The organism is Streptomyces fildesensis (assembly GCF_016107395.1).
GTDB lineage: Bacteria > Actinomycetota > Actinomycetes > Streptomycetales > Streptomycetaceae > Actinacidiphila > Actinacidiphila fildesensis.
Genome location: NZ_JAAIKO010000023.1, coordinates 55,282 through 109,236 on the forward strand (window position 1 = coordinate 55,282; position 53,955 = coordinate 109,236).

Here is a 53,955-nt window from a genome sequence, read left to right on the forward strand (position 1 = left end):
CCCTGTCGGCGACCATCCTCATCCTCCTGCTGCCCTTCCCCATCGCCGGCGTCCTGACCGCGCTCACCCCGCCCGACGCGCTCGGCCCCGTCATCACCGCCTGCGCCTTCCTGCAGGCCATCGGGCTGTTCCTCGCCTTCGCCCGACTGCGCACCGATCCCGCCCTGCGCACCTGACAGAGTTTCCCCAGCCTGTGGAGAACTCCCCATGCCCACTATCTGCCCTACTGCTTACCGTGCGCGCGGTCGCACCATCACCGAGCAGTTCCACAACTTCCATGCGCGGCACCCGCACGTGTACCGCGCGCTGGAGCGTATGACCGCCCGCCAGCTCGCCGCCGGCGCCGCCCGCGTCGGTCTCAAAGACCTCTTCGAGGACCTGCGCCGACAACTTCCCCACGGCGTGGCGGGGCTGAACAACAACTTCACCGCCCTCTACGCCCGCCAGCTGATCGCAGCGCACCCCCAGTGGGCCACCGCGTTCGAGCTGCGTCGCCGCCGCGCCGACTGACAACACCTCCCTCGTCCTGCCGTTCACCGATTCGGAGAACCCCCTTCTTGTCCGCTCGCCCTCTCGTGCTCGTCGTTTCTCCCGGCGATGAGACCTTTCGTTCCTATTGTCTGGAGCAGGTGGCCGCCGCCTACGACGTCGTCCTGCTGACCGGCACGGAGCCGTCGTGGGAGAAGCCGTACATCCTCGACCACGCCGTCATCAACCTCCAGGATTCCACCGCCCTGCACGCCGCCGGCCAGGAGCTGGCAGCACGCCATGAACTCGCCGGCGTCGTCACGTGGGATGAGTGGCACCTTGTCGCCACCGCCCGTCTCGCCCGTGCACTCGATCTGCCCGCGAACTCGGTCGAGGTGATGCGGGGCTGCCGCAACAAGGCCACAGCCCGGACCCTGTTCGCACGCCACGGAGTGCCGTCAGCCGCCTCGATGACGGCCCGGACTCTGCTGGAGGCGGGCATGGCCACGATGATCGTCGGATATCCCGCCGTCCTGAAGCCCACCGCGCTCGCCGGGAGCATCGGCGTAATCCGCATCGACCGGCCCGAAGAACTACCCAGGGCGTTCGACTTCGCCTCGGCCGGAGCGAGCCAGAGCCGGGAGGACACCGCTGTCCTGGTCGAGGAGTACCTCGACGGGCCGGAGGTCTCCGTCGAGTGCGTCACCCACCACGGGGCGACGACCGCCGTTGCGGTCACCCGCAAGCACCTTGGCCCCGCCCCGTATTTCGACGAGACCGGACACACCGTCGATGCCGGTGACCCGCTCCTCGCCCACGTCGGCCCCGTGGCCGCCGCGGCGGTCAAGGCCCTGGGCATCAGCGATGGCGTCCAGCACGTCGAGATGCGCCTGGTCGACGGCCAGCCCCGCCTGATCGAGGTCAACGCACGCATCGGCGGCGACATGATCGGCCACCTCGTCCACCTCGCCACCGGCATCGACCTGCCCAAAGCCGCAGCCGACCTCGCCTGCGGCCTTGCCCCGGACCTCACCCCGACACGGCGTGGGGCCGCGGGCATCCGCATGCTCTACCCGGACACCTCCGGCACCCTCACCAAGCGGCAGATCAACCAGCCCTTCGCCGCCCACACCCCGTGGCTGCGGCAGGTGCAGTGGATCCGCCAGGTCGGCGACCGGCTCCTTCTACCGCCCGAGGGTGACCTGTTCACCGCCAGGGCCGGCTTCTACATCGTCACCGGCCGCGACACCGCCCAGGTCGACGAGCGCCTCGATACGGCCGCCGGCGAGATCACCCTGACCACGAAGGCGGCCCGATGAGCCCCGAACCCGACCCGGGCTACGACATCGACGGGGACGTCTACGTCTCCCCGCGCTACCTCGCGGGCACCACCGGGATCGGTGACCCCGCCCTCCAGCCCCTGCTCGCCCTGGGCTGGGACCTCCAGCACGACGACCTCGGCAACGCGTACGTTCATGCCCCCGACCGGCGGGTCCGCCTCGGCTACCTGCCCGAAGGCGAAGACGACGGCCTGTGGCGCATCAACGCCTACAAAGACCCGTTCGCGGCGCCGGCCTGGGGCGTCTGCTTCAACGACAGCACCCCCACCGAGTTCGTCCAAGCCTTCACCACCGCGCTCGCCGCAGCGTACGAACAGGGACCGGACGCCTACCTCGCCCGTCCTGTCGCCGACAGCGCCGAGCATGACCCCTTCTTCGCCGTTGTTCCTCTCCTCAAGCGGGACTGGGAGATGGAACGTCCCCGCTGGGGCGCCTTCGTGATCCAGTCGCCCGATGGGCTTGCCGGCCTGGAGTTCACCACCGGTGACCTCGACCCGGAAGCGGAGCTGACCACGCGCGAGGCCCGCTGGCAGCTGTGGGCCGGCACCTCTATCGACCGCCCCGCCTGGTATGTGACCGCCAGCACCGACACCCCCGTCGCGCTGCTTACCGCCGTCACCCAGTGCGTATCCGACCCGGCCCCGCTGCCCCGATGGGGAGAGGACACCTACAGCTACGTCAGGGGCATGGCCCAGCTCACCCCCATCCTTCCACCCGGGCCGCCGGCCCCCACGCCTCTCGACGTCCGCCGGGCCGCCGCATCCCGGCGCCCGGCCGCGCTCCCCGCTCCCCGCTCCCAGCGTCCCGCGCTGGAGCACCACCAGCCGGCCAGCCCTACCCGGCCCGTGTCGATAGCGCCGGCCCGATCCCGATCGGAGAGCAATCTTTGTCCTTGCAGGCCCCCGCGTTCTTCGCCGAGCTGTGCCTCCCCTTTCACCACAGCACCGTCGTCGGCGCCACGTACTTCGCCATCCCGGTCCCGGACGCACCGCTGCGGCTGCGGATCACCTTCGCTGGAGCTATTCGCGCGGACACCTACGGCGGACTGCGTCTGGCGGTCATCCACCCGGACCGGGGTGAGATCGACGCGGTGGCCCTCAGCTTCCTGGACCACGGCACCTTCCACCGCCGCGACGAAGCCAACAACACTTCTCCGAACAGCAGTCGATACGGCGCATTCGACACCTACCACCGCCCGGGCCGTCCGCCATGGGAGGGCGCCGTTACCACCAGGCTGGCCGACGCCATCCAGCAGTACACCGAAATCTGGTTCCCAGGCGCCTGGCGAGCTGCCGCGGCACAGCGTGTCGCCGGCCGTGCTGCGGGCCGAACCGCCCGCGAGGTTCCCGCCCCGCAGGCCACTCACGGCGGTGGCCGTGCCCGCTGAGCCGCGCCAGCGTTCCGCGGCGCATCCTCTTCCCGGCCCGCCGCTGGTCGCACGCCGCTGCTTCTCCTGTGGCCCCGCGTGGGCGGGACCCGATGTGCCTCTCACCCTTCACCTCTGATCAAGGAGTCTTCCTTCTCGTGCATGCTCGTATCGTCCGCGGTGCCGTCCGATCCGCTGCCCTCGCCGCCGCGGCGGTCGGCACCCTCACCTGGGCCCCGGCTGCAACCGCCCAGCCATCCGAACCGACACCCTCTTCCACCACTCTGCCGCTCCAGACACCGGCAGCCGGTGACGGCAGCGTTGCGATCACCACGAACGACGTGGCCGGGGAAGCGCTCGCTGGCGCGGGGTACCTCCTCCTCGATGCCACCGGCCAGGAGGTCGGCCGCGGGAAGGCCGACGCCCAGGGCAAGGTGCTCTTCGACGAACTTGCTCCCGGCGTGTACCGGCTGAAGGAGACGTCGTCGGGAAGCCCGCTCCACGACGTCGTCGCCGACCAGGACGTCATCGTCACCCCCGGCGCGACCACGCGGCTGACGATCACGGATCCGTTCAAGGCCGCCACGCTCCTCCTCCAGGTCAAGGATGAGAAGACCGGCAAACTCCTGCCCGGCGCCACGGTGAACGTCGGCAACGGCGACAAGACCCTGCTCGTCCTCACCACCGGGCCGACCGGTACCGCTGGCGGGGAACTGCCCATGACGAGCCGCTCGACCACCTTCTGGATCAGGCAGATCAAGGCTCCCGCCGGCTACGACACCTACAAGTCCCCGAAAGCGTTCACCGCCGGCCCCGGCGCCCTGGTCACCGTGACCGTCACCACCGCCAAAACCGCGACCGTCCCGAAACCCGACCCGTCAGGAAAGCCGACGGACGAGCCCACAGCCGCCCCTTCCACGACAAGCGATGGGGCCCCCGGAGGGTCGACGACCAGCCCCGCGCACAGCAGTACGCCGGCCGTCGACTCCTCGCCGGCCCCGGCAGCCGGCGCGAGCAACAGCGCGGCCCCGTCCGTTGCCCCGGCCGGGTCCCTCGCCCACACCGGAGCGGGCGGCACCGCGTGGGTCCTCAGCACCGGCGGGCTCCTCGTCGCCGCAGGCGGTGGCGCCTTCCTCGGCGCCCGTCGCCGCAGGACAGCTGAGCCCGAGCAGGACAACGACGGCGAGAGCAGCTAGCCCACGATCACTCCTCGACGAGCAGGCCCCCGGGATCTTTCCTTCTCCCGGGGGCCTGCGTCGTATACCGGCGTCCGTCGCCTGCGCTCACCCCGTCCGTCACCTCCGCCCAGGATCCCGGACGGGACTCGTTGGTCGTTGCAGTCGGATGGTCCGCCCCGAGGATCTTCGTAGACCAGGGACAGCAGTTCGCTGGGGGCAGACAGGAATGATCCACGAAAGACTGGCCAAGGCGGGCAGAGGCATGTCAACGTAGAGGACTGGAGGAAATGCCAGGTCAGAGAGGTGATTGCCCTCCTGCGGCTTCTGGTAGTCCCGGATTCTCTGCCACCGACGAGACCCGTGGGCTGCGTCAGTGGCAACCCGGCTCGGGGCAGCGTCGAGGGTTGCCGCCTGATCTTGGATGGCAGGGATGGGCGTATATGTCAGCTGCAAGGACGGTCTCTTGAACTGGGCTGGCTCCCGCTCGACCGTCTGCCACCGACGGCGAGGGATGGAACGACATGGTCCCTGGCACGGCCGAATTGCGCGGAACCACCTGTCCTTCCACACCCAGGCGCTGGCCGCCACCGTCGTCGCCGCTGCGACGCGCTGCCGGCGACTTGCGGCGCTAAGAACACCGGATGCGCTCCGCCTATCCGCGACACGACAGTCCCACTACTCAGCGTTCTCCCTCACCCCTGGAGGCTGCCAGTGACGCACCCGGAGTTGACCGTCGGCGATCTCTTGGACTGTTTGTCTGCCTGTGACCGGGACGTTCCGGTCCGGCTGGCGATGAACCCGTTCTTCCCCATGGCGCACCGTCTCGCGCAGGTCGTGCCGTCCGTGGACGAGACCGGTCGTCCCGTCGTCTACCTCGCGGAAGGGCGTGATGCGGACACTCAGCTCGGTCATCTGCCACCTGAGGTTGCCGTCGCTCTGACCTGGCAGGGCCCTGTCCAGGCGCCCCCGCGCCGTCCGCGCCGCACCGCAAACGGCCAGTAGATACCGCACCGAGCCTTTGGAGGCGCTCCTGCACCCCGAGTATCCGATCGACCCGCCCGCCCCGTCCGGTGTCCAGCCCGCGTACTGGGTCGGCCCCCGGCACCTGGCCGGTGACGACGGTCGTTTCTACGACGCTGTCGCCGACGCGCTCGCTGGCCTGGGCTGGACGAGCCTGACGATCGTGCGCGGGCGGCGTGAGCTGGACGAGGCGGACGGGGACCGGCAGGTCCTGCGCAGCACCGTGCTGCACATCAGTCCGGACACGCTGCGCTGGGCCCAGTGGGTTCTGGCGGATGAGCCGTTCTACCTGGGGGACCTGCCGATCGCCTGGCAGGTCTCCGCCCGCGCGGATACCAGTAGCCCGCTCGCCGCATGGTCGGCGTACTTCACCCCCGATGTCCCGGGGGAGGTCCTCGTCGACTTCCTCGTCGCGCTCGACGCCCGCGAACAGCCCGACGTGCCGCTGACCGGCCCCGAGATGGTCCTCGATGCCGTCACCGCGCACGGGTGGCTCCGGGACATCGACCAGCCCCACGCGGGAGCGATGGACCCGTCGTTCACCTCATACCTCAGCCTCGGCGAGGTGCCGCCCCTCATCCAGGACGCCGACCCCCGCGCCCTGACGGTCGCGGCCGATGAGGTGGGCCGGGCCGGGTGGCAGGCGTGGGCCGAGCCCGCGCTCGGCGCACCGTGCCTGTGGGCGGCATCATTCGGCGCCAGCGTGCCCCACGATCTCGTCGCCGCCTTCGCCGCCTCCCTCAGCTCGACCGCACCGGTCCTGCGCCGAGTGTTGCCCGAGGCCACCCGCGAGCGACTGCTCCGGGCCCCGGCCTAGCGTCCGAGGACGCTCTCGATCTGACGTGCGGAGCCCGGTCTTCCCGAAGGGGAAGGCCGGGCTCCTTTGCTCCTCTGGCGCTCGGATGAGCCGTGCAGTCAGGGGGGCCGGCTCATCCCGCCATCGTGACAACGTGCTGCTGCCCCCGACCGCGATGGTCGGGGGCAGCAGCACGTTGGGGACCGGTCAGTTGGCTGCCGTCGCCTTATTGAGGCCCTTGTCGAGATGGCGGTCGACGAGGGCCGGGGAGCCGGAGACGATCAGCAGGACGTTGCCGTCACGAATCGCGGTCTGCTTCATGACGGAGTCCCGCCCGCCGGCGGAGAACGTCAGGAGCTGGCTCCACTGCTCGTCGCCGAGCCCGCCCGGTACGGCCAGCTTCTGCGAGGCCATATGGATCGTGGTGCCGCCCACGATGACCTGATAGGTGGGGCATCCCGTCATGGCGCGGAAAATGCGGTCGATGCCGACGGACAGCTTGGTCGGACTGTCGCTGTACAACTCCTCGGAAATCTCCGAGTCCCTGCCACCGGCGTAGCTGAAGGTGGCTTCCGCCTTACGGGGGAAATCGAGCGAGCCGCCCGTCGCCGCGTCGCCACCCAGCGCGCTCAGGGCAGGGCAGCCGACGACGGCCACGTCGTCGTTACGGTCCGGCTGGTCGGGCTTGCGCGGATAGCCGCTGCCGAGGTCACTCGCGTCGAGGAGTCGAGATTCCAGTGCAGCCGACGACAGCGGGGCGGCGGCTGGGGCGGCACTGGCCGGCTTTTCCGTCTGGGTGGAGGAGAGGGGGCCGGCCTTGGCCCCGGTGCTGTCGGTGGCGCTGTTGGTGCTGCAGGCAGGCACGGTGAGGAGCGTGATGGCGGTGAGGCCAGCGGCGGATATGGCGATGCGGACGCGCATGATCGAACGACCCCTTGGTGTGAGGTGGCGGGTGGTCAGTGCGGGCTCGGTGGCCCGGCGGGGTCGTAGGAGTGGGGGTCAGCGGCCGAGGTGACGCAGGCAGTCCTCGAACGTGGCGTGCGCCGCGTCCGCGGGGCCGGCGTGCCGGTTGTACCAGGCGGTGTCGAGACGCGGCTCAGGCTGCTGGTGGCCGGCCTGGCAGCGCAGCCAGATCTGGTTACGGGTGGAGAGGATGAGCCAGTCCCGGTACGTCCCGCACTCGCTGCAGGCGACCATCTCGCCGTCCAGGACGAGCGGCAGCTTCCAGGACATCATCCGGCCAGCGACCTGATCGGGGCTCAAAACCCGCAGCTCCGATGGAAGGAAATCGTCCACCACGGCAGCCGGCTTGGCGTACTCCAGGTCGACCCGCACCCGCTCGACCTCGGACGGCACCCGCCCCTGCAACTGCGCCGACAACTCGAGGAACCGCTGCTGCGCCTGGCTGGGCTCCTTCGCACGGCGGCGTATCCGGTGAAACACCCTGGCGTCCTCCCTCGTCTCGTCCTGCACGCGTCATGATCGTGCCCCAGACCCCGGGCGGCCTTCAACTCACAAAAGTCAACAGTCGCGCCGCATTAGCCGGGATGCCCGTCATGCGCAGTCCAGCCGGGGGGTTACGAGTTCGCCACGGCACGTTTCCGTAGAACGCGTGAGGGCGTTGACCGGGTATGCCCAGCCCCACCCCGCCCCCTCCCTTCGCCCAACTGCTCGGCGCCTACTGGCTCGATTCGCCGTTGGTGGCCCATACGTCGTCGTGCGCGTGCGTTAACGCCCCGCGGCCCGGGCCACGGCCCAGCCGGTTGCCGGGTATGGCGCCTGGTCACGTTGTGGATCGTCAGCCGGGGCGGCGGTGGTCGTCCTGCAGGGTGGTGTGCTGAGTCCGCGGCCGACGAAACGGCAGGGCTCAGCGAGTGTTGCCCGCCGGCCTCTCGCCCCGAGGCCGGCCCGGTGTGGTGAGGCGGGACGCTGCCGGACGCTCCTCGGCAGACGCGCCTTGCACTGTGCCGGGGTCCGGGAGTCCAGAGGTGCCGGCCGGTAGATCTGCCAGGCGCCGCAGGCGCCACGTCAGCACGCCGCTTACCGAGTCCGCGGTGCCCAGTTCGCGTCGCTGTGCTGCGCTGGTCAGAAGGGCGGCCGGGTCCTGGCCGGCGGCTTCGGCCTCGGCGATGGTCGCTGCCAGTGCGTACCAGCCGGGTTCGGCGAGGATCTGTTCGGCCAGCTCCGGCACTGCTACACGCAGCAGTGCCGTCTGCCGTTGGATCAGCGGCCGGTGCAGGCGCTGCCCGCGCTGGTACAGGACTGCGAGCGGTCGGGCGGCTGCGGCCTGGTAGGCGGACCGCAGGTGCTCGGCGGCTTGGAAGGCGGCGGCGGCCTGCTGCGCGTGCCCCTTCTTCGCGTGCCAGTGCGCGGTGGTCGTGATGAGGAAGAACAGCATGTCGATCGCCATCGCGGTCGTTGCACCGTCTTCGTCGCGGCCCAGGGCGGGCCCGCCCTGGACGAGGTCGCGGGCGGCCTGCCGCAGGGCACGATCGTGCCCGCGTTCTGCCCGAACGTGGGAACGCGAAGCCCGCTCGAACGCGGATGCGGCGGCGCGCAGTTCGCGCCGGGTGTGGGCCGCGGACGTCTTCGCGAGCGCGTCCAGGACCTCACCGGCCGCCGCGATGTAGGCGGCGGCGACCGCATCGTCGCCGTGCTCGATGACCGTGATCGCCGTCCAAGCGGCCGACGCGGTCCGTCGGCGCGCGGCAGAAGGGCTGCCGGGCGAAACATGGCCGGCAGTACCGGTCGACGAAGTCTGCTCGGTACCGGCGGACCAGCGCTCCCGAATCCGGGGAAGGGACAGATCCGGGGCGAGGCGCGCCCCGGAGTAGAACACAGGCTCGCCGTCCTTGTTGCGGTCATCCGGCAGGGCAACCTTGTACCCGAGGAGGTCGCCGGAGGGAGCTGCACGCTTGCGGATCAGGAGGCCGGCGGCGGCCAGCCGGTCGAAGAACTCGCTCTCGCCGGCCACGCCCGCCACGGCGCGCCGTATGGTCTCGCGCAGTTCTTCCCGTGCGGTGCGTTCGCGGCCCCGTCGTTTGGCCTTGTGGAGTTCGGCACTGGTGGGACGCTTCGCGGCGGTGCCGTCGCCGGGCGCGACCCGGTGGAGTCCAAGTTCCTTTTCGATGAGGCGTGCTTCGGCTTGGGCCCGTTTGCCGGAGCGGTGGTGGTCGGGGCGTCGGCCGTCTTCGCGGACGAGGGTGGCGACGATGTGGATGTGGTCGTCAGCGTGACGAACCGCAGCCCAGCGGCAGCCTGCGCCGTCGTGTGGGTCGATGCCGGTGGCGGCGACGATGCGGCGGGCGATGTCCGCCCATTGCTCGTCGGTCAGGATCGGGTCGTCGGGTGCGGCACGTACCGAGCAGTGCCAGACGTGCTTGTCGGGTCGCTGGTCTGCGGGCAGGAGGTGGAGGGGCTGGTCGAGCAGTTCTTGAAGGTCCTTCTTCGTGACTGTGGCATCCCGGCCGGGGTCGGGGGACATGCCGTCGAAGGAGGCGACGAGGTGCGGGTCGATGTGTTCCTCGTGGGTGCCCTTGCCGTAGAGGTAGTGCAGCAGTCCCAGCGTGTTGGTCCCCTGCTTGTGGATCTGGGGTATCAAAGTGCCTCGTCCGCTTGCCGGTTGGCTACCCGGCTGGCTGCGGCTCTCACCGCGTCGGCCGCCCGGTGAATGTCGGCGATCACTTGCGTGAGGTGGGGTACGTCGCCACCGGAGTTGAGTGCTTTGGCTGCCTGGTTGAGGTTGCTGCCGGCCCAGCCGAGTTGGCGGCGCATCGCGAACAGTTCGGTGAGTACGTCGTGTTCGGTGGCGGTGGCGACGGCGGTGCGGGATTGGTCACGGGCCAAGGCCAGGCCGCAGTAGGCGAGGAAGCCGGCGACACTCATGCCGACGGTGTCTGCTCCGGCCTGGATGAGGGCGTGCTCGGTGGGGTTGAGACGGACGCTGTGGGCGCGGCGCTGCTTCTTGTCGCGCGGGCGTGCTCTTCCCTTGGGCCGCCTCTTGAGGGCGGTTCCTGGCTGCGATCCGCCCTCGGTCGCAGCCTTCCTGTCCGGCGCCCCCTGGTGCCGGTCGGGCCCCGCCACCCCAGGGGCGGGGACAGGTTCGGACACTCCCCCCTGGGGGGAGTGTCCGAACCTCCATCTTGCTCGCTCTGTAACCGAGTTGAGGTCAAGAGCGGGCTCCGGGGTGTTGGCGTTTCGGGTCGGGTTCGTCATCGGGATGCGGGCCTCGTGGAGTGGATGCGGTGCTGGATGGTGGCGATCAGTTCGACGACCTCGGCTGCTCCCGCGAGGACGCGGATGGGTCCGTCGGGCTGGTACTGGACGAGCCACTGGCCGGTCGGGCAGAGGATGACGGCGTGCAAGAGCCGTCGGCGGACCAGGACGTCCGCCCAGGCGCCGGCCTCGGCGGTCGTGGGCTCGGATGAACGAGACTTGCTCGGTATCACGGCGTACCTCCTTAAGCGGGGTGGCCCGGCGCTGAGCCGGGCCACCCATGGCGGATAGGGGCGATGAGCTGCTGTTTTGACCGTTCAGCCGCACTCGGGGCAGCGCCCGACGTGGCTGTTGAGCGCCCGGGCCATGCGTGCCTTGGTCGATGCGGCTTGCTTCGCGCTGGACTTCGCCGCCGGCTTGCCCTCATGCCGTACGGAGTGGGCGAGCATGAAGCCGATCTCCCGCTCGTACTCCGCGCGGACGGTCTTGAACTGGTGGCACGTCTTCATCGGGTAGTGCTCCTGGTCTGGTTGGTGTTGTCGCTCCGCAGTTGCTGGAGGACAAGGCTCAGTCGGTCGTTCCGGCCGCCTGTCAGGCCCTCGCGCCGCAAGATCTCCCGCAGCTGGACCCGGGTGACCGCTTCGTTGCCATCGCGAGCGAGCAGAGCGGGGACATGGGGGCGGACCTGCTGGGCGAGCTGGTCCACCGACTGCTCCGACCCGCGCGGCGGACGCTGCGCCTGCGGGCTGCGGGACCGGCCACCGCGCTTGCCCTTGGCCTTCGTGGTCGGATTCCGCCGCAGGGGAACCTTGTGCCCCACCCTCGGTCCCCGGTCCCCGGACGGCTCGGTCCCCGCGTCGGTCCCGCCCGGTCCCCGGTCCCCGGTGGGGTCGGTCCCCGCGTTGGTATGGCCCGGTCCCCGGTCCCCGATAGGTTCGGTCCCCGGCTCGGTCGCGCCCGGTCCCCGGTCCCCGGTGGGGTCGGTCCCCGCGTCGGTCCCCGCGTCGGTCTCGCTCGGTTCCCGGTCCCCAGCAAGGCCGGTCCCCGACTCGGCGTCCCCCGGTCCCCAAGTCGATTCAGGGGCCTGAGCTGGGGCTTCAACCCCAGGTTGGCCGGTTTCCGCACTGCCGTTGTGCCACTGGTCCAGCTCCGGCCGGCCAGCTTCGGTCCCCGAGTCACGATCCGCGGTTCCGGGGACCGGTCCCCTTTCCCCGTGCGGTCCCCGGTCCCCGATCAGCGCGGCGGGACCGTGGGGACCGCCGATGGGGACCGCCCTACGTGAAGGGTTCGGGGTGGGGACCGCGGTGGCCGTTCCCTTGCCGTGGTGCGGGGACCAGGGGGAGGGGAGCGGGACCGTGGCGAGGGTGAGGGCGTGCCGGCGGACGGCGAGTTGGTCGAGCAGCTGCGCGCGCTGGAGGGGGTCAGTGCCGACCGAGGCCCTGCCCAGAGCCTTCGACAACCGTCGGGTCAGTCGTCGGCCGCGCACTCCCTGCTGCTGCTCGGGCGTGCGTTCGGCGAGGCGGGCGGCCAGGGCGACCGCGCGGGTGGTGGCTCGGTCGCGGGTGATCTGTGCGGCGTCGCGGTCGCGTGCGGCGATGCCCAGGCGGGACAGCAGCCGCTCGCGTGCCTCCCGTCCCAGGGTGGCGAGCAGCCCGTGGGAGGCGGCGCCCGGGGTGCGCAGGCGCAGTTCGATGCCCATGGCCAGGTGCCAGAGCACCGCCGCCATGATCGGGCCGACGAAGGCCCGGACCGTGCCGCCGACCGGTCCGCTCTCGGCGTAGGCGGGGATCACCTGCACTGCGGTGATCACCCAGACCAGCGTGCCCGGCAGGCCCGGCGCCCCCTCGCTGGCCAAGTGCTCCCGGGCCATCAGGGCGGTTGCGAACAGCGCGAGTTCGGCGGCGGCGAACATCCCGACGCGCTCGGCGGTGCCGGCGATGTCGAGGAAGTCCGCGGCGAACCGCCAGCTCGTGTCCGCGCTGTAGGCGGTGCAGCCGAGCGCGGCGAGGGCTGCGACCTTGACCGCCGGGCTGCCGAGACGTTCCTGCGGGCGGGTGACCCGACGGCGGATCGCCCACCCGGTCAGCACCAGGGCGAGGGCCGCGAGGGGAGCGCCGATCACGAGGAGGAGTGGCAGATCCGGAGCGGCACCAAGGGACAGGACTGGGTGGGTCATGCGACCTTTCCGAGGGGGACGTGCGCCGAGGCCGGCGCCGCCGGCTGCTGGGTGGCCGGCGGGACAGCCGGCTTGCGTTTCCGCTTCTTCTTGGGCTTGGGCACGCCGTAGGTGCGGTCGCGGTCGAAGACCTTGAGGGCGGCCTGGCGCAGCAGGTCGCGGGCGTGCTTGGGGCTGATCTGCAGGGCGCCGGCGAGCCGGGCGGTCCGCCAGCCGCGGACGTAGGCGTGGTCGATGACGAGCTGGCGCTCGTCCTCGGTCAGGTGCACATCACGCCCGTTGAAGAACGCGATCACGCGGGCGTAGTCGGTGCGCTTGTGCAGCCCGTCGTGCCAGGGACGCCGTTCGGCTTCGGTGAGCCCGCCCCAGATGCCCTCCTTCAGGACGTTCTCCAGGGCGAAGTTGAGGCAGTCACGGCGCACCGGGCACCAGCCGCACAGCTCCTTCGCCTCGGCGATGTCTTCGTGGTCCCGAGGCCCGGGAAAGAACACGGCGTCGGCGTCCTCGACGTCCATGCCGTGGCACGCACCGCGGGTATGCCAGCTGGTGTCGCCGATGCCGCGCAGGCCGGAAGGTGGCGTGTGGTGGGCGGTGATGTGGCGCATGGTGGTCTCCGATGTGCTGCCGCGTCGGCCGGTCGGGTCGGCGGGAGAAGGACGCGGGCGTCGGGCGGGTGCCCGCTGCGGCGCGGGGCAGGCGCCGCAGCCGGGGTGGGACGGCGGCGTGCTGGCGGGGCGATCAGGCCATCGAGGGCTGCTGGTCCTGCTGGATCTGCTGGTTGTGCTGGGCCGTGGCGAGGTCGAGGCGGCTGGGGTGCGCTGTGGCACACGGGGCGGTTCCGCGTGCTTTACCGTCGGGGCCGGTCCGCCGGCGGCGGCACGGCTCGTCGATCGGGGCCAGGCACCAGTCGCAGCGCACCGCCAGGGCGTCGGGACGGCCCTGGGCGACGGCGGCCTCGCGAGCTGCGCGGGCGGGCCGGTAGCGTGCGAGGGCTGCCCGGGGGGCGGGCGGTATGCAGGAGCCGACCTCGCGCAGCCGTGCTTCCAGTTCCGGATCGCGCTGCCCGCTGGTGATGGCCCGGTACTGCGCGGGCTGCGCGCAGCCGGTGGCCACCGCGTGCCGGGCGCGGAGGAGGGCGGCGGTCCAGGCGGCCTGGTCGTCCGGGTCGACGGCCGGGGTGGGGTCGGTGTGGCGTCCCAGGCGGTCGCGCCGGTAGCTCTCCCACGGGCGGCCGATGTCGGCGGCCACGATCGGGTAGGGCGAGATGCGGATGTGGTTGCGGGCGGCGGTCCGGGCGTCCCAGCCGTGCGGTGTGGCCATCGGCACGTCGCCGAGCAGCTCGTGCCACTGGGCGAGCTGGTCGCGGGCCTCGCCGGGGTCGGGGCGGCTGGTGCGGGGGTCGAGTCGGCCGATGTAGGCCAGCAGGGCGGCGAGTTCGCGGCGGTCCATGGTCAGCCCTCCGTTCCGGTCGGCTCGTCGGCGAGGGCGGCCAGCAGCGCTGCGGTGTGGGCCTCAGCGCGGGTCATCCCGCCCGGCTGTGCGGGGCCCTTGCCGGGCAGGGCGTGGAGGTTCGGGCGGCCTGGGGGGTGTTCGCGGGCGACCCAGGAGCGCCAGTCGGCAGCCCACACTCCCGCCGACTTCACGCCTCGGTCGGCGCGGTGGGCCCGCCACTTCGCGTCGGCTGCCTGCAGGCCCTGTTCGCCGAGGCGGTCGAGGTGCCCTTGCTGGCGGGCCCAGGTGTGGGTTTCTGGGTCGACCTTCCACTCCCTGGCCGAGGTGACGGTGCCAGCCCTACTGCTGTACCTACGGTTCACCTTCGGTTCACTACGGTTCTGGGGTACGGAATCCGTACCCTCGGGGGTGCGGATTCCGTACCGTCGAGGGGTCGGATTCCGTCGCGAGGGGTCGGATTTCGCACCGGTCGGATTCCGTTGCGAGGGGTCGGATTCCGTACCCTTGACGGGCCAGATCCCGTACCGCTGGAGCTTCTCCGGCACCAGCTTGGGCACCGGGTCCGTGGCGCAGGACTCGACCTGGTCGACGCGCACGTTCGGCTCTTCCTTCCTGAGCACGGCGAGCTTGGCCAGGAAGGCGGCGGCGCGTGGCAGGCGGTAGACCGTGGCCCGCTGCGGGCCCTGGTAGTCGGCGAGCAGCTTCAGCTCGTCGCCGTCCGTGAGGGCTTTCAGCGCCGCACGCACTGCGGTCCGCGAGGCGTTCGTGCGCTCGACCAGGCTGCCCAGGGAGGCCCAGGCCACGCCCTGCTCGTCGGGGACCCGGTCGGCGATCGACAGCAGGACCAGGCGTGCGACCCCCCGGCTGGAGCTGTGCTCCCATACCCATTCGCGGGCGTCGGCGCTCATCGGCCACTCCCGTTGCCGGAGCGGAGCGGACGGCCTGGACGGGGCGCGGTGTTGTTCTCCGGACCGGGGCGGTACAGGGCCGAGGTCGGGCTGGTTGCCGTGCAGGCCCGTCGGGTGGGCCTTTTACGCAGGGCGGGAGGCATGCAAGAATCCCCTTTGCAGTGATGCCACGCTGAGACGCCCCTGGAAGGGATCAGCGTGGTGATGGTGGGCAATCTCCGCCCTTGCCGGGGCGGGTCTATGCCGTGAAGCGCTCGGCGTCCGGGAGTTGTCGCTCTCGGGCGCCGCCGCTGTTTCTCGACCTATGCGGTCCGGTCCGTGTGCCGCTCACTCCTCGCAGTCGCAGCCGGGCAGGTTGCCCGGGGGACGACGAACATACGCACGGAGCTGTGTCAAGGTCTAGAGTTGGTTCTCAAACTCTGTACTAGTTGCAGAAAGTGACGGAGCGACCCTCTGGGCTGCTGCCCAGAGGCGCTGGCTCTCACGGACTGTGATCTGTCCCCATGGCTGTGCGGGCAGTCGCCGGGCACGCTTGGGGGCAGCGGCCGGCGATTGCTGCGGGACTGGGCCGGCCCTTGGACGAGGTCTTTCCGCGTACGGGTGATCCGGATCTGTTGGATCTGCGCTGCGATGCGGGGCTCACCCAGGTGGAGGCCGCTGCCCTGCTCGAGACCAGCCATGTTCCGGTGAGCAACGCGGAACGGGGCCGCCGGCGGCTCGATCCCCGCTACGTGCCGCTCCTCGCGGAGGCGTACCTCGTCACCGAGAAGGATCTTCTGGTGGCGCAGGACCGTAGCTTCGGCATCACGCCCACCGCCGCGTCGGCCGGGCCCGCGATGCCCGAGAACCTGGCCGGCAGGGTTACCTTCCTTCTCGGCAGCCGCTTCGCGGCCGGCGCGTTTCCCGGCGATGCCGAGAGCATCGGCCGTATGAACGCCGGCGCCGGGCGACAGCTTCTGAGCGCCGCCGAGTTCGGCGCCCCGCGCTCGGGGGGAGCGAGCTTGCCGACCTCCTGGGCGGCGCGGCCGACAGGGTGGTGTTCCTGGACGGGCTGGCGGAGGTCCTGGGTGTCTCGCCCATGGTCTTCCAACCCGACGACGTGGTGGCGCGCCAGGTCGTGGAAGGCATCCAGCGCCTGGCGGCCAGCGGTCAGGGCTTCACGATGGCGGCCCGCGGCGCTGAGGAGATGGGCGTCTCGCCGCAGATGCTGGCCGCTCTTGCGGCGGTGTTGGAGCAGGCGGAACGCGATCGGCCCGGCGCGCAGTCCACCTGACACCTCACAGCCACAGGCTGGCTGTTGCCATGCCCAACCCCGCGCCTGCCAGAGCCTGGGCCACCGTGTGGTACGACAACGCGACTGGCGTCCAGCAGACAGCCATCACCACGCCGTAGGCGAGAATCCACCAGGGCGTGCGCACCACGGCGAGCATGGTCACCACGGCGCTGGCGACGGCAGCGTCCACGCCGATCTTCCACAATGATCTTCAAAGCGCCTTCTCTCGTGTCACATGCTGCAACGGCCCGTGAACCGACTGGCCGCGACGCACACCAAACCCGGTCGGGCGGCACCGCGCTGACCCTGCGAGGCCAATATGCACGGCCATCTCCCCTTCCTGTCACCCCGGTTCCTTGCGGCCCCGTTGTGTGGACGGATAGATCTTGGGCTTGGTTTAGATCTCTCGTCAATGCACCCGAAAGATCACGGCAAAGTGACGAAGGCTTGTGCGCGCGCAAGTCGGAAAGGCTCCGCTGAGCCCAACTCTCCAACGTAAAAACGGACTTCGCGAACCCGGCGCAATGCGGCTACGCGGGGCTCTCAGCGTTCAGAAAGGACAAGTCGGTGCAAAAATTGGTGACCGGCAATCTTCTGCCGGTCACCTGGCACCCACGCTCGGGAACCGGAAATTTTCTGCCGGTCGCGCAGTCCGTCCATCGATCTGGAACGTGATGCAGCCAACAGCAACTATCCGGCATTGACGGAGAGGCCACATGATTTGGTCCGGATATAATCTCGCCGGATCAGCAAAAATGCAGACGAAGGTTTCGATGAAAGGTGTGTACAGGGTCATGAAGGATTCCGGCGATGAAGGAAGAACTGCCGGGCTCGGCGCCCTGCTGCGCGCCTTCCGGGCCGCCGCCACCGCCGCGCTCGGCCGCCCGGTCCTTCAGCGAGACGTTGCCGGCGCCCTGGGCAGGAGCGAGCGCTGGTACCGGGACCTGGAGGGCGGAGCGATCACCCGGACCCTCACCCGCCGAGAAGTCGACACCATCGGCACGTTGCTCGGCCTCGACCGCGTCCAGCGGCGTGCGCTGTTCCTCGTCAGCAATGGAGGTGGCCACTCCGACCCAGAGGCCCTGGAACCACCGCGTGTCAGCGACGAACGGCGCCTCCTGCTGGACCAGCAGCTCTTCCCCGCCTACATCGTCGATGCTGCGTGGAACGTACTCGGTGTCAATGCGCCGATGGCCGCGCTGTTCCCGTGGTCAACCGTGCCCGGCGCCAACCTCATGCGGTGGCTGCTCCTCAGCGCTGAGTCGCGGGACCAGCACCTGAACTGGGAGGCCGACGCGGAGGTGTGTGTCCGCATGCTTCGCGACGCGGCCATCGACCGTCCCCTCGACCCAGACCTCCAGCAGCTCATCAGCGACACCCGTGAAAACCCCGACGTACGCGACCTGTGGAACCGCGGCGCATCCGAATTCGCCGACCATTATGACGGCCACGTACTCCAGATGGCGCTCCCGTTTTTCGACGGTCAGGTGACTGAATTGGTCACCCACGTGCTGCATCCCGCCGGCCTTCCGGGTTGCCGCATGACGATCTTGGCTCCGCGGGCAAGCCGTGAGCCAGAGTGCGAGCAGCCCGTTCGCGAGCGCAGTTGCAGATCGTGATCTTGTCCGAGGGCTGCCCGGGCCGCCCTCGCCGCCACGATGCTGCGGCCCGCGTCGCGGGCCTCTATCCCGTTGACCCACCTGCCGGATCTTGCGGCTGAACGCACACCGCTCATCCAGTCCTCCCAGGCAGCGGGATCCTTCGTCCGGCCGTCTGACTGAATGCTGAAGTCTCCCATGAGCATGAGAAGGTCGTCACCGGCGCGCTTCGCGAGCTGCCACACGAATCGTGACATGGCCATAAAGGCTTCGCGTTCGTTCAGCTCGTAGGGCCACGACGCTCTCCGTCCCTGTGCTGGGCCTCGCCCGCCAGGGTCGCGAGCGGCGGCTTGCACGTCGGCCTGGGAAGGTACGGCCAGGGAAGATCACTCGTGGTTCGTAAAGACGGCGCAGACGCTGGACGAGAGCAGCTTGCGGGCCGCCCCGCGGGCACGCGTAGTGGGTCAGTTCCCCTAGGTCGGAACCCGGCTGTCGGGCCTGTCCACTGGGAGTGGGGCCTGCGTCCAACCTGCCGCGCAAGAACCGCTGGACCATTCGCCGGATAGGCCGAGGACGCTCCTGTCTACGGGACGAAGCCTTCTGGCGCGTGCCTAACCTTCAGGGTTGCTGCAGGCGCCGCCCCGCCCCCAGCACGTGGGCAGCATCACTCTCCGGAAGGGAGAAGAAGATAATAGAATGTACCAATGATCATGTATGACACACATAGTGGACCGGTCGTTCGCGCAGGTGACCCCGGACAAGGGGTCCACTTGCTGTTCTCCGCGCCGACTCGGCCGTACGGCAGCGACCCTGCGCTGGACATACCCATACAGGTTAAGGGTGCGTGGGTGGACGTCAGTGAGACGGTTCGGACACTCGACGGGGACCAGCTGACCGAGTTCTTCTCGTCGCTGGCCGACGAATCGAGCCCTTGGAACGAACCTCGGACGTGGCAGTCCAGTGAAGAAGGACTGAAAATCTCGGCGCAGCGTTCAGACGGGCGCATCATCCTGACGTGGGGAATACGGGCGAAGGTCGCCGAGACCGAAAGTACCTGGTACTTCGAGACTGTCACCTCCCACCGGGGCGAGGGGGTAATGCGGGAATTTTCCGAGGCATTTCAGGAACTTCTTTCTCGGAAATCCCAGGCAGTCGCCTGAACGAGCGTCGGCGGCCCCGCCGACTGTCCAACCCGACGAGGCTTCCGTCCGGTTGATCGCCGCCCGTGCGGTGCGCGTCGGCCGGCCAGGGTTGGGGCACATCCGCGGCGTGGCGGAAGCCTGCTGTCTGGTCATCGTGTGCAGATTCAGGCGGCGCTCGGCGCTACCTGATGCGGTTGCGGATGACCCGAGTGACCAGGAGAACGCCCAGGCTGCCGAGGCCGAAACTTACCGGGGCGATCACCAGCACCCTCGGCGTGACCCCGGCGAGATAAGCCACTAGAAGACAGAACACCACGCCACACAGGCCGAGCACGGACCCGAACCCCACCCGGTGCGTGAACTGCCACCTGTTCTCCGCCATGCCGTTCAGTATCACAGGCTGCTGGTTCGCCAGTCCCGTGATCGTTGTGATCTCCTTCGCCATCACCTAATACCGGGCAGACGGCTGTGGTCACCTGCGCCACCTCCACCAAATACACCGTCGCGTCCGCCGAATCGGCCCAGCCACGCGCCTGTGCACGGCAGCGGAGCTGGTGGATCGCGTCATGCGCTCATTGTGCATCGGGTGCCAATGAACGGCTTCATGGCGTGACCCGCCGCGTCTCGGCCCTGAACACGCGTCGTCGGTCTGCGGGTTGGGTACGGTCCGACCGGCGGTCCGGGCTCGGCGGCGGAGGCGAATCATGAAGAGTGCGCAGGTGGGGCTCGCGGCGTTCGAGACCAGAGCGGGCGAGGCCGCCAGGACCTTGCTGCACAACCAGGGGTACGACGGTGGGTGGGGCCTCACCCTGACCTCGGTGTCCTCGATCGTCAACACCAGCGAGGTCCTGCCGATCCTGCGGGCCGCCGGCATCGCCGGACAGCCGGTCCGCCAGGGTCTCGACTTCCTGACCGGCGCCATCCCGGAGCACTCGCGGCCCCGGCCCAAAGGCGGTCGCGGTGAGCACACCCGGTTCATCGCCTTCGGCCTGGCCGGACTGCTGTCCCACCCTCATTTCTTCCACCACAACGGCGTCGCGGAGACCGCGGCCTGGTGCGTGCGCTGGCTGGAGGACCACCATGTCGACCACGGCTGGCCCGAAGTCCTCGGACTCGACGACACCTCGCTGCACCAGACCGCCCTGGTGGTGCACCGGCTCGCCGAGCTCAGAGATGCCCTCCACGACTTCGGCCCCGGACTCCTCTTACCCGGCGGGGTGGAGACCAACAGCCTGCTGGAGCGCGTCGAACCGCTGATCGACCACGGAGTGCATGGCCTGCTCTATCACCGGCGCCCCAGCGGGGCATGGGGGTGGCGTACATACATCGACACCGACCCGAGCCCGAGCAAGACCGCGCTGTGCCTGCTCGCGCTCTCAGCCGTCTGTGCCGGAACCGGGCCCGGCGGCGAGCCCGCGTACCGGGACGGCCCGCGGGAGACGGGTGGGGTGCACGGCCCGGTGCAGCGGAAGCAGCTGTCCGAGGTGGTCGTCGAGGCCGGCCAGTGGCTGCTGCGCAACCACCACCGGTGGGAGACGTTCGTCGAGGACGACAAGGACGTGCAGGGCACGGCCTGGGAACACATGGCGTACGCGCTGTGCGCCCAGGCCGCCATCCGGGCCGGCGCCAGCCCGCGCGATTCCCGGCTCGCCAAGGCGTGGAAGTTGATGAACGACCTGTGGGACCCGAAGGCCGGACTGTGGAACGAGCCGGGCGCCTCGGGCAAACGCGCCACCATCCGGGCCGCGTACTACACGGTGTCGGCCTACGAGGAAGCGATGTGGCGTCTGGCCCGGATGAACCTTGCCGACACCACCTCCGAGGACGCGAGCCAGGCGTCGGCCGAGATGGTCATCGCTCATGTCGCACTCGGTCCGGGCAGGACCGTCCTGGTCACAGCACGCGACAGCGAAGGAAGCGTGGCGTGTGAGCTGTCGGAGCGCCTGTTCGACGTGCTCAAGGTCGTGTACGACGCTCCCGAGACCGGGCTGTCGACCGAGCGGATCGCTGCGATGCTCTACGTCGCCCCGTCCTCGGTGCCCAAGTACGTTCAGCGCCTCAACCAGGCCGTCTGCACGGCCTTCGGCGGCGCCCCGGCCCGGCTCCTGCTGGCCGGCACGGTGGACGGGGCCAGCGGGTATCGCCTCGCGGGACGGTAGGCCGCCGCCTATAAGTCCCGGCGTCTGCTGTGGGAGCGCGGCATCAAGCCAGTCATCGCCCGCCGCGGAGTAGCTGCCGGATCCGGCCTCGGCGTCTACCGGTGGGCGGTGGAACGAACGCGTGGATCCATGGCTTCTGCCGCCTGTGTATCCGTCGGGAGGGCCGTGATGACGTCCACGAAGCGTTCCTCAAGTTCGCCTGCTGCACTAGCGTCTTCCGACGAGTCCGAGCTTTGTGCTAGCTCCTTTAAAGAGAGCGGGGGCACGTCGAGACGGAGTAGCTTGGTCCCGTGATCTCCCGCTACCACCTCAAGTGCCACGGATGTGGCGAAGCATTCGTCGCCCGGCTGGGCTTGGAGCCGACCCGCAGAACGCGCTTCTATCTGCCGTGCCCGCATTGCGGACTGTCGATCCGAGGCTCGATGTCGGGCACCGAGCTCCAGAACCACCGTGTCGACATCGAGTGCGAGGTGCTGCGCGGCTCCGCGTCAGAATCGCCTGATACACGCGTCGTGACTATCAACCCGTTTGTGCCGTCGCGCTACGACGCTGACACGTTCACCCCGAACGGGGCCTTCCCAACGATGACGCTCGTCCAGGCCCTCGGCGACGACGCATTTATGGAGTTTCAGTCCGAACGGCATGCGGCGCTTGAAGCGGGCCAAGTCCTGTGGCCCAAGGTCCGCATGCTGTTTCAGTACTACCTCCAGGGCAACACCGATATGTTCGCTCGCATCGCACAGCAGCAGCTTGGGCTCGAACGGCAACCGAGCACGAGCCACGAGCGAACGACTATCGCCTACCAGGCCATGGGAACAGCGACGACGGTGATCACGGGGACCATGGGGACCACCAGCGCGAACGTGATCGGCCGATTCTCGCGAAAGCACTCGGCGGCGATCGAACGACACAGGGATCACCTCCTGACCTTTCGGCGTCGAGGACAGTTCGCAGCGAGTCTGGAGCGAGATGTCTTCACCGAGCTGAACCGTTTCGTAGAGCATCACGAGTCCTGGGAGATGGGGCTCCTGGGCAGGTTCTTCGGGCCGGGCGCCAAGGGCTCCTTTGACGAACTAGTGCTGTACCGCGACGAGTTCTCGCTGGTGAGGGACCTCTACCAGCACGGATTCGAGCTTGCCTGCAAGTGTCTGTGGCCGCTCGTCGCAGCCCAGAACTCGGTGAAGCGCGGCAACCCTGACGACTTCGGCAACGTCCACCCCGACCGTGTACCCGAGAAGCAGCGCCCCAAGAACCTCGACAAGTTCGACAAATTGTCCAATGCCTACAAGATCGCGTATGTGGCACAAGTGCCGGGATGGGAGTCATTCGAGAGCTTGCTCAATAATCGCCGTCGAAACACGATTGGCCACGCGACAGCACATCACGATCTCCAGACTGGCCGCATCGTCAGCGATGAGAGCCCCTCCGGGATGACGTATCTTGAGTTCCTCAGCGAGGTCCTTGGGGTCTTCGAAGCGCTTTCGGCCGTTGCCCAGGTGCTCAGGGCCAGCCGTGTTGCTTCCTCGCCGGACTTCGATTTTTGACGCATTCCGTTAGGGGTTCTTCGCCACCGGATGGTTCAACAGAGCGAACCGCGCCAGGGAACGGACCTGGTCGAAGGTCTTGAGGGTGTCGAGGTCCTCCAGGGCGAACCAAGCGGCCCCGTGCACCTCTTCGAGTTGCGCCTCGACGGCTTGTTCCCGGGTGCCCGGCTGCCGCTGGACGTAGAAGAACTGGACCAGCGCCGGGGTGGCGAACCCCTCCCGCTCGATGTCGACGTAGAACGGCACCGGCTCTGGTGTGGCATTGGCGTCGGCCGGGTGGATTTCCGGCTGGCTGGAGATGGCCTGCACCAGCAACCCGGTCTCCTCCTTGAACTCACGCACCGCCGTCCCGGCGAAGGACTCGCCGGGCTCGATGTGGCCGCCTGGGGGCACCCATTTGTCGAAGCGGTTGTGGTGCACCAGCAGCACTCGGCCCTGCTCGACGAGGTAGCCGGAGCAGATGTAGACGAAGCCGGTATCCCGGGACGTTTGGTCGTCTTGGATCAGAATCGAGCGAGGCACATCCTTCACGATATCGCACGTCTCGACGCCCGAACTGCTGTGCAGAGCAGGTGACTTCGGCACTGTCATCGCGTGGCCGATGACATGTCATCGGCAATGACAACGCGATGTCATCGCGTACGCCTCACGGCGGGGCGGATCGTGGTCGTATCGCGGCCCGCGGCTCCTGCTCGTGGTCGGCGATGTCCCTGTCCGTCGAGGAGAGGACCCCGATGCGCTCTCGCCCGTCCCCGTGGCGTGACCGGTACCAGCAGCGGTTCGCCGCCCCGCAGACCCTGGTGGTCCAGCCCACGACTTGGTGCAATCTGGACTGCCGGTACTGCTATCTGCCCTTTCGCAAGCTCAAGCACCAGATGTCGCCGGAGGTGGCCGAGGCCCTGGCGCAGGCGGTGGCCAAGTTCGACGACAGCGGCCATCCGGTCGGCATCGTCTGGCACGGCGGGGAGCCGCTCGCCGTCGGCCAGCAAAAGTTCGAGTCCCTGCTCGCGCCGTTCGAAGGCTTGCGCCGTGCGGGCCGGGTTCACCACTACGTGCAGACCAACGCGACGCTTCTCACCCAGACGTGGTGCGCACTTCTGGCTGCGTACGACGTCCGCGTCGGGGTGAGTATCGACGGGCCGGCCGCCTTGAATGCCGAGCGCGTCGACCTTCGAGGCAAGGCCGCCTTCGACCGGATCCTGCGCGGCATCACGCAGCTGCGTGAGCACGGCATCCCGTTCTCCGTCATCTCGGTGGTCGGCGCCCTGGGCATCGCGATGCCAGAGGAGCTGCTGGAGTTCCTGGCGTCCTTGGGAGGCCACTCGGTGGGCTTCAACATCGAGGAGATCGAAGGGGTCAACACCGACCGGCAGCCACCCACACCGGTTCAGGCCGAGGAATTCTGGCGCCGCATCCTCAGCTGGTCCCGCGAGCACCCTGGCGCCCCGGCGGTCCGGGAAGTCGAACGCCTCGCCGAGTACCTCCAGCTCATCCGCTCCGGCCAGCGCGCCGAGTGGGCACGGCGCCGCCTCGATCCGATCCCCACCGTCTCCTGGAAGGGCGACGTGGTCCTGCTCTCCCCGGAACTCGCGGACACGGCGGCGCCCGAGTACGGCGACTTTGTGGCCGGCAACATCCTCGACCAGCCCCTGGCCGAGATCCTGCGCGGCGCCCACCGGCTGCGCTACGTACGCGACTTTCTCACCGGCCTGGACCGCTGCCAGGGCGAATGCGAGTTCTTCGACTTCTGCCGCGGCGCTCAGGCCGCCAACCGCTACTTCGAGAACGGCGACCTGACGACCACCGAAACCAACTACTGCCAGGTCTCCCGGCAGGCCCTGGTCACGGCCCTGTCCACGCTCGCAACCAAGGAGGCAGCAGCATGACGGTCCTGGACCGACTCGCCACATCCGACACCCCCGTCGTGATGGAGTTAATAGCCACGCACGACGCACCGCCCCCGGCGATCGTTGAAGCGACGTGGGACAACAACCCCACGTGGGACAACTGGGCGAAGACCCCAGCTCCCTTCGACAACCGCCCGACCTGGGACAACTGGAACAAGAAGAAGTAGCCGCGCCGCTGCTGGCACTCTCCGGGGGTGCCAGCAGCGCCGGCGATCGAATCACCGTGCTGAGAGGCTGTTGATGGACACCCGCACGATCCGCCGCACGAGCGTCACCCTCCCCGCCCTGAACGAGCCGGGCCTCTACCTCTCCAACGTCACCTCGCTGGAGGGCGGCCGAGGACGGTTGGCGGGGTTCCACTACGCCGACGCCGATCTGCGCGAGCTCGACCTCGCCGACACCCACCTGCTCGACGGGCGGATCACCGGCCTCAAAGCCCAGCGCACCCGGCTGGAGAAGCTGCGTGTCGACTCCGTGGAAGTCACCGGCTGCGACCTGGCCTCCCTGCAGTGGACCGACAGCAAGGTCTCCCGGTCCGTCTTCCGTGACTGCAAGCTCATGGGCGCCACGCTCGAAGACGTCACGCTCGACCACGTGCTCTTCGAGAACTGCAAGATCGACTACAGCACCTTCACCCGGCTCCGGGCCACCGGCCCTGTGATTTTCTCCAAGTGCAGCCTGCGCGAGACCACCTTCACCGCCGCCGACCTGGGCGCCGCCCTGATCGACGACTGCGACCTGCGGCTGACCGAGTTCGACGGCGGGAAGTACCGCGGCCTCGACCTTCGGGACAACGACCTCTCCCAGCTCCGCGGCCTGGGCTGCCTCAAGCAGATCGTCATCGACCGGGCCCAGAAGCTCCAGCTGGCCGAAGCTCTCACGGCCGAGCTGGACGTCACCTTCGGCGAAGATCTCGACGACAACTAGCCCCGCACCCGCCCTCGGGAGGCACGGTCATGGGACCACAGTTCTTATCCGGCACGTTCGACGACTTACGCGGCCGGTGCGACATCGCACCGGCCCGGCAGACCACCAGCGAGCCCGGTTACGACGACGGCGCCATCGTCCCCGACGAGAACTGGAAATCGCTCACCGCCGACGACGCCGAGCAGCATCGTGCCGATGACTCGGCGCCGGACAGGGCCCGCATCGAACTCGTACGCCGCCCGCTGCCGGACCTCGATCCCGACGACCTGGCCGCCCGCCTCGAAACCGCCGCCCGCCTCGATCCCCTCAACGGTCGCTGGCTCACACAACTCCTGGGCTGCGCGGTCAGCCCCGGCAACTGGGCCACCACCACCGAAGACTCCACCACCGGTCGCCGGATCGGCCTGCACGTCGACAACTTCGACCGGCTGCCGTACGCCCGACGCCACCAAGGCCGCAGACGACTCTGCCTCAACCTCGGCCCCGGCCCGCGATATCTACTCATCGGCGACCACGACATCCAGCAGATCTGCCGCACGCTATACGCCGACCCTGGCCGGCACCAACCCCACACCGAGGACATCCGCCGGTACGTTGCCGCAGGACACCCGCTGCGCTGCCTGCGCATCCGCCTCGATCCGGGCGACGGCTACATCGCTCCGACCGAGTTCCTTGCCCACGACGGCTCGACCGCCGGAATCGACCAACCCTCCGTCGCCGCCTTCTGGCTCGGCCGACCGCCGAACGCGTCATGACCGATCAGCCACGAAACCGAGCACAAGGCCCAGGAGACCCACGCATGGACGCGACGGCGCCCCACCCCGCTCTCGACCCTGCCATCGCCTGGCCCACGCTCGCCATGTGGGCTCGATGGGAAGGCGAGCGTCCCGACCTTGTGTCGCTGGCGCCCGCACGCGATGCCACAGCGGATCAAGTCCTGCTGCCGTGCTCCCCAGAACTACTGATACAGCTCGGGAAGATCTCGCTCGGCGGCAGCCGTGCCGGCCTGTACGCCGCGCGCCTGGCGGAGGCGAGCGCAGACCGTCGTCTGGTGCTTTGCCGACGGGGTTTGGAAGGTGCGGTCCGGATCAGCGGGGCCGTGTCCTCGATAGCGGAGCCGCTGTTCGGGAAGACCCGGGCGGCCATGCTCGCGGCGGGCCGGGAGCGGCGAGCGGTGGGAAACCAAGACGAGGCAGCGCAGTGGAGCGCGATGGCCCGTCAACTGCTGATAGCCAAGCGGGCGAGTCGGCGTGGCGGCAGTGTCCGCACGGTCTCGGGCGGACTGCCGACACTCGGCAAGCACGGATGACTGGAAGGACGAACTCTGGCAATACGCCGGACATACCGTACGTCCCGCCGACGCGCCCGACTTCGTTCGGGTGACCTGTCACTGCCCGGCCGCCGGAAGCTCCCTCCAAGCCGTGGTCAGCGCGTCGAATTCCTTCCGGAGCTCGCTGAGGGCGTTGTCCGCCGCCACCGTTCCGGTGTCGATCACGTAGACGCCCTCCTTGAACTCCTTGAAGCCCACACGTTGCCACCCAGCCGCGATCTTGGCTGTCACCCGCTCCCACTCCGCGTCGTCCGACGCCGCCATGTCCTCCCGGTCGGAGATTCCAGGGGAACAGGCGACCACCTGCGCTCCCGGGGCCAGCCGGTTGATGGCCTCGCCGGCCAGGACCTGGCCGAGCCCGAACCCACGCCAGGATTTGTCCAAGACCACTTGGTCCATGACCAACAGATCGGAGCCGAAGCCGGCCAGGTCCTCGTCCAGCTCGTCGACGAAGTGACCGGTGTCGGAGTCGATCAGTACCTCGGCAATCTCGTACAGTTCCTGCGACTCCTCCTCCATCGCCCAGAACGAGTTCATGCCCTGGACCATGCGGATCCGGTAGAAGACCATGCTTCCGACCCGCACGCCGTCCTCAAAGAAGGCCGGACACTCGCCCACGCAGTTGTCCGCGCCCTCTGGCCCGGTCAGCGTCGGGCACCGCTCATCGTCGTGGACCTCGAACCCATGCCGGACCGCGATCTCCCACCGCTCGACGGTCCGCTCATGGGCATCGTCGTGCAGACCGTGACCGAAGGCGTACGCCAGGTGCAGCTGGGCTGGATCGGCAGGCAACTGATCCGCAGTCTTGGTCATGGGACGATCGTAGAGGCACGCCGAAGGCGCCGGCGCACGACTGCTCGGGCAGGGATCTCCGAACACCCCAGCGGGTATCCGGCATTCGCAGGCAGCCGGTTCGCGTCGTTGATCAGCGCTGTCAGCCGTCGGCCCCAGTGGTCGGCGAGTGGTCGCGGTCGTCGTCATGCGCCTCCTTGACGGGCGGGTGGGACCGCGGTGCGCCCGGGCGGGGTAGGCATGTCTCGCAGCGCACGGACAGGGGAGACGAGCAGGAGGACCACGGGGAGCACCTGGAAGAGCGCACCGACGGAGAGCGTCCCGCGTACTCCGACGAGGAGGACCAGCGCGCCGGCGATTGCGGCGGCGAGGGGCCGGGCTCCGGCAGTCGCCGTGGTGCTCGTGGCTTGCATGCGGCCCTGGAAGCGGGGCTCGCACAGGATCTGCCTGAGGGATCTCTGGCTCGTCCCGGACGCGGTGGCCCAGAACAACTGAACTGCCAGTGTTCCGGCGAGAGTGATTTGCCAACGGAGACCGGGATCGGCGAGCAGGAGGGGTATCTGGGCCAGCGGGCTCACCGCGAACCCGATGATGATCGTCGGTCCGATGCCGATACGGGAGGCGATCCCCGGAGCGAACAGCGCCCCGGCCAGACTTCCAGCACCGCCGACACCCATGATCACGCCGAACGCCGTCGGAGCCACCTTTAAGTCGGCGAGCAGGTTTGTTTCGGCAGAGACCGTGTCCCCCGCAGGTCGTGTCGTTTTAGAGCGGAGCCGCCGTTTTGGTCTGTGTCGCATTCGCGCAGCTCATCGTGTCGCTTTCTTCGGGCCAGCGCGTGGCGAAGCCCACATTCTAGCGAGCGGGGCGGTGCTGGGGTCAGGACAACGACTCGAACTAGCCGCCTACTTCGCCATCGAGTCTCGGGACGACCCTGTTCCTAAGAGTGGAAGGAGACAGGAGTCCGTGCTTCGGGGAAGTGGAAGCGGTCGAGTTGCTCGATCGTGAAGCGCGCCCGTGGCCTCCGTGGTGTCCCGGCCGGTGTGACAGCCGCCAGCGAGGAGTTGCCAGACGGTGGGCGTCCAGCAGGCGCTGAACCCGGACGAGGCCGGAGGTATCGGCGCGGAGGAGTTCCAGGAATCGGAGTCGACTACCTGGTCTGAGTACGCGGAGGGCTGCGGAAAGGGCGCGTCGAGATCGGGGACCGTGTACAGCACGAACGAAAACACCGCGGCGTCGACTCGGGCACGGGAAGCCTTTCGGCGCTGCTGACGACGACCTGGATCGGAACGGGTACATGCTGCGCGGTGGCTTCGGGGAGTCGCCTCAGGTGTAGTTCGGGTTCGACGGCGAGTACGCGGGTCACGGTCGGCGGGTAGTGGGTGAAGTTCGCGCCGTCCCCGGCTCCTATCTCGATTACCTCGGCGATGAGTCCAGCGAGGAGGGTGTGGCGGTGTTCGGCCATACCTGCTTGTTCCATGGCCTTGCTCATGCGTGGGTAGAGCCGGGAGAAGACAGGACGGTTCACGGCGATCACCAGGCCACAGGGAGGTTAGCGAGCCCGCCCGTCAGTACTTCACCGCGGGCGGCCAGCTCCTCGACCGGTAGGCGAGCCGAGGCGATCATGACGGTGCCGATTGCGGCGCGCAGGGCGCGTCCGGCGGGGCCAGCGAGAAAAGCGCGAGGTTCATGAACGGGCTCTCGTGACCATGGTGCGTGATTCCCAGGGGAACGCCGGGGCCTGATTGCAGAAGGCGGCTGGGCGGGGGCCCTTCGGGCCTGCGTCGTCAATGGCGCGAGCGGCCGGTGTTATGCCTGCTGCTGGGTGAGGGTGGACAGGGCGGCCTCGAGGCGGCGGGTGGCGTCTTCGGCGACGGGCTTGAGGGCGTCCTGGCCGGTCAGGGTGACCATCGTGGCGGGGTCGAGGGCCTGGACGGCGATGCGCTCGCCGTCACTGCGGACGACGACGTTGCAGGGCAGCAGTAGACCGATGGAGCGGTCGGCCTCGATCGCCTGGTGGGCGAGCGGCGGGTTGCAGGCTCCGAGGATCAGGTAGTTCTCCATGTCGTGCCCGAGCTTCTCCTTCAGCGTGGCCTGCACGTCGATCTCGGTCAGGATCCCGAAGCCCTGCTCGGCCAGGGCCTGACGTACGGCGGTCACGGTCTCGTCGAAGTCCCCGTCCACATGCACGGTGCGGCTGTAGGCCATGGTCATCTCCTTCTTCGCGTCTGTTGGCCCGGAGGGCCCCGGGTACCCGCCCGGGCACCCACGGAATATACCCCCGGGGGTACGAGTGTTACGGTGGAAACAGATACCCCCCGGGGTAATTTCCATGCGAAAGGAGTACCCGCGTGTTCTTCGTTGACACCATCGAGCTGGAAGGTCTCGGCAAACCGCAGCTACCTGGCCGGCGGTGAGCGTACGGCGGTGGCGGTGGACCCGCTGCGCGACATCGACCAGGTCATGGCCGCGGCCGCCCGGCGGGGTGTGCGCATCTCGCATGTAGTGGAGACCCACCTGCACAACGACTACGTCACCGGCGGCCTGGAACTCGCCCGGATTACCGGCGCCCGCTATCTCGTGCCGGCCGACGCGAAGGTCTCGTTCGCGCGGGTGCCCGTCGAAGACGGCGACACCGTGGACATCGACGCCGGCAGCCTGGTGACGCTGGCCGCGATCGCGACCCCCGGCCACACCCCGCACCACACCTCCTACGCGCTGCGCGAGGCAGGACGGCCGGTGGCGGTCTTCACCGGCGGCTCGCTGCTGATCGGCACGGTGGGCCGCCCGGACCTGGTCGAGCCGCGGCTGACCGAACAGCTCGCCCGCGCCCAGCACGCCTCCGCCCACCGCCTGGCCACCGGCCTCCCGGACGAGACGGCCGTGCTGCCCACCCACGGGTTCGGCAGCTTCTGCTCCTCCGCCCAGTCCGATGGTGACCAGACCACCATCGGCAAGGAGAAGAGCGCCAACACGGCGCTCACCGTCGACGTGGACACCTTCGTCGCCGACCTGCTGGCCGGGCTGGAGGACGTGCCCGCCTACTACGCGCACATGGGCCCGGCCAACGCCGCGGGCCCCGCCCCGGTCGACCTGACCCCGCCCGCGCTCGCGGACCCCACCGCGATCGCCGCACGACTCGCGGCTGGCGAGTGGGTGGTCGACCTGCGCAACCGCATGGTCTTCGCCGAAGGGCACGTGGCCGGGTCGTTCAACTTCGAGGCTGACGGCAAGATCGCCACCTACCTCGCCTGGATGATCCCCTGGGGCAAGCCGGTCACCCTGCTCGCCGAATCGGCCGAGCAACTCGCCGAAGCCCAGCGCGAACTGGTACGGGTGGGCATTGACCGCCCGGCCGCCGCCGCCATCGGCGGCCCCGCCGCCTGGCTGCCCGACGGGCAGACACCCGCCGCCTTCCCGCGCTCGACGTTCGCCGGCCTCGCCGCCCACGGCACCGACGACGTGGTGGTCCTGGACGTACGCCGCGACTCCGAGCGGGCGAACGGCTGGATCGAAGGATCGGTGCACATCCCCATCCACGAACTCCACGGCCGCCTCAGCGAGGTGCCGGCGGGAGCGGTGTGGGTGCACTGCGCCGGCGGCATGCGCGCCGCGATCGCCGCGTCCCTGCTGGACGCGGCAGGCCGGGATGTCGTCGCCGTCGACGACGGCTTCGACGCCGCCACCGACGCCGGCCTGCCCCCGACCACCGGCTGATCCCGCCCCCAGCACGAGAAAGGGGGAGAACTTCATGTTCCTCTTCCGCCGCACCCAGCCCCGCGTCAGCGTGGGCCAGGCCCGCAACCGCACCGGCGGCCGGGCCCCGGACGCAATCCTGCTCGACGTCCGCGAGAAGCCGGAGTGGAACGCTGGCCACGCCCCCGGCGCCCTGCACGCCCCGCTGTCCAAGCTCGTCGCCGGCGGCGAACTGCCGCCCGGCGCGTCGGGCCGGCCGCTGGTGGTCATCTGCCGCAGCGGACACCGCTCCCAGCAGGCGGCCAAACTCCTCACCCAGCGCGGAGAACAGGCGGTGGACGTCAAGGGCGGCATGAACGCGTGGGCCGCCTCCGGATACCCGGTCAGCGACGAACGCGGGAACAGCGGCCAGATAGCGTGACGGCCCTCGTTCTCGCCCTCATCGCCGGGGCCGTCATCGGCCTCGCCCTCGGAGCCCTGGGAGGCGGCGGCAGCGTCCTGGCCGTGCCCGCCCTGATCTACCTGCTCGGCTTTACCCCGGCAGCGGCCACCACCGCCAGCCTGATCATCGTGGCCGCCACCTCCGCCACCGCCCTGTACGCCCACGCACGCGACGGGCACGTCGCCTGGAAAGCCGGATCACTGTTCGCAGCCGCGGGCATCATCCCCGCCTACCTCGCCGGAGCAGCCTCCGGGCACCTGCCCGAAGCGGTCCTGACCATCGCGTTCGCGGTGATCGCCGCACTGGCGGCCCTGCGCATGCTCCGCCCCTCCACCTCCGAGTCGGCAGGCCGGATACGGCCCGGCAAGGCAGCCGGGGCAGGTGCCGGACTCGGTGCGGTGACCGGATTCCTCGGCGTCGGAGGCGGGTTCCTCGCCGTCCCGGCCCTGGTCAGCGTGCTTGGGCTGACGATGCGCAGAGCGGTGGGCACCAGCCTGCTCGTCATCACCGTCAACTCACTCGCCGCCCTGACCGCCCGCACCGGAACCGGCGGCGGCATCCAGTGGGAAGTCATCGGACCCTTCGCCGGGGCCGCGATCCTCGGCGCCTGGGACGGCAAACGCCTCGCCGCCAAGATCTCCGGCCCCACACTTCAGCGAGTCTTCGCCGGCGTACTCCTGGCGGTGGCCGCGTTCATGCTCATCGACGTGATCGCATGAACACGGCGCCCACCACCGGCTCTCAGGCCAGGGACAGGAACAGCTTTTCCAGCCGGGCCCGCATCTCATCGCGGTCACCGGCCGCCTGGCCGCCCTCGGCCATGCAGTGCTGCAGCCCGGTCGCGATGATCGCGAACCCGGCCCGGTCCAACGCGCGGGAGACCGCCGCGAGCTGCGTGATCACGTCCTCGCAGTCCCGGCCCTCCTCGATCATCTTGATGATCCCCGCGATCTGCCCCTGAGCCCGTCGCAGCCGGTTCAGCACCGATTTCAGCTCATCGGCCGCCATCTCAAGCTCCACTGTCCACCTCCACGAAGAAAATACCCCTAGGGGTATCATACCGGTTACGAAGACCCGCCCCCGGACTGACTACGAAGGGACCACCCCGCACATGATCACCCCCACCACCCTCATCCCCGCCCAGGCCGCCGCCCGCCTGCACGAGTACACCGTCATCGACGTACGCACCCCCGGCGAGTACGCCGCCGGCCACCTCCCCGGCGCCCACAACATCCCCCTGGACCACCTCCACACCGCACTGCCGGCCCTCAAGGCCACAGCCGCCCGCGGCGACCTCCTCATGGTCTGCGCCTCCGGCAACCGCTCCACCACCGCCTGCACCGAACTCGCCGCAGCTGACATCCCCGCAACCACCCTCACCGGCGGCACCACCGCATGGGCCGGCGAGGGCCACACCCTTCACCGCCCCGAGAACGGCCGGGCCGTCTGGCCCATGGAACGCCAGGTGCGACTCGCCGCCGGATCCCTCGTCGTCCTCGGCCTCGCCGCCGGCACCCGCTGGCGCCCCGCCCGCTGGCTGTCCGCCGCCATCGGCACCGGCCTGGTCTTCTCCGCCGCCACCAACACCTGCGGCATGGCCGCCGCCCTCGCCAAACTCCCCCACAACCAGCCCCGCACCACCGACCTCGACGCCACCCTGCAAGCACTGCAGGGCTGATACGCCCACCGACAGGACCGGGATGATCACTGTCGAAGTCCAGCCGGCGAGAACGCATTCCGGGCCCGGGTCGGTGGCGCTGCTCGGAGACACGATCTACTGTTTCCCCTCCATGGGGCTCACCGTGGCCTGCGGATTCGAGTGCAGCTACAGCCGCCATACGCCCTATGGCTAGCTAGGTGCGATGCACGCGCAGATGCGGCGCGGGGCGTGTGGCAGCCCGTCCCAGGTCTGCGGGCACTTTCTCCGGGGGCGAGCAGGCTGGTGAGCTCGGCGGTTGCCTCCGGTGCGGGCCTGAAATAGCGGCGGACGTTCTCCGGTCAGTGGTCCGCTGCGGCCGGGTGCCACGGCGCGTCGGCGCGGGTGCGGCGGGCGTCGGCGGTCAGCCGCAGTGCATACACAGGCTGGTCGTCGGCCAGGACGGGGCCAAGGCAGGTGTGGCCGGTCGTGTGACACCAGGCGGGCAGGTCGAGCGGGGCCGCCGGATCGGTGGCGATGACGTGCACAACATGGACCGGCTGCGCATCCTGGATATGGTCACACAGCCGGAGCACCACGCACAGCAGGCCCGTGCCATCGACGGTGAGGTCCGTCGCCGGAACGGGAGCTGCCGCCTCGCGGCAGGCTCTGGGTGACACCCCAAGTCGGCGGGGCAGCTCGCCCTCCACGCTTCTCTCCGGCCAACTCTGCGGCCATCGGTTCCCTGCCCGCTCAATGGGTTCGACGTTCGCTCCATTCTCGGAAGCACAGGCAGATGTCAGCAGCTCGACGGTTCGGTCGATGTCGGTGGCGGTGGTCCAGCGGCCCAGCGAGATGCGGAGAGCGGTGACGCTGCGGGAGTCGGGCAAGGAGTTCGTGGCTGCAGATGCTGTCGATGCTGATGTTGAGGGTGTTGGGCAGGCGCGGTTCGGCGGGGCCGTTGAGGCGGATGCGGCCGGGGAGCCGGGCGGTGAGGCCGGCGTGGAGTCGGTCGAGCAGGGCGGCGATGCAGCGGCGACATTGTCGCCGGCCAGCCTCAGAGCGGGGCGGATGCTGGCGGGCTGCGGAACTCGAGGTCAGACGCAGCAATCGCATCCGGCGCGGCAGCCGCAGGCTTGCTTCTGGGGCGGAGCGGCTGCGGGCGGGGCCGCGCAGCAGCCCTTGCCCTGCCAGGCGTCGCGGCCTTCCTTGACCGCGATGACGGCGATGACGAGGGCGGCGATGGGGTCGGCCCATGTCCAGCCGAGGGTGGCGTTGAGGGCCAAGCCGACCAGCAGGACCGCGGACAGGTACGTACACAGCAGGGTCTGCTTGGAGTCTGCGACCGCCGAGGCGGAGCCGAGTTCGCGTCCGGCGCGGCGCTGGGCGGCGGACAGGAAGGGCATGATCGCCAGGGACAGCGCGGCGATAGCGATGCCGCGGATGGAGCGGTCAGCCTCGCCGGTGCTGGTCAGGGCCCGTACGGCGTCGATGGCGACGTAGGTGGCGAGCGCGAAGAAGGAGATGGCGATGATTCGCAGGGTGGTCTTTTCCCGGGCCTCGCGTACGGCGTGATCGCGGGCGGAGAACTGCCAGGCGACCGCGGCCGCGGAGGAGACCTCGATGACGGAGTCCAGGCCGAAGCCGACCAGCGCGGTCGAGGAGGCAATCGTTCCGGCGGTGATCGCAACAACCGCCTCGATCACGTTGTAGGTGATCGTGGCGGCGACGAGCAGCCGAATGCGCCTGGCCAGAACGTCGCGGCGGGCCGGGCTCGGCCCGAGGGATATCGCGGTCATCAGCAGCATCCCTCCGTGGTGGCGTCCGGGCAGGTTTTGTCCGACTCGACGGCGAGCACCGAGGCGAGGAGATGGTCCAGGGCGTGGCCGAGACGGGCGTCGGCGAGCTCGTAGCGGGTACGGCGGCCGTCGGGCACGGTGACGACGAGCCCGCAGTCGCGCAGGCAGGCCAGGTGGTTCGACAGTCGGGTCCGGGAGACGCCGAGGGTGTCGGCGAGGTCGGAGGGGTAGGCCGGCGCCTCGCGCAGCGCGAGGAGGATCCGGCAGCGGATCGGGTCGGCGAGCGCGCGGCCGAACCGGGCCAGCACCTCGATGTCGGGAGCAAGAGTCAGCACGACGACGAGAATACACAGAACCCTGAATTCAGAAGGTGGTGAACTCACGGTCGGCCTGGTCCGTACGGCGAACGCCCGCGCGATCCTGGAGGAGTGAACATCGAGCTCCTGGTCGTACCGGACTGCCCCCACGAGAAGCCCGCCGCCGAACAGCTGCGTCGCACGCTGGACGAGCTCGGCCTGCGCGGGGTCGGGTTCGCCACCCGAGTGATCAGCGATCAGGGCCAGGCTGAGGAGGTCGGCTTCGCCGGTTCCCCGACCGTCCTCATCGACGGCCGTGACCCGTTCGCCGAGTCTTCGAATTCCGTCGGGTTGTCGTGCCGGATGTACCGGACCGTGAAGGGCCTGTCCGGCCTGCCGGACCCCGGCCGGCTGCGGCAGGCGCTGGCCGCCGCCCGCACGGACCGGCCGGGCCGCTGACCCGCTTCTCGCCTCAGCGACAGGACACCCGCGAGACCGCGTGGGCCTGCCCGACGACCGAGGCGGGATGGGTACGGAGTCTGCCGGAGATGGCGCACAGAAGGACCCTGGGCGGCGGCCGGGGTCGATGTCAGTCGTGGGGCGGCAGCGCGCCGAGCTGGTGATCGGCGACGCTGAGAGCCTCCTCGACCAGATTGCGCAGATGGCCGTGGCGCAGGGCGTAGATCACTCGGCGCCCTTCCTTGCGGGTGGCCACCAGTCCGGCCAGGCGGAGCCGGGCCAGGTGCTGGCTGACCGAGGGTCGGGCCGCGCCGCATGCTTCGGCCAGCGTGGTCACATCTGCCTCGCCCTCGCCGAGTCGGCGCAGCAGGGCCAGGCGGGTGCGGTCGGCGAGCAGTCCGAGCACTTCCACCGCCACGTCGAGTCGTTCGCCTTCGTCTGGCTCTTGCGAGCGATGAGCACCTGATACATGCATGCGTGCATTCATACGCACATGATGCGAGACTGGATCGTGGGTGTCCAGCCGGCACGCCCCTTGTCCCCGATCCGGAAGGCGCTGAGCCAGTGAGCGACCACGACCCGACCCTGGAGCCGCACGCCTTCGCCGAGCACCACCACGATCACGAGCACGGCGGCCACGGGCATGACCACGTGGGTGGTGTTTCCCGCTGGTCGAGGCTGCGGCACCAGGTCGGCCACGCCTTTGCTCCGCATTCGCACGAGGCGGCGGACAAGGTCGACTCGGCGATGGAGTCCTCGGCGGAGGGCATGCGCACGCTGTGGATCTCGCTGGGGGTCCTTGGTGTCACCACCGTGCTCCAGGCTCTGGTGTTCGTTCTGTCCGGGTCGGTCGCGCTGCTGGGGGACACGATCCATAACGGCGCTGATGCGCTGACCGCTGTGCCGCTGGGCATCGCCTTCGTCATCGGGCGTCGGGCGGCGACCCGCCGCTTCACCTACGGTTTCGGCCGGGCCGAGGATCTGGCGGGCATCGCGATCCTGCTCACCATCACCGCGTCCTCCGCCCTGGCGGCGTACACCGCCGTCGACCGGCTGCTGAACCCGCAGGAGATCACCCACCTTCCGTGGGTTGCGGCCGCCGCGGTCATCGGCTTCATCGGCAACGAGTGGGTGGCCCGCTACCGGATCCGTACCGGACGCAAGATCGGCTCCGCTGCCCTGGTCGCCGACGGGCTGCATGCCCGCACCGACGGCTTCACCTCCTTGGCGGTCCTGCTCGGAGCGGGCGGGGCCGCGCTCGGCTGGCGGCTGGCGGACCCGATCGTCGGTCTCCTGATCACCGTCGCGATCCTGCTGGTGCTCAAGGACGCGGCGAAGGAGGTCTTCCGCCGTCTGATGGACGCGGTCGACCCCGCCCTCGTTGACAGCGCCGAGACCGCTCTGCGGTCGGTGCCCGGGGTGAGCCGGGTCGGCGAGGTGCGGATGCGGTGGATCGGCCACCAGCTGCGGGCCGAGGCCACCATCACCGTCGACGGTTCCTTGAGCCTGATCTTGGCTCACCAGGTCGCGGTGGAGGCCGAGCACGCCCTGCTGCACGCCGTCCCCCGGCTGACGGCCGCGCTGATCCATGCCGACCCCACCCGCACCGGAGATCAGGACCCGCACGCAGTCCTCGCCCACCACCACTCCTGACCAGCAGCGACAGCGCAGACCAGGGCGCGTTCGCGGTAACGACAACGGTCATCACTGCAGCCTTTGGATCTCCGCGCGATCTGCGCTTCACTTCCGGACGCGGGCCCGCTTCGGGCCCCGGGGGAGGACCACCGTCATGAGCAGCACCCACGACCATGATCAGGAGCACGGCGGCGGGCACGGGGGCCACGCCCACGGGGTGTCGGCGGACGCGGACCGCCGGTGGCTGACGGTCGCGCTGGTGATGATCGCGGTGTTCATGGCGGCCGAGGTGGTCGTCGGCGTGATGGCCAACTCGCTGGCGTTGATCTCGGATGCGGCGCACATGCTCACCGATGTCGCCTCGATCGTGCTGGCGTTGATCGCGATGCGGCTGGCCGCCCGCCCGGCCAAGGGCTCCTACACCTACGGTCTCAAGCGGGTGGAGATCCTGTCCGCGCAGGCCAACGGGCTGACCTTGCTGCTGTTGTCGGTGTGGCTGGCCTATGAGGCGATCCACCGGCTGATCTCCCCGCCGGAGGTCACCGGCGGCCTGGTCCTGGCCACGGCCCTGGTCGGAGTGGCGGTCAATGTGGTGGCGGCGTGGGCGATTTCCAAGGCCAACCGGACCTCGCTGAACGTCGAGGGCGCCTACCAGCACATCCTGACCGACCTGTTCGGGTTCATCGCCACCGCGATCGCCGGCGCGGTGGTGCTGTTCACCGGCTTCGCCCGCGCGGATGCGATCGCCTCCCTGCTGGTGGTCGCCCTGATGCTCAAGGCCGGCTACGGCCTGGTCCGCGACTCGGGCCGCATCTTCCTGGAGGCCGCCCCGGCCGGTATCGACCCCGACGCGCTGGGTGATCTGCTGGTCGATCAGAAGGGGGTGGTCGAGCTCCACGATCTGCACGTCTGGACGATCACGTCCAGGCAGAGCGCCCTGTCTGCCCATGTCCTGGTCGAGCCGGGCGGGGACTGCCACGCGGTACGCCGGGACCTGGAACAGCTCCTGGCCGCCGGCCCCGGCATCACCCACACCACGTTGCAGGTCGACCACGCCCCCGAGCAGCTGCTCACCCTGCATCCCACCGAACCGGACACCGACCGGGCGCACTGCGACGACGCCCACGGCCCCGTCCACCGTCCCGGCCCTCACGCGCATTGAACCGAAGGCCGCTCGCCCCGAAGGTCCGACCACTGCCTCCAGGGCGAGTGGGGAATCTCAGGCGGGAAGCGGCTGGGGAATCGGGGCGGCCAGGCGGCCGCTTCGGGACAGCGCACGAACGGCTGCCGCGCACAGCGCGCCGGTGGCGGCCAGCCCCGCCCAGACGAGCCATCCGGCGTGGTGGCGGTGGGCGAAGTCCCACAGTGCGCCGGTGGCGAGGTTGCCCAGGGTGATACCGAGGCCGGAGACGGTGTTGTAGAGGCCGTAGTGGGTGGCGACCAGTCGGCCCCCGGCCAGTGAGACCACGGTGTCCATCTCGAAGGGGTAGACCACCGCGCTTCCGGCCGCGAGCAGTACGACGGCCGCAAACAGCGCTCCCAGCACCGCCCTCGTACCCGCTTGCGCGGGCACGAGGGCCAGGGGCACAAAGGCCAAGCCCATCGCTGCCAGACCCCGTACCAGGGCCTGGTCGGCGCTCCAGCGGCGTTTCGCCCAGCCGGTCAAACGCAGTTGCCCCATCACGGCTACCGCCGCTGAGACCACGAACAGGGCGCTGGTGGCCTTGGTCCCGTTGCCGCCCAGGGCGTCATCGGCGGCCAAGGGCAGGGCGAGGTAGACCTGGAAGGTCAGTACGTAGGAGCCGATCATCGCGCACGCGAACAGCAGGAACGGCCGGTTGGCCACGACCGTGCGCCACTGGGCCAGCACCCCGCCCTCCTCTCGCCCCGAAGCGCCGTCCTGCCGGGCGGCCGCGGGCAGGGCCCGCCATTGCAGGATGGTCAGCGCGGCGAAGATCGCGGCGGCCACGGTGCACACCGCCCGGAAGTCGGCGGCCAGCAGGCCCAGTCCGACCAGCGGGCCGAGCAGCATGCCGGCCTGGTAGTAGACGTTGAAGGTGGCGAAGGCGTCCACCCGCCGTTCGCCGGCTTCGGCGGCGAGGTAGGCGCGTACCGCGGGGTTGAACAAGGCGCCGGCGAAACCCGTGGCAGCGGAGGCGATGATCAGCGCGGGGACGTTGTCGACCCAGCCCAGTAGGGCGAACCCTGCGGTACGCAGCAGGCATCCGGCGATGATGGGGGCTTTGTAGCCGTAGCGGTCGGCGATGGTGCCGCCGATGAGGAACATGCCCTGCTGGGAGAGGTTGCGTACGCCCAGGACCAGGCCGACCGTCCAGGCAGCGAGGCCGAGGTCGCCGGTGAGGTGGGCGGCGAGGTAGGGCATGAGCATGTAGAAGGCGAGGTTGATGGCGAACTGGTTGGCCATCAACAGCCGTACGACCGGGGGGAAGGAGGCGGTGGTGGCCCACAGGGTCTTCATCGGGCGGCCTCCGCCAGGTCGCAGCCGGTGGCGTCCGCGCCGAGGGGGGCCGTGCTCGCGAGGGGGTCGGTGACGGTGGTGCACCGCGTCCAGCGGGTGACGGTGCGCTCGCCGGGGAAGCCGATCTCCTCGGGGGCGTCTGCGGGCTGGTGGCCGAGCAGGTGGTGTTCGCGGCAGTAGGCGTCGTCGAAGACGGTGGTGGTGTACCGCTGGGGGCCGTCGGGGAAGACCGCCGCGATGCGTGCTTCGGCGGGCAGCTGTCCGGCGAGCCAGCGGGCGGCGAGGGCGACCGCCCCCACGCTCCAGCCGCCGGTGGCGTAGTGGTCCCTGGCCAGGGCGCGGGCCGCCCACACCGCCTCGGGGGCGGCGACCCAGTGGACTTCGTCGAACAGGGTGTAGTCGACGTTGCGGGGATAGATGCTGCTGCCCAGCCCCCGCATCAGGCGCGGGGCGGCGGGCTGCCCGAAGATCGTCGAGCCGGTCGTGTCGACCCCCGTCACCCGCAGGTCGGGGAAGTATCCGCGCAGCACGTGGGCGATCCCGGCCGAATGGCCGCCCGTTCCCACGCTGACGACCAGGGCGTCGATCCGGCCGAGTTGGGCGATGAGCTCGTGGGCCAGGGGACGGTAGGCGGCCACGTTGTCCGGGTTGTGGTACTGGTCGGGGCACCAGGCGTCCGGGCGGGCGGCAAGAAGTTCGCCGACCCTCTCGCGGCGGGCCTGCTGCCAGCCGCCGGTGGAGTGCGGCCGCGTCACGCTCTGGACGTCGGCGCCGTAGGCGGTGAGCAGACCCGTCATCATCGTCTCCATGCCCGGGTCGGTGACCACGGTGACCGGGTGGCCGAAGGTGACCCCGGCCAGGGCCAGGCCCAGGCCGAGCGTGCCGGAGGTCGACTCCACGATCGGCGCCCCGGGCAGCAGGTCCCCGCGCTCGCGGGCGCGGGCCACCATGTACAGGGCGGTGCGGTCCTTGATCCCGCCGGGGTTGTGGCCTTCGAGTTTTGCCCAGAAACCGCGGCCCGCCGGGGTGAACGGCTCGCCGACCCACAGCAGGGGCGTGTCACCGACCAGGCCGGCCGGGGTGTGGACGGGCAGGGACGTGGCGGCCAGCAGCCGGGCCGGGGCAGGGGGAAGCACGGGCAGGAGTGAAGAGTTCATGGCGCAGTTCTCCCGCGGCCGTGCCCCTTGTCAGGAGGTGCGGCCGCATCGGTTGAGCGGGCAGGCGGACGCTTCCGATCGCGCGGCACCGCGCCGGCTGCGGGAGCAGATCGGCTCCCCGCCGGCCGGCGCGGTGCACCGTCCGGTCTAGGTCCGCCACACCCCGAGGACCGCGCGTGTCCGGGCCTGCGTTGCGCCCTCGCCGGGCCCCGCCCGGGGCGGGGCGGATGTCGCGATCTGCCGTAGCGTCGCTTGCGCCGGCGAGAGCGCCGGCGTGGTGTCAACAGGCGCCGGAGCGGCCGGGGCAGTGATCCGCTGGGCCGCGACGGCGGGGGTGTCCTCCCCGGAGCACTCCACCGTCGGGTGTGACGGCGGCCGGGAGCCTTCCGCAGAGGCGTTCGCTGCCGATTGGGCGTGAGCCGAAGTGGTGATCGGCACGGTGTCGGTGTGGCTGCCCCCGGTGAGCTGCGGGCCGTGGGCGCAGCCGAGGAGGTGAACGAGCCCGAGCAGGACCACGGCGATCACCGATGCCAGGGGCCGTCCGCGCTGTGCGCTCCGAAGCATCACCCACATCGACATGTCACACAAGGTACGCGATCGGTCACGTAAAGTGTCGATAAGGGTGGGGTGGGCCGCCCGGCCGGGGCTCCCGGCTCCGCCTACGATGGGCACGTGAGCCTTGTCCGCTTCCCCTCGGCACCGGAGCCCGCCTGGCGGGTGAAGGTGCTGCTGGTGCTGGCCGTGCTCGTCGGTCTGCTGGGCATGCACGGTCTCACGTCCGCCAGTGCGGCACCCGCGGCTGCTGTGCCCATGCCCGCTCACGCACCAGCAGCCTTCCCGGCTGACGACTGTGCGTGCCACGATCAGGCCCATGGTCCGGCCGGAGGTCACAGCCATCACGCCGACGCGCTCTGCGTCGCCGCGGGTACCAGCCACGGCCCGGCCCTTCCTGCCCTGACGCTGGTGGCCGTGGAGCCGGCCGCGCAGGCCGGGATGCCGCAGCACCAGAGCGGACACGCCGTCGGCGGGGGCAGGGCCCCGCCCTCCTTGAGTGAACTGCAGCTCCTGCGTATTTAGGCGCGCCCGCACGGCATCGCCTCCTTTGGCGACCGCCGTGCTCCGGCATGCCCATCCGATGCTTCACCACAGGAGTTGCACAGCCATGACCGCACACCGCTCCACCCTCCGCCGGGCCGCCGCCGTGACGGCCGCTGCCACCGCCGCCCTCGTCCTGGCCGCCTGCGGCAGCAGCGACACCGGCACCTCCAACAGTGGCAAGACCAGCCCGCCTGCCTCCGCGCCGGCGTCGACCGGCGCGCACAACGCCGCCGACGTCTCCTTCGCCACCCAGATGATCCAGCACCACCGCCAGGCCATCGCGATGGCCGACCTGGCAGGCACCCGGGCCGCCGGCAGCGACGTCAAGACGCTGGCCGCGAAGATCAAGAACGCGCAGGACCCGGAGATCACCACCATGTCCGGCTGGCTCACAACCTGGGGCGAGAAGGTCCCCTCCGACATGGGCAGCATGGACCACGGCATGGACCACGGGAACGCCTCGTCCATGCCCGGCATGATGACCACCCAGCAGATGGACGAATTGAAGAACGCATCGGGCAAAGCCTTCGACACCGCGTTCCTGACCATGATGGTCGGACACCACCAGGGCGCGATCGAGATGGCGAAGAAGGAGCAGAGCAAGGGCGCCTACGGCCCGGCCAAGACCCTCGCCGACGACGTGATCACCGCTCAGAGCGCGGAGATCACCCAGATGAACAAGATGCTCGGCACGAGCTGACGCAACCGGCAGGCGGGGCAACACCTCCGGGATGCTGCCCCGCCTGCCGCCCAGCCCCTCTCGCCCGTCACTCTTCCTCCGGCCACCGGGACATCTTCGTGATCATCCGCTCTCGCCCGCTCTCCTTCACCACCGCTCGCGCGGGGGCCGTCTTCGCGCTGGCCGCCACCGCCGCCGTGCTGAGCGCCTGCTCCTCCAGCGACACCACGTCCGCCCCCGTGCCGGCTCCCGACCCCGGCACCGGCCACCTGCACGGCCTGGGCGTCGACCCGGCCGACAACAGCGTCTACGCCGCCGGGCACCTCGGCGTGTTCCGCCTGACCGGCGGCAAGGCCGTCCGGATAGCCGACCACTACCAGGACACGATGGGCTTCACCATCACGGGACCTCGCACCTTCCTGGCCAGCGGCCACCCCTCACCCACCGACCCGAAAGCCACCTCCCCCCACCTCGGCCTCATCCGCAGCACCGACGCCGGAAAGACCTGGACGACACTGTCCGCACAAGGCACGGCGGACTTCCACTCCCTCCAGTGCGCGGGCACCACCCTCTACGGCTACGACAGCCAGTCCGCCCAGTTGTGGGCCAGCACCGACGACGGCCGCACCTGGCAGCGCCGATCCAAAGCCGCCATCACCGACCTGGCCGCCACCGACAGCGACCCCGAGCGCCTGTGGGCCACCACCGACAGCGGACTGCAACGCAGCACCGACGGCGGACGCACCTTCCAGCCGGTCCCCGGAGCCCAGGACCTCGCCGCCATCGACCGCCCGACGTCGACCTTGCTGATCGCCCTCGCCACCGACGGACGCGTACTGACCAGCCCGGACGGCACCACCTTCACCGAACACGGACACCTTCCCCATGGCGCAAAGCCCACCGTCCTGACCGCTGTGAACACCACCCGTCTCCTCGCCGCCGACGACGCCGACACGGTGTACGAGTCAAAGGACGGCGGCCGCACCTGGAACGTGCTCCACCGCTCCCAGCCGGAATCCGAGGGTCACTGACGCCCGAACACCCCGTGCCGGCGTCCTCGCCACGCCGGCACGGAACGGCCGCGCTGCTGACGGCGAACTCCCTACGTCCGCCATGGGCGTTCTCCGACACACCGTGCCGTGCCTGGCTTGTCCCGCCACCGCCCGGCAGCCGGAGGCCGTTGAAGATTTACGCTTACCCGTGGCCTGTACGGGAGCGATGCCGCCGGCAGTGAGGGAGCACCACGTGGCGCAGGAGCGGGACGAGAGGCTGGCAGACGCCCAGCGCGAGCACTGGCAGAGCACGTACACCGCCCACCCGGGTATGTACGGAGAACAGCCCTCCGACCCAGCCATTCACGCCGCCGACGTCTTCCGGGCGGCCGGAGCACGCGACGTCCTGGAGCTCGGCGCCGGACACGGGCGCGATGCGCTCTACTTCGCCCGCGAAGGCTTCACGGTGCGGGCAACCGACTTCTCCGCCACCGGTCTGGAGCAGCTCGCCCACGCCGCCCAGGCGCAGGGTGTCGGGGACCGTGTGGCCACGGTGGTGCACGACGTGCGCGAGCCGCTGGCGGTGGCAAACGGCTCGGTCGACGCGGTCTTCGCCCACATGCTGCTGTGCATGGCCCTGTCGACCAAGGAAATCCACACCCTGGTGGGCGAGGTCCGCCGGGTGCTGCGGCCCGGCGGATCCTTCCTCTACACCGTCCGGCACACCGGCGACGCCCACTACAGCAGCGGCACGCCGCATGGCGACGACATCTTCGAGCACGGCGGCTTCGCGGTGCACTTCTTCGACCGCGACCTGGTCAACGCCCTCGCCGACGGCTGGACCCTCAACGAGGTCCACGCCTTCGAGGAGGGCGACCTGCCCCGCCGGCTGTGGCGCGTCACCCAGACCCTGCCCCGGTGAGCGCCGCCCCGATAGTCCGAAAAGTCGCGCCGCCATTCGCTTGGCTGAGAGCGTCCCTTCGCCTGCGCCGACAGCTGGCAGTCAGACGCAAGGTGCTGGGCGGGTCCGCGCTACGCCGTCGAGGCTGATGCTTCCGCGCCGGGCATGTCCCGCAGCCCGAGGCGGAGGTGCTCGACGTGGAAGAGGGCCTGGTCGAGGAGTTCCGCGACGTGGTGGTCGTACAGGGCGTAGACGATCGAGCGGCCGTTGCGTTCGCCGGTGACCAGTCCGAGGTTGCGCAGCAGCCGCAGCTGATGGGAGCAGGCGGAGGCTTCCATGCCGACGGCTTCGGCGAGGTCGCCGACCGCACACGGGCCTTCTTGGAGACGGGCGAGAATCCGCAGCCGAGAAGGGGTGGCCAGGGCCTGGAGGGTCGCGGCGACGTCAGCGGTCCCCACAGCGTCGAGGCGCTCTCGGGTGGTGGCGGTGCCCCTGTCGTCCATTCCATGACCCATAGCGCTCATCCTACCCGGCACACATGAAGACCTATTCAGATATTCCTGTACGGTGGGTGCGTTCCCGTCCTCCGCCCGTGAAGGGTTGCTTTGTCATGCCTTCTGTCCTGCTCCAGCGTCCACCGTGGGTGCGTGTGCGGCGTCAGGTGCTGGCGGTTGCCGCGGCCAGGTCTACGACTGTGCAGCCGCGCAGGGTCCTGGTCAGTTGGGCGGCCAGGACCCATCGGATTTCCGGAGAGTCGTAGAAAACGGTGTCCTGCCGCACTTGCACCGGGGAGTGCCGGCTGGAGCGGTAGAGCTGGCCGTAGACGCCCTCGACGGCGGACTCCCTCACGCGCACAGCCACGGAGCCCCGCTCGGCCAGGTGGGGGCAGAGCCGCAGGGACTGGTGGGCGCAGGGCACGCAGATCGGAGGGTGAACGGTGACCAGGTCCTCCGGCCAGTTCGCCTCTTCGGCCCGGCCTTCATCGTCCTCCACCAGCCAGAGCACACCCTGCTCGCTGCGGTCCGCGAGGCCACCACAGACCTGGCACAGCAGGGCCCGCATACACCGGCGCTGCCGCTGCGCATGGGTGCGGGCGAACTCCGGCCTACCGCGGCCTTGGCCCAGCGTGGTGCCGATCCACAGCGCCCCTCGGCTATCGCGGTCGTGGGGTTGCTCATCCGCATAGACGATGCCGCCCTTGCCACACAGCAGCGTCCGGACGATGCGCTGCTCCGCGCTCCACGCGGCCATGTACGGAACGACCTTCGGCTGAGGGTCGGTCATCGCGGATCCTCCTGCCCGCCCGCGGCGGGGCCGACCGCAGTCTCCGCGGGGGCCTCCTGTTGCTCCGGTGGTTCGGTGGGGGCTGCGCGCAGGGCGTTGGGAACGCAGTCGCACAGGTAGAAAACCTTGGTGAGGCCGGTGATGAGCATGATCCGGTGAACGGGCCCGGTGTCCTTGTGGGCCACCAGGTACAGGGTTCGCGGGTCAGGCCGCTGGGTGCGCAGGCGCTTGCAGGCGGCGACCAGGACGCCCAGGTTGGTCGAGTCCAGGACCCCGACGCCCGTCAGGTCCACGATCAGGTCCCCGTTGCCCTCGTCGATCAGGTTCGTCAGGTACTCCCGCAGCGTGGGGGCTTCGTAGACGCCCAGGATGCCTTCGACGGTGACAACGGTGTGCCGGCCGTCCAGAAGGTGCGTCACCTGCGCGTCTTCGAATCCCAGGACGAGCCGGCCGTCCTTTCCCGTCCAGGTGAGGGTTCCGGCCTCGATGTACGGGAGCGTGACCTCGACTATCCGATCGTCCATCACGGTGTCCTGCGGTCGTGGAAGCGCACGCGGGCGTTCTCCAGCATCTGCCGGCTCTCGTCGGGGCTGGCGGCGAGGGTTTCGGCGGTGTCGAGGCGGGTGCTGGCCTCCTGGCCGTGCTGTGGCCCGCTGCTGTAGGCGGCCCCGGCCGCTTCTTCGACGAACAGGCGTTGCTCTCCGCGGCGGAAGAGCAGTTCGGTGATCTGGCGGCGGGGGACGAAGCATCCGCTGCCCAGCGGGATCACGCGCACGTCGGCGATGCCGTCCTTGATCGCGTGGAGCAGGTGGGTGATCTGGGCTTCCATCACGGCCGGCCCGGCGACGGGCCGGGTCAGCACCGTCTCGTCCAGCAGCACCAGCACCGTTCGGTCGTCCCGGGGGCCCAGCGCGCGGGGCACCGGTGGCCGTCGGGAGTGGTGCAGGGCGGCTGTGTAGGCGGCGGTTTGCACGATGGGGGGTATGACGTGCTGGGCGTGTACGCACAGTGAGTCGGCGATGGCTTCGCACGCGGCCAGCCGCAGGCCGTAGCCGGCCTTGTCGTCGATGACGAAGTTCCGGCCGTCCGTCCGGAGCACCAGCTGCTGTACGGCGTCGATCTCGGCGGGGTTCTTGACCTGGTAGACGCGCAGCAGCGCGGTAACCAGGTGTTCGGAGGGCTTTCGCGCGGCCGTCTCGGTTCGGGCGAGCGTTTCGATGGTGCAGTGGACGCGGCGGCTGACGGCGTCCTGGGACAGGCCCTGGTTGCGGCGTAAGGCTCGCAGGTAGGCGCCGAGGATCACGCGGGCGGGCGGTGTCGCGGGGAAGGCAGTATCCGGTTCTCGGGGCGGGAGCCCAGCGGGCTGGGGAAGCGCACTGAGCGCGGAACGGATGAGCGGCATCATCCCGTCGGTCTCGCTCATCGCGGTCCCCGCCATTCCTGGGTGGGTGAGGGCTCGGCACGGCGTTGGAACGCGGCACGCGCGGTGTCCAGCAGGGTGCGGCTGTGCTCGACGCTGTGGGCGCCGTTGATCGCGGCGCGCAGATACGGGCCGTGCGCACTTTTGGCTGCCGGTCCGCTGAAGTAGGACGCGTCCACGCCTTCGCTGACGAAGAGCAGGCGCCTGCGGATGCGCAGTTCGCTGTGGAAGCCGGCCGGCAGCCGCAGGTTCTCCATCCGCGGCATGATTTGAATCTGCGCGTCTCCGCGCGCACTGGCCCGCAGAAGGTGGGCGAGTTGGGCGGCCATCACGCAGGGGCCGCCGACAGGCTGGCGTAACCCGCACTCATCCAGAGGCACCAGCACCCGTCTGCGGTCGCCCCGAGGCAGCGCGCGCGCCGGGCCCAGGCGCCGCTGCTGCTGGGTCAGCGCATCGGCGCAGAATGCTTCGCTGTAGGCGTCAATCCGTAAGATCGCGGGCACCAGCCCGGCGCTGTAGGTGACGATATCGGAGGCATGGCGCTCACAGGCCCGCAGCCGAGCCGTCCAGCCCGGAGCGCAGTCCAGCACCATGTCCGGATCCGCGCCGCGGCCCACGAATTGCGCGCTGGTGGGCGCCAGCAGGCCGCGCAGCATGCGCTGCTCGTGCGGACCGCAGGAGGGAAACCGATCAATCAGTTGCTCCAACTGCTCTTGGCTCAGGGGTCTGCGCCCCCCTTCGGTTCGCTCCAGGTGCTCGGCGGAGATACCCAACAGGTCGGCGGCCTCGATGAGCGTCAGGTTCTGGTCCTGGCGCAGCGTGCGCAGGTAAGCGCCTATCACGATGCGGGCAGTCGGTCTCGGCCCGGGTGTCTCGCGGTAGGGGGTGTGTGTGGGGGCCCGGCAACGCCTGCGGCTGGTGCGTTTTGGAGAGGGGTGGGCATGGCATTCCTCGGCGGAGATAGTCGAAAGGTGGAGATGGAACTGCGCCCCCCCGGTTCTCGTGCCGGACCATGGCGGTTCGGGCTACTCGTCGGGCCGCAGTCGCTACGCTGCGGAGTCCTTGAAGTGGTCGCTTCGGTGGGGAGGGTGAGCGGGGTGGTGGAGGATCGGGAGCCGTTCTCCCGGGAGGGTGAGCGGCCGGTGTGTGCGATCTGCCCTTCCCTGGTGCTGCCTGGTGGGGCCTTCGACGTGGTGGCCAAGCCCAGCCGGGATTGCCCCTTCGACCCCGAGAACGGCAACCGGTACACCAAGGCGGGGGTGGCGGTGTGTGTGCACCCCGACCGGGTGGGCCTGCCGGCCGCCCCGTACGCGACGGACCGCCTGGTGCTGCCGTGGGAGGTGCCGCCGCCGGCGGACGCGGGCGAGGTGCGGGAGTGGTTGCGGGCCGCGCTGACCGCAGCGCCGCCGGACGCTTTCGCCTCAGTGATCGCGCAGGCGTCGCAGATTCTGCGGGCGTCGGATCCGGATCTGGACGTGACGGCGGCGCTGGGTTAAGCCGCCGGGGCGAAGGCGATGGTGTGCTCGCGCCCGGACCGGCCTATGCCGATGCTCGCGTAGAGGCCGGCGAGGTGGGCGCGGTTGGCTTCCACCTGCTGGTGGTCCAGCCAGTAGCGGGCCGGCGGTTCACCCCACGCCGCGGTGTAGCACTGGTGGGTGTAGTCGCCGTGCCGGTAGTCGGTGTGTTCCTGATCGGTCTGGTGGATGATGCTGACGGCGTGGCAGTCCGCGATGCGGTGCAGGAGCTGGGACTGGGCGAGCATCGCGTGCGTCATCTCATCGACCGGAACCGCGATAGCGATCTCGGCCGCCTTCTCGTCCTCGGTCAGCGCGTAGACAGCGGCCTTGAGGGCCAGGGCGCGCATGGCCTCGACGAACAGCGGCGGGGCGTCATCCTCCAGCTTCCACTTCGAGATGACGGGGAAGCCGGTGAAGCACTGCCAGTCGTCGCTGTAGTTGAGGCTGGCCTTGTGGAAGGCGGGGAATTCGTGGTCGTCCTCCAAACGCTGGAGGATGTGCACAGCGGCCTCAGCCACCAGATGCGGGCTGGGAAGTGCGGTCTGGACGGGCATGGTCGTACCTCTCTCGGAGACAAACGAGACGGTGGAGTTGGAGCCGCGCCCCCGGTGCGGGCGGGGGGTGCACCGCAGGGGAGGCACGGCGGTTCAGGGGGCGTTCGGCAGGTGCCGCTGTCGGGCGTCATGCGGCCCGCTTGACCAGGACCATGTCGGGAAGTCCCGCTTGGGGCGACTCGCCGTCCCGGGTGGGGAGGTGGCGGCGGCGAACGGCCTCGGCCGCGGCGGCGTGGGGCGGCAGTCCCGCTCGGGCCCGGTGGGTATCGAGGTGCTGCAGCTCCCGCACCGGTACTACCTCCATGCCGCCGGGCCCGCGGCCAAATTGCGTGCCGTGGAGCTGGGCCTGACCCGTGTTGATGCACCACCGATCGTGCAGGTGCGCCCACTGCCCGGCCGGAGCCTGGCCATCCTTCACCGCGGCGGCCAGCAACCGCAGCATCGCGTTCTGGAAGTCGGGTTCGTGGTCCGCGTACAGGGCGATTTGGTACGCGGCCTGGGCGCCGTCGCCACCGACGAGCCGGCGACCGGGCCAGTCGTGCTCTGCTGCGATGCGGCGCAGCACGCCGGCGTTCGCGTGGTCTTGATGCCGGGCGGCGACGATTTCTGGGGGGCTCAGGTGCCCGCGGGCGACCTTGCTGTGGTGCAGCCGCGCGGCAGCGGCACGGTCGAGGAGGTCACGGGCGATATCGGGCCGCTGGAGCTTCGTCATCCGCGCGCCGCTGCCTGGAGAGCTCCCGCGAGGCGACGGCCTGCCCGCAGGTCGAGAGATCCAAGATCAATCTCCGCGTCACAGTGGCATTTGAAACATTCTGGGTCGAATGTGGGGTCCAGGAAGCCACCACGGGTGGCCCTCTTAACCGCCTTGCCGAGGCGTTCGACAACCTGCTGCGCTTGGGGCCACTCGGTGATGTCCCGGCCTTCGTCCTGGGGCGCGGCTCCCAGCAGGCACGCCAGGCGATCCGCGGTGGGCACGGAGACCTTGCCGAGCTGGAGCCGACCGGATGCGATGTGCGGCCCGGAGGTCTCCAAATCGCAGGCGAGAAACGCCCGGTGGAGAGCGTCGCCCGCACGAAAGAGCGGCTTCATGCTTTCTCGCACCCGCCGGGCCAGGTCGAACGCGGTCGCGGCATCGACGTTGCCCAGACTGATGGAAGGTGCTCCCTCCTCGCGGTCGTTCACCTGGAGGTAGAACACGCGAAGGCCGGCCGCGCGAAGGGTGTCGCCCAGTTCGCTGACTGCATCGAAGCTCTGGGCGCGTACATCCGGGTAGGGCTCGGCGGACTGCTGCGGGACAGGGTCAGTCGTGGGGTGTGTCATGAAGGCTCCGTAAAGGGGGTACTGGTGATGCGCTGCGTCATGAGTCGTCCCCCATGAGGTCGAGAACGGCCAGGATCGCGAGGGCGTACCGGCGCACGTACGACGGTGCTTCGTCAGGACTGGGCTGTTCGTCGCGCAGGACGATCAGGAGGTGCAGCTCGTGCGTGGGATACATGGCGGCGCGGTGCGGGGCGGTCTGCAGGAGCTGGCGGGTGGCTCGGCGGAAGCAGTCGGCGATCCGCGCCGTGTCCTCATCGCTCAGCGGCAGAGCTTTGGGAGGTGGTAGTCGAGGCAAGGGGAGACCGAGCCGTCCTAACCAGCGATCGAGGATGCGTCCGGGGACAGCGGGGCCGAACCGTACGCCCAGCCCTTCTTCGAGGGTGTCGATCAGGTCATCACTGATCCCCTCGGCCGCCAGCGAGCGGGAGAGACCATGGATGATCCTGCGCGCCGCCTCGACCCTGGGGGAGAGCGGTCGGCTCAGCAGCTCGGCCGCGGTGGCGACGTCTACGGCGACCATCACGACCTCCGTGCGGGGATGCGGAACGTGGCCCAGGTCCCCTTGCCGTCGTCGCTCACGCCCCAGGCGCCGGCGAGTAGCGTGACGAGGAGCAGGCCGCGGCCCGATTCGTCGTCTTCTGCGGGCTCGCGGGGCCTCGCAGGGACGGGGTTGCCGTCGAAGACTTCGATCCGCAGCTCACCACCCGCGAAGCGAACTGTCAGCACGACGTCGCCGGGTGCGTAGCGAAGCGCGTTGGTGACCAGCTCCGAGACGGTGACCACGATGTTGTCGACCACGTCGCCGTGCACACGCCAGTACCGAAGGTGCGTCGCCGTGATCCGGCGCATGTGGGCGACCCGGGCCTTGGCCGGGGTGAACGCCACCTCGAAGAGACGGGGAGAGAGTCCGGCCAGCTCCGCGAGGATGTCCTCGCCTGATGCGGTGATCGCCATAACAGGGCCCCTCACGTCATCTGCTGCCCGTTTGAACTCGGAGTGTTCAAGTCGGCACTTTCGGCAATGAATGCATTGAGCGTGGCGACCGGGAGTCGGCATCTCTACCGTCAACCGACCGCCAACTGACGCGGCAGAGATGGCGGTTGGACGCCATCGGACCGCCATCGGACCGCCAACTGCGGGCAGAGCGGCCCAGTGCGCCCCACAGGGGGCCCTGGCCGATTTACCGTCGGAAGTGTCGTGCTGGACCCACGGGAGAGGGGCGAGCCCATGCGCACGCTGCTGCGAGCGATCATCGACGAGCGGCACTGGGGTTCGTACGCCACGTTCAAGATCCAGTTCGAGAACGCGGCGAAGCAGCGCGCGGAGATCGAGCGGAACCCGCACCTGGCGGCGCTGACCATGTCGGAACGCACGTACGAGCGGTGGTACGCGGGGGCGGCGATGCCCTACCCCGATGCCCGGCGCGTACTGGAGCACCTGTTCGGGCATCCGATCGACCAGCTGCTGGCAGCGGCCCCCCAGGTCGCGCTGCCCGTCGCGGCCCCCGGGGCGCATCGGCTCACCGTGCCGTTCACCAGTCACGACCACCGTGCCGAATCCGGCGCGGACGTAACAGAGATGGGAAGGCTGGCGGCTATGGCGGCAAATCGAGCCCTGCGATTCGCAGTGGCGGCGGAGTCCAATTCGATCGGTCCCGAGACGATGGACCACATCAGCACCGAGGTCCGACGCATCGCCGCGGACTACCCCCGGGTACCACTGGGCGCCCTGTTCGGCGACCTCGTCGAAGTCCAGGATCTGATCTTCCGGCTCCTGGAGAGCAACCGGATGAAGCCGGGCCAGGCCCGGGACCTGAACCTGTACGCCTCGATGGCGTCCGGGATGCTGGCCAAGGCCAGCCACGACCTGCGCGATCCGCAGTCCGCGATGCAGCAAGCCCGCGCCGCGTACATCTGCGCCAACCAGGCCGAGCACCCTGCCATGCAGGCGTGGACCCGCGGCCTGCAGTCCCTCATCGCGTACTGGGCCGGCCGCCCCGACGATGCCGCGCACTACGCCATGAGCGGCGCCACCAGCGCCACCACCTCGACCGGCACCGTGGGTATCTGGCTGGCCGCCCTCGAAGCCCGCGCCCAAGCCCTGCTGGGCGACGCCGACTCCGTGCGCCGCGCCAACGAGCGGGCCTCCGATCTGCGGGACCGGACCACCGTCGATGACCTGGACGACATCGGCGGCATCCTCACCTTCCCCCGCCCCCGCCAGCTCTACTACGGCGCCGAAGCCGAAGTACTCCTCGGCGACCTCACCCCGGGCATCGAGGACCGCGCCGCCGAAGCGGTACGCGCCTACAGCGACGCCGCCCCGGAGGAGTGGGCGTTCGGCGACGAAGCCGGCGCGCAGACCAACCTGGCGCTCGCCCGGCTCGCCGGCAACAACCTCGACGGCGCGGCAGAAGCCGTCCGCCCCGTCCTGGACCTCCCGCCCGCCCAGCACAACGCCGGGATCCTCCTGAGCATCCAGCGCGTATCCGAGGCCCTGCGCCGCGGGCCGACCCGCACCGCCACCGGCGCCAAGGAACTGCGCAACGAGATCGGGGTCTTCGTCTCGACCCCGACGGCGCTGCCCCGCTGACAACGGCGAGTAAAGTCCGCGGACATGCAGCCGATCACCCACACCAGCGCACGTCTTGTCCTGCGGGAACTGGCCGTAGATGACGTGGACGCCGTCCACGCCATCTACGGCGACCCCGAGGCCACCGAGCACCTGTCCTTCGAGCCGCGCACCCTCGACCAGGTCGCCCAGATCATCGCCCGCTCCATCGCGTCGGCCGCCGACGACCCGCGCAGCGAGTACGCCCTCGCGGTCATGGAGCGTGCCACCGGCCGGCTGATCGGCTTCGCCCGTCTGGCCACCGACCCCCACCAGCCGCAGGCCGCCACCATGGGCTTCGCGCTGCGCCCGGACGCCTGGGGCGTCGGCTACGGAACCGAGACCGTCCAGGCCCTGCTGACCCTCGCGTTCGAGGAACTGGGCCTGCAC

General features: G+C 69.8%; 63 protein-coding genes and 5 pseudogenes (2 of these 68 cut by a window edge). 34 read left to right on the forward strand and 34 right to left on the reverse strand.

Annotated elements, in window-relative coordinates; all coding sequences use genetic code 11:
* From C6N31_RS26010 to C6N31_RS26045, 8 genes and pseudogenes are all read left to right on the forward strand, one after another.
* Positions 1-176, forward strand: the end of a protein-coding gene (locus tag C6N31_RS26010; RefSeq protein WP_198358344.1) for an MFS transporter. Its footprint begins 1,060 nt before the window's first position; the window shows 176 of its 1,236 coding nt (coding positions 1,061-1,236); the start codon falls outside the window, past its left edge; it ends in the stop codon at positions 174-176.
* 31 nt (positions 177-207) lie between these two features.
* A complete protein-coding gene (locus C6N31_RS26015) occupies positions 208-510 on the forward strand; it encodes a hypothetical protein (protein WP_198358345.1) in 303 nt (100 codons plus the stop codon).
* A 47-nt stretch (positions 511-557) separates the two neighbouring features.
* The gene (locus C6N31_RS26020) at positions 558-1,787 is read left to right on the forward strand and encodes an ATP-grasp domain-containing protein (protein ID WP_232485662.1); all 1,230 of its coding nucleotides are present in this window, start codon (positions 558-560) and stop codon (positions 1,785-1,787) included.
* Positions 1,784-2,663, forward strand: a pseudogene (locus C6N31_RS26025) (SPDY domain-containing protein). The gene C6N31_RS26020 and the pseudogene C6N31_RS26025 overlap by 4 nt, the downstream one beginning before the upstream one ends.
* A 31-nt stretch (positions 2,664-2,694) precedes the next feature.
* Positions 2,695-3,195, forward strand: a complete 501-nt coding sequence (locus tag C6N31_RS26030; protein WP_198358346.1) for a hypothetical protein — start codon at positions 2,695-2,697, stop codon at positions 3,193-3,195.
* Positions 3,196-3,332: 137 nt separating this feature from the next.
* Entirely contained in the window at positions 3,333-4,370 is a 1,038-nt protein-coding gene (locus tag C6N31_RS26035; RefSeq protein WP_198358347.1) for an MSCRAMM family protein, read from the forward strand.
* A 693-nt stretch (positions 4,371-5,063) separates the two neighbouring features.
* On the forward strand, positions 5,064-5,354 hold the full coding sequence (locus C6N31_RS26040) for a hypothetical protein (RefSeq protein ID WP_198358348.1): 291 nt from the start codon (positions 5,064-5,066) through the stop codon (positions 5,352-5,354).
* Positions 5,355-5,370: 16 nt separating this feature from the next.
* The gene (locus tag C6N31_RS26045) at positions 5,371-6,189 is read left to right on the forward strand and encodes an SPDY domain-containing protein (protein WP_198358349.1); all 819 of its coding nucleotides are present in this window, start codon (positions 5,371-5,373) and stop codon (positions 6,187-6,189) included.
* 186 nt (positions 6,190-6,375) lie between these two features.
* On the opposite strand, the gene C6N31_RS26050 is transcribed toward C6N31_RS26045, so the two are convergent.
* From C6N31_RS26050 to C6N31_RS26095, 10 genes are all read right to left on the reverse strand, one after another.
* Positions 6,376-7,089, reverse strand: coding sequence for a hypothetical protein (locus tag C6N31_RS26050; RefSeq protein WP_198358350.1), 714 nt, complete (start codon positions 7,087-7,089; stop codon positions 6,376-6,378).
* A 78-nt stretch (positions 7,090-7,167) separates the two neighbouring features.
* Positions 7,168-7,611, reverse strand: a complete 444-nt coding sequence (locus C6N31_RS26055) for a hypothetical protein (RefSeq protein ID WP_198358411.1) — start codon at positions 7,609-7,611, stop codon at positions 7,168-7,170.
* Positions 7,612-8,035: 424 nt separating this feature from the next.
* Positions 8,036-9,769, reverse strand: a complete 1,734-nt coding sequence (locus C6N31_RS26060; RefSeq protein WP_198358351.1) for a relaxase/mobilization nuclease domain-containing protein — start codon at positions 9,767-9,769, stop codon at positions 8,036-8,038.
* Positions 9,766-10,278, reverse strand: a complete 513-nt coding sequence (locus C6N31_RS26065; RefSeq protein ID WP_307811546.1) for a plasmid mobilization protein — start codon at positions 10,276-10,278, stop codon at positions 9,766-9,768. Before C6N31_RS26065 ends, C6N31_RS26060 begins: the two co-directional genes overlap by 4 nt.
* Before the next feature lie 101 nt (positions 10,279-10,379).
* Positions 10,380-10,616: a hypothetical protein gene (locus C6N31_RS26070; RefSeq protein ID WP_198358352.1), complete on the reverse strand. Its 237-nt coding sequence runs from the start codon at positions 10,614-10,616 to the stop codon at positions 10,380-10,382.
* 84 nt (positions 10,617-10,700) lie between these two features.
* Positions 10,701-10,892: a hypothetical protein gene (locus tag C6N31_RS26075; RefSeq protein WP_198358353.1), complete on the reverse strand. Its 192-nt coding sequence runs from the start codon at positions 10,890-10,892 to the stop codon at positions 10,701-10,703.
* The gene (locus C6N31_RS26080) at positions 10,889-12,559 is read right to left on the reverse strand and encodes a collagen-like domain-containing protein (RefSeq protein ID WP_198358354.1); all 1,671 of its coding nucleotides are present in this window, start codon (positions 12,557-12,559) and stop codon (positions 10,889-10,891) included. Before C6N31_RS26080 ends, C6N31_RS26075 begins: the two co-directional genes overlap by 4 nt.
* Positions 12,556-13,164: a WhiB family transcriptional regulator gene (locus C6N31_RS26085; RefSeq protein ID WP_198358355.1), complete on the reverse strand. Its 609-nt coding sequence runs from the start codon at positions 13,162-13,164 to the stop codon at positions 12,556-12,558. Before C6N31_RS26085 ends, C6N31_RS26080 begins: the two co-directional genes overlap by 4 nt.
* A gap of 133 nt (positions 13,165-13,297) precedes the next feature.
* Complete coding sequence (locus C6N31_RS26090) at positions 13,298-14,008, reverse strand: zinc finger domain-containing protein (protein ID WP_198358356.1); 711 nt, start codon at positions 14,006-14,008, stop codon at positions 13,298-13,300.
* A 2-nt stretch (positions 14,009-14,010) separates the two neighbouring features.
* Positions 14,011-14,919: a helix-turn-helix domain-containing protein gene (locus C6N31_RS26095; RefSeq protein ID WP_198358357.1), complete on the reverse strand. Its 909-nt coding sequence runs from the start codon at positions 14,917-14,919 to the stop codon at positions 14,011-14,013.
* 503 nt (positions 14,920-15,422) lie between these two features.
* On the opposite strand from C6N31_RS26095, the pseudogene C6N31_RS46160 reads away from it, so the two are divergent.
* A pseudogene (locus tag C6N31_RS46160) lies at positions 15,423-15,677 on the forward strand (helix-turn-helix domain-containing protein); the annotation flags it as partial.
* Positions 15,678-15,955: 278 nt separating this feature from the next.
* Positions 15,956-16,192: a hypothetical protein gene (locus tag C6N31_RS26100; protein ID WP_198358358.1), complete on the forward strand. Its 237-nt coding sequence runs from the start codon at positions 15,956-15,958 to the stop codon at positions 16,190-16,192.
* Between the two features lie 4 nt (positions 16,193-16,196).
* Here C6N31_RS26100 and C6N31_RS26105 read toward each other — a convergent pair.
* A pseudogene (locus tag C6N31_RS26105) lies at positions 16,197-16,400 on the reverse strand (hypothetical protein); the annotation flags it as partial.
* Positions 16,401-16,947: 547 nt separating this feature from the next.
* On the opposite strand from C6N31_RS26105, the gene C6N31_RS26110 reads away from it, so the two are divergent.
* Positions 16,948-17,811, forward strand: coding sequence for a helix-turn-helix transcriptional regulator (locus tag C6N31_RS26110; RefSeq protein WP_232485665.1), 864 nt, complete (start codon positions 16,948-16,950; stop codon positions 17,809-17,811).
* Positions 17,812-18,500: 689 nt separating this feature from the next.
* Positions 18,501-18,950, forward strand: coding sequence for a DUF6228 family protein (locus C6N31_RS26115; protein WP_232485683.1), 450 nt, complete (start codon positions 18,501-18,503; stop codon positions 18,948-18,950).
* Positions 18,951-19,113: 163 nt separating this feature from the next.
* Here C6N31_RS26115 and C6N31_RS26120 read toward each other — a convergent pair whose 3' ends face one another.
* On the reverse strand, positions 19,114-19,377 hold the full coding sequence (locus C6N31_RS26120) for a hypothetical protein (RefSeq protein WP_198358361.1): 264 nt from the start codon (positions 19,375-19,377) through the stop codon (positions 19,114-19,116).
* Between the two features lie 259 nt (positions 19,378-19,636).
* On the opposite strand from C6N31_RS26120, the gene C6N31_RS26125 reads away from it, so the two are divergent.
* The 3 genes and pseudogenes from C6N31_RS26125 (at position 19,637) to C6N31_RS26130 (ending at position 22,635) form a co-directional block, all read left to right on the forward strand.
* Positions 19,637-21,091, forward strand: a complete 1,455-nt coding sequence (locus tag C6N31_RS26125; RefSeq protein ID WP_198358362.1) for a helix-turn-helix domain-containing protein — start codon at positions 19,637-19,639, stop codon at positions 21,089-21,091.
* A gap of 18 nt (positions 21,092-21,109) precedes the next feature.
* Positions 21,110-21,333, forward strand: a pseudogene (locus tag C6N31_RS44210) (IS5/IS1182 family transposase); the annotation flags it as partial.
* Between the two features lie 48 nt (positions 21,334-21,381).
* Complete coding sequence (locus C6N31_RS26130; RefSeq protein ID WP_198358363.1) at positions 21,382-22,635, forward strand: hypothetical protein; 1,254 nt, start codon at positions 21,382-21,384, stop codon at positions 22,633-22,635.
* 9 nt (positions 22,636-22,644) lie between these two features.
* Here C6N31_RS26130 and C6N31_RS26135 read toward each other — a convergent pair whose 3' ends face one another.
* Complete coding sequence (locus C6N31_RS26135; protein WP_198358364.1) at positions 22,645-23,157, reverse strand: NUDIX hydrolase; 513 nt, start codon at positions 23,155-23,157, stop codon at positions 22,645-22,647.
* A gap of 212 nt (positions 23,158-23,369) precedes the next feature.
* Here C6N31_RS26135 and amcB point away from each other — a divergent pair, with 212 nt between their 5' ends.
* From amcB to C6N31_RS26160, 5 genes are all read left to right on the forward strand, one after another.
* Complete coding sequence (amcB, locus tag C6N31_RS26140; protein WP_198358365.1) at positions 23,370-24,521, forward strand: cyclophane-forming radical SAM peptide maturase AmcB; 1,152 nt, start codon at positions 23,370-23,372, stop codon at positions 24,519-24,521.
* Entirely contained in the window at positions 24,518-24,709 is a 192-nt protein-coding gene (gene amcA / locus C6N31_RS26145) for a multiple cyclophane-containing RiPP AmcA (RefSeq protein WP_306665022.1), read from the forward strand. Before amcB ends, amcA begins: the two co-directional genes overlap by 4 nt.
* Positions 24,710-24,782: 73 nt before the next feature.
* Complete coding sequence (locus C6N31_RS26150; RefSeq protein ID WP_198358367.1) at positions 24,783-25,469, forward strand: pentapeptide repeat-containing protein; 687 nt, start codon at positions 24,783-24,785, stop codon at positions 25,467-25,469.
* 29 nt (positions 25,470-25,498) lie between these two features.
* Positions 25,499-26,224 carry a hypothetical protein gene (locus C6N31_RS26155; protein ID WP_198358368.1) on the forward strand — a complete coding sequence of 242 codons (726 nt, stop codon included), beginning with the start codon at positions 25,499-25,501 and terminating at the stop codon, positions 26,222-26,224.
* A 44-nt stretch (positions 26,225-26,268) separates the two neighbouring features.
* Positions 26,269-26,778, forward strand: coding sequence for a hypothetical protein (locus tag C6N31_RS26160; protein WP_198358369.1), 510 nt, complete (start codon positions 26,269-26,271; stop codon positions 26,776-26,778).
* Positions 26,779-26,856: 78 nt separating this feature from the next.
* On the opposite strand, the gene C6N31_RS26165 is transcribed toward C6N31_RS26160, so the two are convergent.
* The 3 genes from C6N31_RS26165 to C6N31_RS26175 all read right to left on the reverse strand — a co-directional run bounded on the left by C6N31_RS26165 (position 26,857) and on the right by C6N31_RS26175 (position 29,799).
* Positions 26,857-27,612 carry a hypothetical protein gene (locus C6N31_RS26165; RefSeq protein WP_198358370.1) on the reverse strand — a complete coding sequence of 252 codons (756 nt, stop codon included), beginning with the start codon at positions 27,610-27,612 and terminating at the stop codon, positions 26,857-26,859.
* Positions 27,613-27,776: 164 nt separating this feature from the next.
* Entirely contained in the window at positions 27,777-28,295 is a 519-nt protein-coding gene (locus tag C6N31_RS26170; protein ID WP_198358371.1) for an MFS transporter, read from the reverse strand.
* A 1,105-nt stretch (positions 28,296-29,400) separates the two neighbouring features.
* A complete protein-coding gene (locus tag C6N31_RS26175) occupies positions 29,401-29,799 on the reverse strand; it encodes a DUF302 domain-containing protein (protein WP_198358372.1) in 399 nt (132 codons plus the stop codon).
* A 143-nt stretch (positions 29,800-29,942) separates the two neighbouring features.
* Between C6N31_RS26175 and C6N31_RS26180 the strand changes: the two are divergent.
* From C6N31_RS26180 to C6N31_RS26190, 3 genes and pseudogenes are all read left to right on the forward strand, one after another.
* Positions 29,943-31,308, forward strand: a pseudogene (locus C6N31_RS26180) (MBL fold metallo-hydrolase).
* A 34-nt stretch (positions 31,309-31,342) separates the two neighbouring features.
* Positions 31,343-31,708: a rhodanese-like domain-containing protein gene (locus C6N31_RS26185; RefSeq protein ID WP_198358373.1), complete on the forward strand. Its 366-nt coding sequence runs from the start codon at positions 31,343-31,345 to the stop codon at positions 31,706-31,708.
* The gene (locus C6N31_RS26190) at positions 31,705-32,448 is read left to right on the forward strand and encodes a sulfite exporter TauE/SafE family protein (protein WP_198358374.1); all 744 of its coding nucleotides are present in this window, start codon (positions 31,705-31,707) and stop codon (positions 32,446-32,448) included. Before C6N31_RS26185 ends, C6N31_RS26190 begins: the two co-directional genes overlap by 4 nt.
* 22 nt (positions 32,449-32,470) lie before the next feature.
* Here the strand turns inward: C6N31_RS26190 and C6N31_RS26195 are convergent, their stop codons facing one another.
* Positions 32,471-32,749 (reverse strand): metal-sensitive transcriptional regulator, encoded by a 279-nt coding sequence (locus C6N31_RS26195; RefSeq protein ID WP_124276065.1) that lies wholly within the window; start codon positions 32,747-32,749, stop codon positions 32,471-32,473.
* 91 nt (positions 32,750-32,840) lie between these two features.
* Here C6N31_RS26195 and C6N31_RS26200 point away from each other — a divergent pair, with 91 nt between their 5' ends.
* Positions 32,841-33,407: a rhodanese-like domain-containing protein gene (locus C6N31_RS26200; protein WP_198358375.1), complete on the forward strand. Its 567-nt coding sequence runs from the start codon at positions 32,841-32,843 to the stop codon at positions 33,405-33,407.
* A gap of 320 nt (positions 33,408-33,727) precedes the next feature.
* Here the strand turns inward: C6N31_RS26200 and C6N31_RS26205 are convergent, their stop codons facing one another.
* The 3 genes from C6N31_RS26205 to C6N31_RS26215 form a co-directional block, all read right to left on the reverse strand.
* Positions 33,728-34,075: a sulfurtransferase TusA family protein gene (locus C6N31_RS26205; RefSeq protein WP_307811547.1), complete on the reverse strand. Its 348-nt coding sequence runs from the start codon at positions 34,073-34,075 to the stop codon at positions 33,728-33,730.
* A 387-nt stretch (positions 34,076-34,462) separates the two neighbouring features.
* Complete coding sequence (locus C6N31_RS26210) at positions 34,463-35,164, reverse strand: cation efflux transmembrane domain-containing protein (protein WP_198358376.1); 702 nt, start codon at positions 35,162-35,164, stop codon at positions 34,463-34,465.
* Positions 35,164-35,499, reverse strand: coding sequence for an ArsR/SmtB family transcription factor (locus tag C6N31_RS26215; RefSeq protein WP_198358377.1), 336 nt, complete (start codon positions 35,497-35,499; stop codon positions 35,164-35,166). Before C6N31_RS26215 ends, C6N31_RS26210 begins: the two co-directional genes overlap by 1 nt.
* Positions 35,500-35,592: 93 nt before the next feature.
* On the opposite strand from C6N31_RS26215, the gene C6N31_RS26220 reads away from it, so the two are divergent.
* Positions 35,593-35,919 (forward strand): DsbA family protein, encoded by a 327-nt coding sequence (locus C6N31_RS26220; protein WP_198358378.1) that lies wholly within the window; start codon positions 35,593-35,595, stop codon positions 35,917-35,919.
* A 130-nt stretch (positions 35,920-36,049) separates the two neighbouring features.
* On the opposite strand, the gene C6N31_RS26225 is transcribed toward C6N31_RS26220, so the two are convergent.
* A complete protein-coding gene (locus C6N31_RS26225) occupies positions 36,050-36,406 on the reverse strand; it encodes an ArsR/SmtB family transcription factor (RefSeq protein WP_198358379.1) in 357 nt (118 codons plus the stop codon).
* A gap of 77 nt (positions 36,407-36,483) precedes the next feature.
* On the opposite strand from C6N31_RS26225, the gene C6N31_RS26230 reads away from it, so the two are divergent.
* Entirely contained in the window at positions 36,484-37,572 is a 1,089-nt protein-coding gene (locus tag C6N31_RS26230; protein ID WP_438817432.1) for a cation diffusion facilitator family transporter, read from the forward strand.
* 136 nt (positions 37,573-37,708) lie between these two features.
* Positions 37,709-38,716, forward strand: a complete 1,008-nt coding sequence (locus tag C6N31_RS26235; protein ID WP_198358380.1) for a cation diffusion facilitator family transporter — start codon at positions 37,709-37,711, stop codon at positions 38,714-38,716.
* A 57-nt stretch (positions 38,717-38,773) separates the two neighbouring features.
* Here the strand turns inward: C6N31_RS26235 and C6N31_RS26240 are convergent, their stop codons facing one another.
* The 3 genes from C6N31_RS26240 to C6N31_RS26250 form a co-directional block, all read right to left on the reverse strand.
* Positions 38,774-40,033, reverse strand: coding sequence for an MFS transporter (locus C6N31_RS26240; protein ID WP_198358381.1), 1,260 nt, complete (start codon positions 40,031-40,033; stop codon positions 38,774-38,776).
* Positions 40,030-41,190: a PLP-dependent cysteine synthase family protein gene (locus C6N31_RS26245; RefSeq protein ID WP_198358382.1), complete on the reverse strand. Its 1,161-nt coding sequence runs from the start codon at positions 41,188-41,190 to the stop codon at positions 40,030-40,032. Before C6N31_RS26245 ends, C6N31_RS26240 begins: the two co-directional genes overlap by 4 nt.
* A gap of 147 nt (positions 41,191-41,337) precedes the next feature.
* Positions 41,338-41,769 carry a hypothetical protein gene (locus C6N31_RS26250; protein ID WP_198358383.1) on the reverse strand — a complete coding sequence of 144 codons (432 nt, stop codon included), beginning with the start codon at positions 41,767-41,769 and terminating at the stop codon, positions 41,338-41,340.
* 93 nt (positions 41,770-41,862) lie between these two features.
* On the opposite strand from C6N31_RS26250, the gene C6N31_RS26255 reads away from it, so the two are divergent.
* From C6N31_RS26255 to C6N31_RS26270, 4 genes are all read left to right on the forward strand, one after another.
* Complete coding sequence (locus C6N31_RS26255) at positions 41,863-42,267, forward strand: DUF6153 family protein (protein WP_198358384.1); 405 nt, start codon at positions 41,863-41,865, stop codon at positions 42,265-42,267.
* Positions 42,268-42,352: 85 nt separating this feature from the next.
* Complete coding sequence (locus tag C6N31_RS26260) at positions 42,353-42,988, forward strand: DUF305 domain-containing protein (RefSeq protein WP_198358385.1); 636 nt, start codon at positions 42,353-42,355, stop codon at positions 42,986-42,988.
* A gap of 98 nt (positions 42,989-43,086) precedes the next feature.
* Positions 43,087-43,998 carry a F510_1955 family glycosylhydrolase gene (locus tag C6N31_RS26265; protein ID WP_198358386.1) on the forward strand — a complete coding sequence of 304 codons (912 nt, stop codon included), beginning with the start codon at positions 43,087-43,089 and terminating at the stop codon, positions 43,996-43,998.
* Between the two features lie 214 nt (positions 43,999-44,212).
* Positions 44,213-44,881 carry a class I SAM-dependent methyltransferase gene (locus C6N31_RS26270; protein WP_307811548.1) on the forward strand — a complete coding sequence of 223 codons (669 nt, stop codon included), beginning with the start codon at positions 44,213-44,215 and terminating at the stop codon, positions 44,879-44,881.
* A gap of 110 nt (positions 44,882-44,991) precedes the next feature.
* Here C6N31_RS26270 and C6N31_RS26275 read toward each other — a convergent pair whose 3' ends face one another.
* From C6N31_RS26275 to C6N31_RS26295, 5 genes are all read right to left on the reverse strand, one after another.
* Positions 44,992-45,375, reverse strand: a complete 384-nt coding sequence (locus tag C6N31_RS26275) for an ArsR/SmtB family transcription factor (RefSeq protein ID WP_198358388.1) — start codon at positions 45,373-45,375, stop codon at positions 44,992-44,994.
* Positions 45,376-45,517: 142 nt separating this feature from the next.
* A complete protein-coding gene (locus C6N31_RS26280; protein WP_198358389.1) occupies positions 45,518-46,144 on the reverse strand; it encodes a hypothetical protein in 627 nt (208 codons plus the stop codon).
* On the reverse strand, positions 46,141-46,668 hold the full coding sequence (locus C6N31_RS46985; RefSeq protein ID WP_198358390.1) for an STAS domain-containing protein: 528 nt from the start codon (positions 46,666-46,668) through the stop codon (positions 46,141-46,143). Before C6N31_RS46985 ends, C6N31_RS26280 begins: the two co-directional genes overlap by 4 nt.
* Complete coding sequence (locus C6N31_RS26290; RefSeq protein WP_198358391.1) at positions 46,668-47,567, reverse strand: Scr1 family TA system antitoxin-like transcriptional regulator; 900 nt, start codon at positions 47,565-47,567, stop codon at positions 46,668-46,670. The genes C6N31_RS46985 and C6N31_RS26290 overlap by 1 nt, the downstream gene beginning before the upstream one ends.
* Entirely contained in the window at positions 47,564-48,406 is an 843-nt protein-coding gene (locus tag C6N31_RS26295) for a Scr1 family TA system antitoxin-like transcriptional regulator (protein ID WP_198358392.1), read from the reverse strand. Before C6N31_RS26295 ends, C6N31_RS26290 begins: the two co-directional genes overlap by 4 nt.
* 255 nt (positions 48,407-48,661) lie before the next feature.
* On the opposite strand from C6N31_RS26295, the gene C6N31_RS26300 reads away from it, so the two are divergent.
* Entirely contained in the window at positions 48,662-49,060 is a 399-nt protein-coding gene (locus C6N31_RS26300; protein ID WP_232485667.1) for a hypothetical protein, read from the forward strand.
* Here the strand turns inward: C6N31_RS26300 and C6N31_RS44225 are convergent.
* From C6N31_RS44225 to C6N31_RS26325, 5 genes are all read right to left on the reverse strand, one after another.
* Complete coding sequence (locus C6N31_RS44225; protein ID WP_232485668.1) at positions 49,057-49,635, reverse strand: hypothetical protein; 579 nt, start codon at positions 49,633-49,635, stop codon at positions 49,057-49,059. The two genes, C6N31_RS26300 and C6N31_RS44225, sit on opposite strands and share 4 nt — an antisense overlap.
* Positions 49,636-49,762: 127 nt before the next feature.
* On the reverse strand, positions 49,763-50,347 hold the full coding sequence (locus C6N31_RS26310) for a DUF6624 domain-containing protein (RefSeq protein ID WP_198358393.1): 585 nt from the start codon (positions 50,345-50,347) through the stop codon (positions 49,763-49,765).
* Complete coding sequence (locus C6N31_RS26315; protein ID WP_198358394.1) at positions 50,344-50,955, reverse strand: hypothetical protein; 612 nt, start codon at positions 50,953-50,955, stop codon at positions 50,344-50,346. The genes C6N31_RS26310 and C6N31_RS26315 overlap by 4 nt, the downstream gene beginning before the upstream one ends.
* Before the next feature lie 37 nt (positions 50,956-50,992).
* Positions 50,993-51,475 carry a hypothetical protein gene (locus C6N31_RS26320; RefSeq protein ID WP_198358395.1) on the reverse strand — a complete coding sequence of 161 codons (483 nt, stop codon included), beginning with the start codon at positions 51,473-51,475 and terminating at the stop codon, positions 50,993-50,995.
* A complete protein-coding gene (locus C6N31_RS26325) occupies positions 51,475-51,909 on the reverse strand; it encodes an ATP-binding protein (protein ID WP_232485669.1) in 435 nt (144 codons plus the stop codon). Before C6N31_RS26325 ends, C6N31_RS26320 begins: the two co-directional genes overlap by 1 nt.
* A gap of 273 nt (positions 51,910-52,182) precedes the next feature.
* Here C6N31_RS26325 and C6N31_RS26330 point away from each other — a divergent pair, with 273 nt between their 5' ends.
* Together C6N31_RS26330 and C6N31_RS26335 are read left to right on the forward strand one after the other, a co-directional pair.
* A complete protein-coding gene (locus tag C6N31_RS26330; protein WP_198358397.1) occupies positions 52,183-53,547 on the forward strand; it encodes an NsdA family TPR-like regulatory protein in 1,365 nt (454 codons plus the stop codon).
* Positions 53,548-53,571: 24 nt separating this feature from the next.
* On the forward strand, positions 53,572-53,955 hold the 5' portion of the coding sequence (locus tag C6N31_RS26335; protein WP_198358398.1) for a GNAT family N-acetyltransferase. The gene runs 177 nt beyond the window's last position; the window shows 384 of its 561 coding nt (coding positions 1-384); it begins with the start codon at positions 53,572-53,574; the stop codon falls past the right edge of the window.

Coding starts and splice junctions, on each gene's coding strand:
- C6N31_RS26015 (WP_198358345.1), top strand. CDS start 208: ATGCCCACTATCTGCCCTACTGCTTACCGTGCGCGCGGTCGCACCATC.
- C6N31_RS26050 (WP_198358350.1), bottom strand. CDS start 7,089: ATGCGCGTCCGCATCGCCATATCCGCCGCTGGCCTCACCGCCATCACG.
- C6N31_RS26075 (WP_198358353.1), bottom strand. CDS start 10,892: ATGAAGACGTGCCACCAGTTCAAGACCGTCCGCGCGGAGTACGAGCGG.
- C6N31_RS26080 (WP_198358354.1), bottom strand. CDS start 12,559: ATGACCCACCCAGTCCTGTCCCTTGGTGCCGCTCCGGATCTGCCACTC.
- C6N31_RS26085 (WP_198358355.1), bottom strand. CDS start 13,164: ATGCGCCACATCACCGCCCACCACACGCCACCTTCCGGCCTGCGCGGC.
- C6N31_RS26090 (WP_198358356.1), bottom strand. CDS start 14,008: ATGGACCGCCGCGAACTCGCCGCCCTGCTGGCCTACATCGGCCGACTC.
- C6N31_RS26095 (WP_198358357.1), bottom strand. CDS start 14,919: ATGAGCGCCGACGCCCGCGAATGGGTATGGGAGCACAGCTCCAGCCGG.
- C6N31_RS26110 (WP_232485665.1), top strand. CDS start 16,948: ATGCAGACGAAGGTTTCGATGAAAGGTGTGTACAGGGTCATGAAGGAT.
- C6N31_RS26115 (WP_232485683.1), top strand. CDS start 18,501: ATGTATGACACACATAGTGGACCGGTCGTTCGCGCAGGTGACCCCGGA.
- C6N31_RS26120 (WP_198358361.1), bottom strand. CDS start 19,377: ATGGCGAAGGAGATCACAACGATCACGGGACTGGCGAACCAGCAGCCT.
- C6N31_RS26125 (WP_198358362.1), top strand. CDS start 19,637: ATGAAGAGTGCGCAGGTGGGGCTCGCGGCGTTCGAGACCAGAGCGGGC.
- amcB (WP_198358365.1), top strand. CDS start 23,370: ATGCGCTCTCGCCCGTCCCCGTGGCGTGACCGGTACCAGCAGCGGTTC.
- amcA (WP_306665022.1), top strand. CDS start 24,518: ATGACGGTCCTGGACCGACTCGCCACATCCGACACCCCCGTCGTGATG.
- C6N31_RS26150 (WP_198358367.1), top strand. CDS start 24,783: ATGGACACCCGCACGATCCGCCGCACGAGCGTCACCCTCCCCGCCCTG.
- C6N31_RS26155 (WP_198358368.1), top strand. CDS start 25,499: ATGGGACCACAGTTCTTATCCGGCACGTTCGACGACTTACGCGGCCGG.
- C6N31_RS26160 (WP_198358369.1), top strand. CDS start 26,269: ATGGACGCGACGGCGCCCCACCCCGCTCTCGACCCTGCCATCGCCTGG.
- C6N31_RS26165 (WP_198358370.1), bottom strand. CDS start 27,612: ATGACCAAGACTGCGGATCAGTTGCCTGCCGATCCAGCCCAGCTGCAC.
- C6N31_RS26175 (WP_198358372.1), bottom strand. CDS start 29,799: ATGGCCTACAGCCGCACCGTGCATGTGGACGGGGACTTCGACGAGACC.
- C6N31_RS26185 (WP_198358373.1), top strand. CDS start 31,343: ATGTTCCTCTTCCGCCGCACCCAGCCCCGCGTCAGCGTGGGCCAGGCC.
- C6N31_RS26200 (WP_198358375.1), top strand. CDS start 32,841: ATGATCACCCCCACCACCCTCATCCCCGCCCAGGCCGCCGCCCGCCTG.
- C6N31_RS26210 (WP_198358376.1), bottom strand. CDS start 35,164: ATGACCGCGATATCCCTCGGGCCGAGCCCGGCCCGCCGCGACGTTCTG.
- C6N31_RS26225 (WP_198358379.1), bottom strand. CDS start 36,406: ATGAATGCACGCATGCATGTATCAGGTGCTCATCGCTCGCAAGAGCCA.
- C6N31_RS26235 (WP_198358380.1), top strand. CDS start 37,709: ATGAGCAGCACCCACGACCATGATCAGGAGCACGGCGGCGGGCACGGG.
- C6N31_RS26240 (WP_198358381.1), bottom strand. CDS start 40,033: ATGAAGACCCTGTGGGCCACCACCGCCTCCTTCCCCCCGGTCGTACGG.
- C6N31_RS26245 (WP_198358382.1), bottom strand. CDS start 41,190: ATGAACTCTTCACTCCTGCCCGTGCTTCCCCCTGCCCCGGCCCGGCTG.
- C6N31_RS26250 (WP_198358383.1), bottom strand. CDS start 41,769: ATGTCGATGTGGGTGATGCTTCGGAGCGCACAGCGCGGACGGCCCCTG.
- C6N31_RS26260 (WP_198358385.1), top strand. CDS start 42,353: ATGACCGCACACCGCTCCACCCTCCGCCGGGCCGCCGCCGTGACGGCC.
- C6N31_RS26275 (WP_198358388.1), bottom strand. CDS start 45,375: ATGGGTCATGGAATGGACGACAGGGGCACCGCCACCACCCGAGAGCGC.
- C6N31_RS26280 (WP_198358389.1), bottom strand. CDS start 46,144: ATGACCGACCCTCAGCCGAAGGTCGTTCCGTACATGGCCGCGTGGAGC.
- C6N31_RS46985 (WP_198358390.1), bottom strand. CDS start 46,668: ATGGACGATCGGATAGTCGAGGTCACGCTCCCGTACATCGAGGCCGGA.
- C6N31_RS26290 (WP_198358391.1), bottom strand. CDS start 47,567: ATGAGCGAGACCGACGGGATGATGCCGCTCATCCGTTCCGCGCTCAGT.
- C6N31_RS44225 (WP_232485668.1), bottom strand. CDS start 49,635: ATGCCCGTCCAGACCGCACTTCCCAGCCCGCATCTGGTGGCTGAGGCC.
- C6N31_RS26310 (WP_198358393.1), bottom strand. CDS start 50,347: ATGACGAAGCTCCAGCGGCCCGATATCGCCCGTGACCTCCTCGACCGT.
- C6N31_RS26315 (WP_198358394.1), bottom strand. CDS start 50,955: ATGACACACCCCACGACTGACCCTGTCCCGCAGCAGTCCGCCGAGCCC.
- C6N31_RS26320 (WP_198358395.1), bottom strand. CDS start 51,475: ATGGTCGCCGTAGACGTCGCCACCGCGGCCGAGCTGCTGAGCCGACCG.
- C6N31_RS26325 (WP_232485669.1), bottom strand. CDS start 51,909: ATGGCGATCACCGCATCAGGCGAGGACATCCTCGCGGAGCTGGCCGGA.
- C6N31_RS26330 (WP_198358397.1), top strand. CDS start 52,183: ATGCGCACGCTGCTGCGAGCGATCATCGACGAGCGGCACTGGGGTTCG.